At 62.2% G+C, this 56,575-nt stretch carries 54 protein-coding genes (2 of these 54 cut by a window edge); 25 read left to right on the plus strand and 29 right to left on the minus strand.

All coding sequences use genetic code 11. The annotated features are described in order from the left end of the window. Window positions 1-243, minus strand: the 5' portion of a protein-coding gene (locus ACI512_RS20035; protein WP_236381170.1) for a LysR family transcriptional regulator. It extends 639 nt beyond the left edge of the window; 243 of the gene's 882 nt are visible here — the first part of the coding sequence; its start codon is at window positions 241-243; the stop codon falls past the left edge of the window. Between the two features lie 112 nt (window positions 244-355). Here ACI512_RS20035 and ACI512_RS20040 point away from each other — a divergent pair, with 112 nt between their 5' ends. After that, window positions 356-1,270: an arginase family protein gene (locus ACI512_RS20040; protein WP_236381172.1), complete on the plus strand. Its 915-nt coding sequence runs from the start codon at window positions 356-358 to the stop codon at window positions 1,268-1,270. On the opposite strand, the gene ACI512_RS20045 is transcribed toward ACI512_RS20040, so the two are convergent. The 6 genes from ACI512_RS20045 to hpaA form a co-directional block, all read right to left on the minus strand. Continuing rightward, window positions 1,250-2,716 carry an amidase gene (locus ACI512_RS20045; protein ID WP_236381173.1) on the minus strand — a complete coding sequence of 489 codons (1,467 nt, stop codon included), beginning with the start codon at window positions 2,714-2,716 and terminating at the stop codon, window positions 1,250-1,252. The genes ACI512_RS20040 and ACI512_RS20045 overlap by 21 nt on opposite strands. A gap of 14 nt (window positions 2,717-2,730) precedes the next feature. Then, entirely contained in the window at window positions 2,731-3,963 is a 1,233-nt protein-coding gene (locus tag ACI512_RS20050; protein ID WP_236381174.1) for an MFS transporter, read from the minus strand. A gap of 10 nt (window positions 3,964-3,973) precedes the next feature. Continuing rightward, on the minus strand, window positions 3,974-4,906 hold the full coding sequence (locus ACI512_RS20055) for a transporter (protein ID WP_064053543.1): 933 nt from the start codon (window positions 4,904-4,906) through the stop codon (window positions 3,974-3,976). A gap of 68 nt (window positions 4,907-4,974) precedes the next feature. Next, a complete protein-coding gene (locus ACI512_RS20060; RefSeq protein ID WP_236381175.1) occupies window positions 4,975-5,967 on the minus strand; it encodes a helix-turn-helix domain-containing protein in 993 nt (330 codons plus the stop codon). Between the two features lie 168 nt (window positions 5,968-6,135). Continuing rightward, window positions 6,136-6,558: a homoprotocatechuate degradation operon regulator HpaR gene (gene hpaR, locus ACI512_RS20065; RefSeq protein WP_231809469.1), complete on the minus strand. Its 423-nt coding sequence runs from the start codon at window positions 6,556-6,558 to the stop codon at window positions 6,136-6,138. Window positions 6,559-6,742: 184 nt separating this feature from the next. Then, window positions 6,743-7,648, minus strand: a complete 906-nt coding sequence (gene hpaA / locus ACI512_RS20070; protein ID WP_236381176.1) for a 4-hydroxyphenylacetate catabolism regulatory protein HpaA — start codon at window positions 7,646-7,648, stop codon at window positions 6,743-6,745. A gap of 179 nt (window positions 7,649-7,827) precedes the next feature. On the opposite strand from hpaA, the gene ACI512_RS20075 reads away from it, so the two are divergent. From ACI512_RS20075 to hpaI, 8 genes are read left to right on the plus strand one after another with little or no spacing between them, the layout of a single operon-like run. Continuing rightward, window positions 7,828-8,496 (plus strand): fumarylacetoacetate hydrolase family protein, encoded by a 669-nt coding sequence (locus ACI512_RS20075; protein WP_236381177.1) that lies wholly within the window; start codon window positions 7,828-7,830, stop codon window positions 8,494-8,496. Next, complete coding sequence (locus ACI512_RS20080; protein WP_236381179.1) at window positions 8,493-9,263, plus strand: fumarylacetoacetate hydrolase family protein; 771 nt, start codon at window positions 8,493-8,495, stop codon at window positions 9,261-9,263. The genes ACI512_RS20075 and ACI512_RS20080 overlap by 4 nt, the downstream gene beginning before the upstream one ends. Window positions 9,264-9,268: 5 nt before the next feature. Continuing rightward, window positions 9,269-10,729: a 5-carboxymethyl-2-hydroxymuconate semialdehyde dehydrogenase gene (hpaE, locus tag ACI512_RS20085; protein ID WP_236381181.1), complete on the plus strand. Its 1,461-nt coding sequence runs from the start codon at window positions 9,269-9,271 to the stop codon at window positions 10,727-10,729. Window positions 10,730-10,779: 50 nt separating this feature from the next. After that, entirely contained in the window at window positions 10,780-11,637 is an 858-nt protein-coding gene (hpaD, locus tag ACI512_RS20090; RefSeq protein ID WP_012724434.1) for a 3,4-dihydroxyphenylacetate 2,3-dioxygenase, read from the plus strand. Between the two features lie 45 nt (window positions 11,638-11,682). Beyond that, window positions 11,683-12,075: a 5-carboxymethyl-2-hydroxymuconate Delta-isomerase gene (locus ACI512_RS20095; protein WP_012724435.1), complete on the plus strand. Its 393-nt coding sequence runs from the start codon at window positions 11,683-11,685 to the stop codon at window positions 12,073-12,075. Window positions 12,076-12,125: 50 nt separating this feature from the next. Beyond that, window positions 12,126-13,430: an MFS transporter gene (locus tag ACI512_RS20100; RefSeq protein WP_236381183.1), complete on the plus strand. Its 1,305-nt coding sequence runs from the start codon at window positions 12,126-12,128 to the stop codon at window positions 13,428-13,430. A gap of 13 nt (window positions 13,431-13,443) precedes the next feature. Beyond that, window positions 13,444-14,247, plus strand: coding sequence for a 2-oxo-hept-4-ene-1,7-dioate hydratase (gene hpaH, locus ACI512_RS20105; protein ID WP_236381185.1), 804 nt, complete (start codon window positions 13,444-13,446; stop codon window positions 14,245-14,247). 14 nt (window positions 14,248-14,261) lie between these two features. Next, a complete protein-coding gene (hpaI, locus tag ACI512_RS20110) occupies window positions 14,262-15,065 on the plus strand; it encodes a 4-hydroxy-2-oxoheptanedioate aldolase (RefSeq protein ID WP_093545728.1) in 804 nt (267 codons plus the stop codon). Window positions 15,066-15,470: 405 nt separating this feature from the next. On the opposite strand, the gene hpaR (ACI512_RS20115) is transcribed toward hpaI, so the two are convergent. Further along, window positions 15,471-15,893, minus strand: coding sequence for a homoprotocatechuate degradation operon regulator HpaR (hpaR, locus tag ACI512_RS20115; RefSeq protein ID WP_064053535.1), 423 nt, complete (start codon window positions 15,891-15,893; stop codon window positions 15,471-15,473). Window positions 15,894-16,130: 237 nt separating this feature from the next. Between hpaR (ACI512_RS20115) and ACI512_RS20120 the strand changes: the two genes are divergently transcribed. From ACI512_RS20120 to ACI512_RS20145, 6 genes are all read left to right on the plus strand, one after another. After that, window positions 16,131-17,429, plus strand: a complete 1,299-nt coding sequence (locus tag ACI512_RS20120) for an FAD-binding oxidoreductase (protein ID WP_236383879.1) — start codon at window positions 16,131-16,133, stop codon at window positions 17,427-17,429. Between the two features lie 31 nt (window positions 17,430-17,460). After that, window positions 17,461-17,826, plus strand: a complete 366-nt coding sequence (locus tag ACI512_RS20125) for a cupin domain-containing protein (protein WP_012724441.1) — start codon at window positions 17,461-17,463, stop codon at window positions 17,824-17,826. Between the two features lie 57 nt (window positions 17,827-17,883). Next, window positions 17,884-18,543: a LuxR C-terminal-related transcriptional regulator gene (locus tag ACI512_RS20130; RefSeq protein WP_405121285.1), complete on the plus strand. Its 660-nt coding sequence runs from the start codon at window positions 17,884-17,886 to the stop codon at window positions 18,541-18,543. Window positions 18,544-18,628: 85 nt separating this feature from the next. After that, window positions 18,629-19,450 (plus strand): molybdenum cofactor biosynthesis F family protein, encoded by an 822-nt coding sequence (locus tag ACI512_RS20135; protein WP_231808783.1) that lies wholly within the window; start codon window positions 18,629-18,631, stop codon window positions 19,448-19,450. Continuing rightward, window positions 19,443-20,243: an SDR family NAD(P)-dependent oxidoreductase gene (locus ACI512_RS20140; protein ID WP_236383852.1), complete on the plus strand. Its 801-nt coding sequence runs from the start codon at window positions 19,443-19,445 to the stop codon at window positions 20,241-20,243. Before ACI512_RS20135 ends, ACI512_RS20140 begins: the two co-directional genes overlap by 8 nt. Continuing rightward, window positions 20,236-21,006 (plus strand): SDR family oxidoreductase, encoded by a 771-nt coding sequence (locus ACI512_RS20145; protein WP_064053530.1) that lies wholly within the window; start codon window positions 20,236-20,238, stop codon window positions 21,004-21,006. The genes ACI512_RS20140 and ACI512_RS20145 overlap by 8 nt, the downstream gene beginning before the upstream one ends. A gap of 620 nt (window positions 21,007-21,626) precedes the next feature. Here ACI512_RS20145 and ACI512_RS20150 read toward each other — a convergent pair. The 4 genes from ACI512_RS20150 to ACI512_RS20165 all read right to left on the minus strand — a co-directional run bounded on the left by ACI512_RS20150 (window position 21,627) and on the right by ACI512_RS20165 (window position 25,369). Next, complete coding sequence (locus tag ACI512_RS20150; protein WP_236383829.1) at window positions 21,627-22,211, minus strand: TetR/AcrR family transcriptional regulator; 585 nt, start codon at window positions 22,209-22,211, stop codon at window positions 21,627-21,629. A gap of 14 nt (window positions 22,212-22,225) precedes the next feature. Beyond that, window positions 22,226-23,188, minus strand: coding sequence for a transcriptional regulator FeaR (gene feaR / locus ACI512_RS20155; RefSeq protein WP_236383828.1), 963 nt, complete (start codon window positions 23,186-23,188; stop codon window positions 22,226-22,228). Between the two features lie 116 nt (window positions 23,189-23,304). After that, window positions 23,305-23,925, minus strand: a complete 621-nt coding sequence (locus tag ACI512_RS20160) for a DUF3156 family protein (protein WP_236383827.1) — start codon at window positions 23,923-23,925, stop codon at window positions 23,305-23,307. After that, window positions 23,870-25,369, minus strand: coding sequence for an APC family permease (locus ACI512_RS20165; RefSeq protein WP_064053526.1), 1,500 nt, complete (start codon window positions 25,367-25,369; stop codon window positions 23,870-23,872). The genes ACI512_RS20160 and ACI512_RS20165 overlap by 56 nt, the downstream gene beginning before the upstream one ends. Before the next feature lie 302 nt (window positions 25,370-25,671). Here ACI512_RS20165 and ACI512_RS20170 point away from each other — a divergent pair, with 302 nt between their 5' ends. Beyond that, entirely contained in the window at window positions 25,672-27,000 is a 1,329-nt protein-coding gene (locus tag ACI512_RS20170; protein WP_405121286.1) for a hypothetical protein, read from the plus strand. Between the two features lie 64 nt (window positions 27,001-27,064). Here the strand turns inward: ACI512_RS20170 and ACI512_RS20175 are convergent, their stop codons facing one another. Further along, window positions 27,065-27,994 carry a p-hydroxyphenylacetate 3-hydroxylase reductase component gene (locus tag ACI512_RS20175; protein WP_231830710.1) on the minus strand — a complete coding sequence of 310 codons (930 nt, stop codon included), beginning with the start codon at window positions 27,992-27,994 and terminating at the stop codon, window positions 27,065-27,067. A 56-nt stretch (window positions 27,995-28,050) separates the two neighbouring features. Beyond that, window positions 28,051-29,220, minus strand: a complete 1,170-nt coding sequence (locus ACI512_RS20180) for a p-hydroxyphenylacetate 3-hydroxylase oxygenase component (RefSeq protein WP_012724452.1) — start codon at window positions 29,218-29,220, stop codon at window positions 28,051-28,053. 262 nt (window positions 29,221-29,482) lie between these two features. Here ACI512_RS20180 and ACI512_RS20185 point away from each other — a divergent pair, with 262 nt between their 5' ends. The 3 genes from ACI512_RS20185 (at window position 29,483) to ACI512_RS20195 (ending at window position 33,149) form a co-directional block, all read left to right on the plus strand. Next, entirely contained in the window at window positions 29,483-30,970 is a 1,488-nt protein-coding gene (locus ACI512_RS20185) for an aldehyde dehydrogenase family protein (protein WP_231809816.1), read from the plus strand. 137 nt (window positions 30,971-31,107) lie between these two features. Beyond that, window positions 31,108-32,169 carry an aromatic ring-hydroxylating dioxygenase subunit alpha gene (locus ACI512_RS20190; protein ID WP_012724455.1) on the plus strand — a complete coding sequence of 354 codons (1,062 nt, stop codon included), beginning with the start codon at window positions 31,108-31,110 and terminating at the stop codon, window positions 32,167-32,169. 29 nt (window positions 32,170-32,198) lie between these two features. Next, window positions 32,199-33,149: a PDR/VanB family oxidoreductase gene (locus ACI512_RS20195; protein WP_236380038.1), complete on the plus strand. Its 951-nt coding sequence runs from the start codon at window positions 32,199-32,201 to the stop codon at window positions 33,147-33,149. A 6-nt stretch (window positions 33,150-33,155) separates the two neighbouring features. Here the strand turns inward: ACI512_RS20195 and ACI512_RS20200 are convergent, their stop codons facing one another. The 6 genes from ACI512_RS20200 to ACI512_RS20225 all read right to left on the minus strand — a co-directional run bounded on the left by ACI512_RS20200 (window position 33,156) and on the right by ACI512_RS20225 (window position 41,247). Further along, a complete protein-coding gene (locus ACI512_RS20200; protein WP_236380040.1) occupies window positions 33,156-33,869 on the minus strand; it encodes a GntR family transcriptional regulator in 714 nt (237 codons plus the stop codon). A 67-nt stretch (window positions 33,870-33,936) separates the two neighbouring features. Next, a complete protein-coding gene (locus ACI512_RS20205) occupies window positions 33,937-35,679 on the minus strand; it encodes an acyl-CoA dehydrogenase (RefSeq protein WP_236380042.1) in 1,743 nt (580 codons plus the stop codon). 36 nt (window positions 35,680-35,715) lie between these two features. Beyond that, complete coding sequence (locus ACI512_RS20210) at window positions 35,716-36,957, minus strand: thiolase family protein (protein WP_236380044.1); 1,242 nt, start codon at window positions 36,955-36,957, stop codon at window positions 35,716-35,718. Continuing rightward, on the minus strand, window positions 36,954-38,828 hold the full coding sequence (locus tag ACI512_RS20215) for a feruloyl-CoA synthase (RefSeq protein WP_405121287.1): 1,875 nt from the start codon (window positions 38,826-38,828) through the stop codon (window positions 36,954-36,956). The genes ACI512_RS20210 and ACI512_RS20215 overlap by 4 nt, the downstream gene beginning before the upstream one ends. 63 nt (window positions 38,829-38,891) lie before the next feature. After that, window positions 38,892-40,340, minus strand: coding sequence for an aldehyde dehydrogenase (locus ACI512_RS20220; protein WP_236380048.1), 1,449 nt, complete (start codon window positions 40,338-40,340; stop codon window positions 38,892-38,894). A 76-nt stretch (window positions 40,341-40,416) separates the two neighbouring features. Then, window positions 40,417-41,247: a p-hydroxycinnamoyl CoA hydratase/lyase gene (locus tag ACI512_RS20225; protein ID WP_010567568.1), complete on the minus strand. Its 831-nt coding sequence runs from the start codon at window positions 41,245-41,247 to the stop codon at window positions 40,417-40,419. 212 nt (window positions 41,248-41,459) lie between these two features. Here ACI512_RS20225 and ACI512_RS20230 point away from each other — a divergent pair, with 212 nt between their 5' ends. Then, window positions 41,460-41,948 carry a MarR family winged helix-turn-helix transcriptional regulator gene (locus ACI512_RS20230; RefSeq protein WP_012724462.1) on the plus strand — a complete coding sequence of 163 codons (489 nt, stop codon included), beginning with the start codon at window positions 41,460-41,462 and terminating at the stop codon, window positions 41,946-41,948. A 5-nt stretch (window positions 41,949-41,953) separates the two neighbouring features. Here ACI512_RS20230 and ACI512_RS20235 read toward each other — a convergent pair whose 3' ends face one another. Further along, on the minus strand, window positions 41,954-43,279 hold the full coding sequence (locus tag ACI512_RS20235) for an OprD family porin (RefSeq protein ID WP_236380051.1): 1,326 nt from the start codon (window positions 43,277-43,279) through the stop codon (window positions 41,954-41,956). A gap of 308 nt (window positions 43,280-43,587) precedes the next feature. On the opposite strand from ACI512_RS20235, the gene mhpT reads away from it, so the two are divergent. Continuing rightward, the gene (mhpT, locus tag ACI512_RS20240) at window positions 43,588-44,796 is read left to right on the plus strand and encodes a 3-(3-hydroxy-phenyl)propionate transporter MhpT (protein WP_236380052.1); all 1,209 of its coding nucleotides are present in this window, start codon (window positions 43,588-43,590) and stop codon (window positions 44,794-44,796) included. Here mhpT and ACI512_RS20245 read toward each other — a convergent pair. The 3 genes from ACI512_RS20245 to ACI512_RS20255 all read right to left on the minus strand — a co-directional run bounded on the left by ACI512_RS20245 (window position 44,774) and on the right by ACI512_RS20255 (window position 48,135). Continuing rightward, the gene (locus tag ACI512_RS20245) at window positions 44,774-45,721 is read right to left on the minus strand and encodes a transporter (protein ID WP_236380053.1); all 948 of its coding nucleotides are present in this window, start codon (window positions 45,719-45,721) and stop codon (window positions 44,774-44,776) included. The two genes, mhpT and ACI512_RS20245, sit on opposite strands and share 23 nt — an antisense overlap. Window positions 45,722-45,802: 81 nt before the next feature. After that, complete coding sequence (locus ACI512_RS20250; protein WP_405121288.1) at window positions 45,803-46,570, minus strand: coniferyl-alcohol dehydrogenase; 768 nt, start codon at window positions 46,568-46,570, stop codon at window positions 45,803-45,805. Window positions 46,571-46,659: 89 nt separating this feature from the next. After that, entirely contained in the window at window positions 46,660-48,135 is a 1,476-nt protein-coding gene (locus ACI512_RS20255; RefSeq protein WP_236380055.1) for a benzaldehyde dehydrogenase, read from the minus strand. Window positions 48,136-48,404: 269 nt separating this feature from the next. Here ACI512_RS20255 and ACI512_RS20260 point away from each other — a divergent pair, with 269 nt between their 5' ends. Continuing rightward, a complete protein-coding gene (locus ACI512_RS20260) occupies window positions 48,405-50,165 on the plus strand; it encodes a sigma 54-interacting transcriptional regulator (RefSeq protein ID WP_405121289.1) in 1,761 nt (586 codons plus the stop codon). Window positions 50,166-50,263: 98 nt separating this feature from the next. Next, window positions 50,264-50,875, plus strand: coding sequence for a TetR/AcrR family transcriptional regulator (locus ACI512_RS20265; RefSeq protein ID WP_231809831.1), 612 nt, complete (start codon window positions 50,264-50,266; stop codon window positions 50,873-50,875). Window positions 50,876-51,045: 170 nt separating this feature from the next. Here the strand turns inward: ACI512_RS20265 and ACI512_RS20270 are convergent, their stop codons facing one another. From ACI512_RS20270 to ACI512_RS20280, 3 genes are all read right to left on the minus strand, one after another. Further along, window positions 51,046-52,149, minus strand: coding sequence for a polyamine ABC transporter substrate-binding protein (locus tag ACI512_RS20270; RefSeq protein ID WP_236380057.1), 1,104 nt, complete (start codon window positions 52,147-52,149; stop codon window positions 51,046-51,048). Window positions 52,150-52,189: 40 nt separating this feature from the next. Next, on the minus strand, window positions 52,190-53,527 hold the full coding sequence (locus tag ACI512_RS20275; protein WP_236380058.1) for a hypothetical protein: 1,338 nt from the start codon (window positions 53,525-53,527) through the stop codon (window positions 52,190-52,192). 115 nt (window positions 53,528-53,642) lie between these two features. After that, window positions 53,643-54,905, minus strand: a complete 1,263-nt coding sequence (locus tag ACI512_RS20280) for a serine hydrolase (protein WP_236380060.1) — start codon at window positions 54,903-54,905, stop codon at window positions 53,643-53,645. A gap of 241 nt (window positions 54,906-55,146) precedes the next feature. Between ACI512_RS20280 and ACI512_RS20285 the strand changes: the two genes are divergently transcribed. Then, the gene (locus tag ACI512_RS20285) at window positions 55,147-55,305 is read left to right on the plus strand and encodes a hypothetical protein (RefSeq protein WP_236380062.1); all 159 of its coding nucleotides are present in this window, start codon (window positions 55,147-55,149) and stop codon (window positions 55,303-55,305) included. Further along, window positions 55,302-55,751 carry a cysteine hydrolase gene (locus ACI512_RS20290; protein WP_236380064.1) on the plus strand — a complete coding sequence of 150 codons (450 nt, stop codon included), beginning with the start codon at window positions 55,302-55,304 and terminating at the stop codon, window positions 55,749-55,751. The genes ACI512_RS20285 and ACI512_RS20290 overlap by 4 nt, the downstream gene beginning before the upstream one ends. A 61-nt stretch (window positions 55,752-55,812) precedes the next feature. Here ACI512_RS20290 and ACI512_RS20295 read toward each other — a convergent pair whose 3' ends face one another. Next, complete coding sequence (locus ACI512_RS20295) at window positions 55,813-56,403, minus strand: hypothetical protein (RefSeq protein WP_012724474.1); 591 nt, start codon at window positions 56,401-56,403, stop codon at window positions 55,813-55,815. Beyond that, window positions 56,403-56,575: the end of a hypothetical protein gene (locus ACI512_RS20300; protein WP_102061400.1), read on the minus strand. 526 nt of this gene lie beyond the right edge of the window; 173 of the gene's 699 nt are visible here — the last part of the coding sequence; its start codon lies off the right edge, out of view; its stop codon occupies window positions 56,403-56,405. The genes ACI512_RS20295 and ACI512_RS20300 overlap by 1 nt, the downstream gene beginning before the upstream one ends.

Genomic DNA, 56,575 nt, shown 5'->3' on the forward strand with positions numbered 1-56,575 from the left:
CACCTTGACGTCGGTCGATAGCGCCACCAGTTCCTTGCAAAGGGGCAGCAGTTGTTCGCCCGCGGCGGTCAGGCTGAGTTTGCGTGTGGTCCTGTGCAGTAGCCGTATCTCGGCCCATTCCTCCATCAACCCGATGTAACGCGTGGCCATCGCCCTGGACATCCCCAGGTGCGTGGCGGCCGCCGAAATGCTTCCCCTGGCGACGGTCGCAAGAAAGACTTTTGCCGCAGTCAACCGGTCCATATGCGCGCCCTGTGCAACAAAGCGTCAACTATAGCCCTGCATATCTTCATCCGCTAAGCGAATACGGTAGCAACCAACTGATTCCGTCTATTCCTGAACCGGAGAATTTTGCATGTCCGACGCCAACGGCAAGACCCTGCGTTTGCTGTTTCCACAATGGCAAGGTGGCAACAACCCGCCCTATCACTTCGGCGCCCAGCTTCTGTCCTGGCTGGCGCCTGAACACCTCGGCCCGGTCGAAGAGGTTCCTGTGAATCTCCCTGACGGCTCAACACTTGCGCCGGAAGGCGGGATAATCGGCCGAAGCGCGTTGCTGCGCCAGTTGCACGCTGCGCGTGCGCTGATCGACAAGCATCAACCGGATCGCCTTGTTGTTCTGGGCGGCGACTGCCTGGTGGACCTGGCGCCGTTTGCCTACCTGAACGAGCGTTATGACGCAGACCTGGCCATTCTCTGGGTGGATGCTCACCCGGACATTCTGACGCCCAACGACTTTCAGCACGCCCACGCGATGGTGCTGGGCAACCTGCTGGGCGAAGGAGATCCTGATTTCCTGAAAGCCGTGAAGCGTCCAATCAAACCCGCCAATGTGATGTACGCAGGCCTGCAAGCAACGATGGACGTTGAAACCGCAATGATCGCCAGGCTGGGCCTGTCGAGTGCAAGTCCGGGCGAACTGGCGTATTCCAGCGAGCCCGTCTTGCAATGGCTGAAATCGACAGGAGCAAAGCATCTGGCGATCCACTTCGACCTGGACGTGCTGGACCCGACGCTGTTTCGTTCATTACTGTTCGCCAACCCTGACGTTCCAGCCAGCACATGGGACGGCATCGCTCAGGGAAAAATGACCATGGCGCAGGTTGTTCGCCTCCTCGGGGATGTGGCAAACGTCATCGATGTGGTCGGAATCGGTATTGCCGAACACCTGCCGTGGGACGCGTTGGCACTAAAAAACATGCTGACCAAACTGCCGCTGATTGGCCAGCCAGAAACGAAACTTAGCGTTTCACCGGCGCATCGAAGCTGACCGCTGACAGGCATTGACCGGTGGTATCCTCCCGCGCCAGGGCTGGGCGCGCTCCAGCTGCGCGGCGAGTGCAAACAAGGTGCTTTCCTCACCAAAACGACCGGCAAAATGCGCCCCCATCGGCAGGCCTGCCGCGCTCCAGTACAGCGGCACCGACATTGCCGGTTGCCCACTGGCGTTGAACAGTGCGGTGAATGGCGAATAGCTGTGAAACCGCTCAATCAGCTCATCGAGGCTCAAGCGATCGTCTTGCAGGTCCAGCTCACCGATCGGTGCCGGCTCACGCGCCAAGGTCGGCGTGAGGATCAGGTCGTAATCCTGCATGAACACCGCCAATTGCCGACCCAAGGCATGAATCCCCTCCACCGCCCCGGCGTACTGCGCACCGCTGACATCGCCTTTGCTGCGCAAAATGATGCGGGTACGGGCTTCAAGCTCCTCAGGCTGTACCGCGAAACCGCGCATCTGTCCCAGGACGTCGAGATAGTGGCGAGTACTTGCACCGATGATGGTGAAGACCTGGTCGAGAAACGCCGGCATCGCGACGGGTAAGCTGACCGGTTCAACGGGGTGCCCCAAGGATTGGCACAAGCGAGCGGCCTGGCGCACCGCTTCCAGACTTTCGCGGGAGGTCGGCCAAGGCTCGAGTTGCTCAACCAGCGCGATACGCAGAGGCCGGGGGTCACGCTGCAGTGCCGTGACATAAGGCTGCACCTGCTGCGGCGCGGCGTACGGCGCACCCAGGTCGATCCCGGCGGTGGCGTCCAGCAGCATAGCGCTGTCGCGTACCGACAGGGTAATGGCATGGGGGGTGCCCATCCCGGCCCAGCCTTCGCCGACCATCGGCCCGGATGGCAACAGCCCACGGCTGGGCTTGAGACCAAACACGCCACAGCAGGAGGCTGGCACACGCAAGGAGCCGCCGCCATCGTTGCCATGGGCAAACGGCACCACGCGTGCCGCCACCAAGGCTGCCGCGCCGCCGCTGGACCCACCGGCACTGTGGTCGACATTCCAGGGGTTGCGGGTGGCGCCAAAGCGGTTGGACTCGGTGGAGTACGACGTACCGAACTCGGGTGACGTACTGGTGCCGAGAATCACGCAACCGGCCCGGCGGATACGGCTCACGTGTTCGGCGTCAAAGTCTGCGCGAAAGCCTCCCAGCGCGTGCGAGCCATTGGTCATCGCCGCGCCGTTGACCGGTGAAAACAGGTCCTTGATCAAGGTCGGCACCCCGGCAAACACCCCGCGACCGGGGCGCGATGCGAGGGCGGCCTCGCGGGCGGAGTCGTACAGCCGCTCGGCGACTGCGTTGAGATGCGGTTCGACCAGTTCAATGCGATCAATCACCGCCTCCAACAGCTCGCCCGGTTGCACGTCACCGCGCCTGATCCACTCGGCCAGGCCGGTGGCGTCTTCACTGTCCAGCAGGTTCTGGATGTCCATCTTGATTTCCTCTCTTACGAATGACTTGAGCCGAGTGTCTGGGTCAGTGCTTTGCGCCGTGCCTGCAGGCCTGCCAGCGCCCATCCCAGGGCCGAGGCAAAACTGGCAAATGCCAGCCATTGGATGGCGTGAGGCAAGTCACCCGAGTAAACGCTGAGCACGGCCACCACCAGCGGGCTGACAAATTGGCCGAAGTACAAAAACGCGGTGAACCCGCCGAGGCCGCGCCCTCGGTTTTTGGCGTTAAGGGCATTCATCACCGGCGCCATCGCATTGGGCACCAGCAGTCCCGCGCCCACGCCGTGAATCAGCACCGCTACCAGCACCGCGTTGTAGCTTTGCCCCCGCATCAGCAGCCATAACCCCAGGCCCAGCAGGCTCAGCAACAGCGCATTGCACCCAGCGATGCCGACGCGGCGGCGCAGCAGCGGCCAGGCCAACGAACCGACCAAGGTCGCCAGCAGCGCCAGGCCCGCCGACAGCCCGATCATCGTGCTCGACGTCACCCCAAGGCTCACCAGCAGAATCGGCGCCTGGATCGGCACGACAAAACTCAGGACCATGCCGCTGAGGATCAGCAGGTAACCGACCACCAAGGGCAGCATCGCCACCCTGCCCTGCTCAGGCGTCTCGACCAACCGCCGGGTGGCCGCAGGCTCCCACAGCACCTTGATCATCACCGGTACCAACAGCAGCGGCAGCAGGTACAACAGGAAGGGCAAGCGCCAGGAGTGCTCGCCCAACGCCCCGCCCACCACGAAGAACAACGAGCCCACCAGGCCGATAGTCACCACCTGCCGATTGATGTAACGCAGCCGCTCCTCGCCGTGCCAATAGTCGGCAATCAGCGTGGCGCAGCAGGTCATCACCGCCGCCTCCGCCGCGCCGAACACCAGGCGTACGCCGACGATGGCCGGCAAGTTATCCAGCAGCGCCGGGATGGCCCCGAGCACGGCATACAACAGCGTGGCGATCACCAGCAACGCCTTGCGCCCGACCCGGTCGGCCAACCAGCCGGCCAGGGGCGCGCACAGTGCAATCGCCAGGGCCGGCCCGGTGACCGCCAAGGGCACCAGCAGGTCGGCGCGGGGTTCCAGCGGGCCGAATTCGGCCCCCAGCTTGGGCAGGATCGGCGCCACCATGACGGCGCCCATGATGGTCAGGCTGCTGCCCAGCATCAGCACCAGCCCTTCACGACGCCCGGTGGCTTGCCGTGGAGATAAGGAATCGGAATGTGATGAGTTCATGCGCAGCCCCCTAGAAACTTTGCGAAATACGCAGCGCCACGGTGTAACCCTCGGCACGGTTGCGGGCATCGGTTTCCTTGTAGGCATGCAGCCACACGGGAGGCAGACCGGGCTTGAAGTAACTCACTGCCGGCCCGATGGCCAGCACCCGCGCACGGTTGCCCGATTGCAGCCCGGGCGCATCGTCATCGGTGAACTGGCGGTAGTAGTAGCCCCCCAGGCCCAAGGTCCACGGCCCCACGTGCTGACCCACGGCAAACTCGTGCCGGTACTCGACACCGTTCTTGTAATCGGTCGCGGGGTTGCGGGTATTGACGTCGACCTCAACGCTTGAGGAAACCTCAAAGCCGCCGTCGGTGATGTAGGTCGCGTTGACGATTGGCGAAAACGTCCAATGGTTGAGCCCCGGCGAAATCAACCGATTCTTGTCGTAATCACCGGTGGGCGCCTGGATCTGCAACTGCGTGTTGATGAACAGATTCGGCGACAGGTTCCACTGCAGGATCACCGGCAGCAATTGCACGTCCGCCATGCGAAACGGATCAGCCTCAAGGCTCAGCGGCCCGACCGGCGTCGGCACCTTGACGGAGGCGTCCATCTTGAAAAACGGTACCACCGTGCCGAACCCGTATTGGGCGCCCAGCACGGTGTAATCCGTCATGCGCATGTAGGCGACGCCAATGGACAACACATCCAGTGAGAAGTGGTTGTCAACTGAGCGGCCGTGACGGTCCTTCTGCACGTTGGCGGAGTAAAACGCCGTTCGCAGCCCCAGGGTCCCGAACGGTGTGGCTGGCGGCATCATGCCCGCGCCAAAATCGTACACACCGACAGCGGTCGTCGGCGCACCGTTCTCGGTGCCGTGCACGCTGGCGCAGCAACCCAGCAGCCCCAGGGTAAACAGCGTCGTCCGTGCGACGCGTGCATTATTGTTATGAATCATCGAATGCCCCTCCCATCAAGTGGTGTGGGCCATCCTAGTAAGCGCCAGCGTCTGCCGGTTATCCGTTTTCAGCAGAGTTGAGTGCGACGCAGGGTCTGTGATGGGCTTTCGCCAAACATGGTGCGGTAATCGCTCGAGAACCGACTCAAATGCCAGAACCCCCAACGCGCCGCCACTTCTTGTACGCCATGGGATTGGGTGCGGGTTCGCAGTTCGCGGCGCACCGCATTGAGGCGCAGCGCACGCAGATAGGCCACCGGGTTGATGCCCAGGGTTTCCTGGAAACAGTATTGAAGTTTGCGCCGGCTGGCGCCGATGTGGTTGCACAGGTCAAGGATCGACAGCGGTTCGTCGAGGTGGCTCAGCGCATATTCGCGCGCCCGGTCGACCATCCTTTTGCGCGCCGTCGGGTTAAGGGGCGGCGCCTGGTCCGGCGCGATCAACTCCAGCACGTGCAGCATCACCGCATCCCGTATGCCGCGCCGGATCGAGTCATGCCCCAGCACGGCATCACGGCCCTGGTCGCAACCCGCCAGCGCATCGAACAACCCTGCGAGTTCACGTTGCACAGATGAATCACCCAAGCGGTAACACTTGGGAAGATCGGTAATTCGAAACTCACTGCCCTGACGCTCCAGGACGTGTGCCAGTGCGTGTTCTTCAATGGCCACACTGAGCAAATCCAAGTGCTGTGGCGTGTGCAGTTCGGGAAGGTTTTCACCGTGGGCCACCAACAGGCTGGGCGCATGGATCGGGTGACCCGAGCAATACACCGGGCCGTCGGCACTCAAAGGAAGGCTGAAGGTGATGGCGCCTTTCCAGGCTGCGCCACTCTTGATCATGGCCTGATTAGAGCGGTCGCGCACCAGTTGCATCCAGCCCAAGCGGAACTCCACCAGCTCACCTTCAAAGGCGCCCGGCGATAACTGATCGTAGCGAACCTGCCAGCCGCCCATATTGCGCGCGTGTTCATCGATGTCGCTGGTCAGAAAACGCTGGAGGGGTAACGCCGGTGGAAGCACCACCGAGGCCGCAGGCATCCGCACATTATTATTGTTCATCGACCCAACCTTTTTCAGTTCCAAGGCTTACAGGTCAGATCGCACGCAAGTTCCATTCCGAACCTGGGGCGGGTCGTGCATTTGTGCCGAAAATGGATAGTGAAGATTGGCCAGCGCAATGCCCTCGTCGGGCAAATACGTTCACCTATTAACTAAAATGTCGTGCATTCAAGGCTTGATATTTTTCAGCTCGTTCAGCAACGCCAACAGTTGCTCCATTTTCTCGGCGCCAAACTGTTCTTCGATTTTCTGGTAGTTGCTTTCCATGCCTGCGCTCATGGAGACGAAGCATTGCTGGCCGCGCTCGGTGAGGCCCACGAACACCCGGCGCTGATCCTGGCTGGACTTCTGCCGCCGCACCAGGCCGTCACGCTCCAGGCGCGTCAACACACCGGTCATGCTCGGCTTCAGGATGCAGGCCTGCAAAGCGAGTTGATGGCTTTCGAGTTCACCCAGCTCGCGCAGGATCCGAATGACCCGCCACTGTTGTTCAGTCAGTTCATGCTTGTTCAGGGCCGGACGGAAGAAGGCCATTGCGGCCTCACGGGCTTGCAGCAGGGTCAGGGTCAGCGAAGGTCTTGGGTTGGCCATAAACGGCACCACTTGAATGGGCGAGCCGGCAGCTTAGTGTCGCCGGCCAGCGGCTGCAAGCGGCGTGGGCGCGGTGAAAAGTACAAGCGGTTCTGTGTAAAAGCCATTCTGTCGCGCCACTGCGATGCGCATGATGATCCGCACACAATCAACAAGACCAAGGTGCGAAGCCGCCATGCCTGGCTCAACGCAACCCCGATTGGCGCTGGCGGTACTCCCCCGGCGTGAGCTGCGCGTAACGCTGGAAAAACCGGCTGAAATAGGCCGGGTCCTTGAACCCCAGCTGGTAGCAGATTTCGTTGGCCGAGCTGCCCGTAAACAGCAGCAGGCGCTTGGCCTCTTGCATCAGGCGTTCGAGGATCAGGCGCTTGGACGGCAGGTCGGCGATGCGGCGGCACACGTCATTAAGCCGTGCTTCGGTCACCCCGATGCCTTGGGCGTAACGCGACAACGGCCAGTGCTGCTGGTAGTGCGCTTCGATCAGCTCATTGAAACGGTGGAAGATTTTCAAGTCCTCGTGGCGGGCAGGCGTGGCTTTCAGCGAATGGGAGCACAGCCGCAACAAGCTAATCATGATCAACCGCGTCAGGCTGTCCAGGGCCGTACTGCGCCCCGACCGCTGGGCTTTCATCTCGTCGCTCAGCGACTCAAACAGAACGTCCAACCGGCGGATATCGTCTGCGTATTGCGGCCCCAACTGCGCCAGGGCCACACACGCGGCGGGCAATTGCGCCCCCGTCGGCGCCAGGCTGGCGTCGGCTTCGATCAGTTGCCACACCAATTGCTGACGCACCGTCAGCACGTGCCCGTCGCTGTCCGGCTCGGTCACGAAGGAATGCGCGACCGTGGGTGGCGTGAGGAAGAACATCGGCCCCGATTCGACGTACTGCTGGTCGTCCAGGTACACGCGCACGGTGCCGCTTTTCACGTAGTGAACCTGGAAAAACCGGTCGTGCCGATGCACCGGCATGTTACGGCCGAAAAAATCCGCCAGGTTGGCCAACTGGTCGTAATGCACTTCGGCATCGCTGTAGCGCTGGTCGTAGACCTGGCCAATGTTGATGTTCGGAATGGGTTGACGGTCGCTCATCGCACGCTACTCGTTTTTAGTGTGATTGCCGCCGTGCAGCGGCTCTCATCCTGCACCGATTCGGTCGGCACAACCACCGAAGAAACAGTCTGTCACGCTTGACGATAGTTAACATCTTAATTATAACGGTTAACACATTAACTAAACCCAGGGCCTCCATGGACCTGCCAGGAGAATGCATGAGCCGCGCCTTGCATGACGTCGCGACGGGCACCCTTTTCGGTGTCGCGCTGAACTACCAGGGGTTGCTCAAGCAGCACCTCGCCGAATTCGAAGCGCCGCCGTATCAGAAGCCGCCGGTCAAACCGGTGCTGTTTATCAAGACGCCCAACACGCGTAACTCACACGGTGGCGAAGTCGTGCATCCCGGCCAGGGCGAACGCCTGCAGCCTGGGCCGGCATTGGCGGTGGTGATGGGCAAGGACGCCAGCCGCGTCAGTGCAGCCGACGCTCTCGACTACGTGGCCGGTTTTACCCTCGTCAACGAGTTCAGCCTGCCGGAAGACAGCTACTACCGCCCCGCCGTCAAAGCCAAATGCCGCGATGGTTTCTGCGCAATCGGGCCGGAGCTGGTGCCGACCGCACAGCTGGATGACCTGCACAGCCTGGCGATCACGCTGTACGTCAACGGCGAGATCCGCCAGCAAAACACCACGGCCAACTTCGTGCGCAACATTCCATTGCTGATCGCCGAGATCAGCGAATTCATGACCCTGCACGCGGGCGACGTGCTGATCACCGGCACTCCCGAAGGCCGGGTGGATGTGCAGCCTGGCGATACCGTGGAGGTCGAGATCAGTGGCCTGGGCCGCCTGGTCAATCACATCAAGGCAGAGGAGCTCTCATGAAACACGCCCGTATTCGCTTTGAAGGTGAAGTCCATTCGGTACAGGTCGAAGCTGAAAACGCCGTGCGCCTGGCCGACGGCCGCCTGCTGGCTGAAGACCAGGTGCAATGGTTGCCGCCGGCCACCGGTAACATGTTCGCCCTGGGCCTGAACTACGCCGACCACGCCGCCGAACTGGCCTTCACGCCGCCGACCGAACCGCTGGCTTTCATCAAATCCGTGGGGACGTACACCGGCCACAACCAGGTGACCTGGCGCCCGGATAACGTCGCCTACATGCACTACGAGTGCGAGCTGGTGGCCGTCATCGGCAAGCCGGCGCGCAACGTCAAACGCGAAGACGCGCTGGATTACCTGGCGGGTTACACCGTGTGCAACGACTACGCCATTCGCGACTACCTGGAAAATTACTACCGCCCCAACCTGCGCGTGAAAAACCGCGACGCCACCACGCCTGTCGGCCCGTGGATCGTCGACGTGGCCGATGTACCGGACCCGAGCAACCTGACACTGCGCACCTGGATCAACGGTGAACTGCGCCAGGAAGGCAGCACCCAGGACATGATTTTCGACATTCCCTACCTGATCGAATACCTGTCCAGCTTCATGACCCTGCAACCCGGCGACATGATCGCCACCGGCACGCCCGAAGGCCTGGCAGACGTGGTGCCCGGTGATGAAGTGATTGTGGAAGTCGAAGGCGTGGGCCGCCTGGTTAACCGAATTGTCAGCGAAACGGCGTTCTTCAACGCCCGTAAAGAGGCTTGAGCAGCATGATCAAACATTGGATCAACGGCCGTGAGGTCGACAGCAAAGACGTGTTCGTCAACTACAACCCGGCCACCGGTGAAGCCATCGGCGAAGTAGCCAGCGGTGGCGCCGAGGAAGTCGCGCAAGCCGTGGCCGCGGCCAAGGAAGCCTTCCCGAAATGGGCGGGCACACCCGCGAAAGAACGTGCGCGCTTGATGCGCAAGCTCGGCGAACTGATCGAACAGAACGTGCCGCGCCTGGCCGAGCTGGAAACCCTCGACACCGGCCTGCCGATTCACCAGACCAAAAACGTGTTGATTCCACGGGCGTCGCACAACTTCGATTTTTTCGCTGAAGTCTGCACGCGCATGGACGGCCACAGCTACCCGGTCGATGACCAGATGCTCAACTACACCCTCTACCAGCCGGTGGGTGTGTGTGCGTTAATCTCGCCGTGGAACGTGCCGTTCATGACCGCCACCTGGAAGACTGCGCCGTGCCTGGCGCTGGGCAATACCGCCGTGCTGAAGATGTCCGAGCTGTCACCGCTGACCGCCAACGAGCTGGGCCGGCTGGCCGTCGAAGCCGGCATTCCCAACGGCGTGTTGAACGTGATCCAGGGCTACGGCGCGACCGCCGGTGACGCCTTGGTGCGTCACCCCGATGTGCGCGCGATTTCCTTTACCGGCGGCACCGCCACCGGCAAGAAAATCATGCAGACCGCCGGCCTGAAAAAATACTCCATGGAACTGGGCGGCAAGTCGCCAGTGCTGATCTTCGAGGACGCCGACCTGGAACGCGCCCTCGACGCTGCGCTGTTCACCATCTTCTCGCTCAACGGCGAACGCTGCACCGCCGGGAGCCGGATCTTCATCCAGGAAAGCGTGTACCCACAGTTCGTCGCCGAGTTTGCCGCACGCGCCAAACGCCTGATCGTCGGCGACCCGCAAGACCCGAAAACCCAGGTCGGCTCGATGATCACCCAGGCCCATTACGACAAGGTCACAGGTTACATCAAGATTGGTCTCGAAGAAGGCGCTACCCTGCTCGCCGGTGGCTTGGAGCGCCCGGCCAATCTGGCGGCGCACTTGAGCAAAGGCCAGTTTATCCAGCCAACGGTGTTTGCTGACGTGAACAACAATATGCGTATCGCCCAGGAAGAAATCTTTGGCCCGGTGGTGTGCCTGATTCCGTTCAAGGATGAAGCCGAAGCCCTGCAACTGGCCAACGCCACCGAGTATGGCCTGGCGTCCTATATCTGGACCCAGGATATCGGCAAGGCACATCGTCTGGCCTATGGCATCGAAGCGGGCATGGTGTTTATCAACAGCCAGAACGTGCGCGATCTGCGTCAGCCGTTCGGCGGTGTGAAAGGCTCAGGCACGGGTCGTGAAGGTGGCCAGTACAGTTTCGAAGTGTTCGCCGAAATCAAAAACGTGTGCATCTCGATGGGCAACCATCACATTCCACGCTGGGGCGTCTGAGCGACACCAGAAGCCCTTAAGACAACAACAATAATTTCAGGAGAATCATCATGGGCGAAGTCGTCCTGGCGGCGAAAATCTGCCACGTACCCTCGATGTATTTGTCGGAGCTTCCCGGTAAACACCATGGTTGCCGTGAAGCGGCGATTGCCGGTCACAAAGAGATCGGCCGTCGCGCCCGCGAGCTGGGGGCCGATACCGCCGTGGTGTTCGACGTGCACTGGCTGGTCAACAGTGCCTACCACGTCAACAGCGGCGAGCACTTCAAAGGCATCTACACCAGCAATGAACTGCCGCACTTCATCAAGAACATGGAATACGAGTACCCAGGTTGCCCCGAACTGGGTGAGCTGATCGCGGCCGAGGCCAACGCCGCCGACGTGCGCACGCTGGCCCACAATATCCCGAGCCTGGAGCTGGAATACGGCACCTTGGTGCCGATGCGCTACATGCACATGGGCGTACCCGACGAGCAAAGATTCAACGTGGTGTCGGTGGCCGCCTGGTGCGCCTGGCATCGCCTGCAAGACAGCTTCACCTTCGGCGCCGCTGTGCGCCGGGCCATCGAAAAAAGCGACCGCAAAGTCGTGGTGCTGGCCTCGGGTTCGCTGTCGCACCGTTTCTCCGACGACCGCAATGCTGAAGCCAATATCCATAACTGGACCCGCGAATTCGACAAGCAGGTCGACCTGCATGTGGTGGAACTGTGGCGCCAGGGCCGCTGGAAAGAGTTCTGCGCCATGCTGCCGGACTACGCCGAGCATTGCTTCGGCGAAGGCAAGATGCATGACACCGCCATGCTCCTGGGGTTGCTCGGCGGACCGGACTACGACAAGCCGGCCGAGATCATCACGCAACCCTTCGGCAGCTCGGGCACCGGCCAGATCAACGCCATTTTCCCTGTTTGAGCGCATGGCCGCCCGGTATGCCCGTGCGGCCTCAAGGAGCCCCTCATGCCCCACTTTATCGTTGAGTACACCGACAACATCGAACAGCAAGCCGACCTGCCTGGCCTGTTCGAAACAGTCCACGCCACCCTGGGCGACAGCGGCGTGTTTCCCCTGGGTGGCATCCGCAGCCGCGGCGTGCGCCTCGACACTTGGCGCATGGCCGATGGCAAGCACGACTACGCCTTCGTGCACATGACGTTGAAGGTCGGCCATGGTCGCGACCTGGCAACCCGCCAGAAGGTCGCCGAACAGCTCTTCGCGGTGATCACCCAGCACTTCGCCGCGCTGCAGGACCAACGGCTGCTGGCGTTGTCGTTTGAAATGATCGAGCTGCACGAGCAGCTCAACTTCAAGCAAAACAACGTGCACGCCTTCCTCAAGGCGCAGGTGGGCTGACACACCCACCCGCTCGTTCCATCGGCCTCTCAGACAAAAAGTATAAAACCATGAGCTCAGCCAATACCGCCGACACGCTCGGCACCGACGTCCGTGACCAAACCCACAGCACCGTGACCTGGCGGCTGATGCCGCTGCTGCTGATCTGCTACCTCTTTGCCCACCTCGACCGCATCAACATCGGCTTCGCCAAAATGCAGATGAGCGCCGACCTCAACTTCAGCGACACGGTCTACGGCTTCGGCGCCGGCCTGTTCTTCGTGGCCTACGCGCTGTTTGGCGTGCCCAGCAACATCGCGCTGGACCGCGTGGGCCCCCGGCGCTGGATTGCCACGTTGATGGTAGTGTGGGGGGCGTTGTCGACGTGCATGTTCCTGATCGACAGCGCCATGGGCTTCTATGTGCTGCGCTTTTTGCTCGGTGTGGCCGAGGCCGGTTTCTTCCCAGGCATCCTGGTGTTTTTGAACCGCTGGTACCCGGCCGGTCGGCGCGCGCAAGTCACCGCCCTGTTTGCCGTCGCCGTGCCGATGGCCGGGGTGATTGGCGGGCCGCTCTCCGGCGGCATCCTTGAACACTTTCATGACCTGGGCGGTTTGCGCGGCTGGCAATGGATGTTTGTCATTGAAGGCGCCCCCGTGATTCTGCTCGGGCTGGTGGTGCTCAAGTGTCTGCCGGACAGCTTCGAAACGGTGAAGTGGCTGACGCCCGTGCAAAAGCAACAACTGCGCGAGCAGCTGCACCAGGAAGAACACCGCAAATCCATCACCTCGTTCTCGGCCATTCTCCGTAACCCGCAAGTGTGGCTGCTGGTGGCGGTGTATTTCGCGGTAATGCTGGCGGTCAACACCCTGGCGTTCTGGATGCCGACACTGATCCATGGCGCCGGCATCGGCAGTGACGGCAAGGTCGGGCTGCTCAGTGCGGTGCCCTACCTGGCCGGTTGTTTCTTCATGCTCGGCTGCGGACGTTCGTCCGACCGCCACCGCGAACGCCGCTGGCACCTGTGCGTGCCCTTGCTGATGTCGGCGGCCGGTATTGCCATCGCCGGGCTCGCCCCCGCCAACCCGGCCCTGGTACTGGGCGGCCTGATCATCGCCGGCATGGGTGCCAGCGCGGCGTTGCCGATGTTCTGGCAGTTGCCGCCGGCGTTCCTGTCCAACCACACCCAAGCCGCCGGTATCGCCTTGATCAGTTCCTTCGGCAGCATCGCCTCGTTCTTTGCGCCGTACCTGATCGGCTGGATGCGCGACACCACCCAGAGCGCCAGCCTGGCGCTTTACGTGCTGGCGCTGCTCATTGCACTCGGTGGCTTGCTGGTGCTGCGCACCCAGGCGGCCATCGTCAACCCTCAGTAAGAGAACCCTTGCCATGCTTGATCAACACCTCATTCAGCAAGCCGCCGCCCGCCTCGACCAGGCTGAACGCTCACGCGAGCAGGTGCGTCAGTTTTCCCTGGATCACCCAGAAATCACTCTCGAAGACGCCTATGCCATTCAACGCGCCTGGGTAGCGCAGAAAATCAAGGATGGGCGCAAGCTGGTCGGGCATAAAATCGGACTGACCTCCCGCGCCATGCAGGTTTCGTCCAACATCACCGAACCTGATTACGGCGCGCTGCTCGACGACATGTTCTTCGATGAAGGCACCGACATCCCGTTCGAACGCTTTATCGTGCCGCGCGTCGAGGTGGAGCTGGCGTTCATCCTCGGAAAACCGCTCAAAGGCCCGAACGTGACGGTGTTTGATGTACTGGACGCCACCGAATGGGTGATCCCGGCGCTGGAGATCATCGACGCGCGCATCCAGCAAGTCGACCCGCACACCAAGGCGACCCGCAAGGTGTTCGACACCATCTCCGACAACGCCGCCAACGCCGGCGTGGTCATGGGCGGGCGTGCCGTGCGCCCCACCGAGATCGACCTGCGCAAGGTGCCCGCCGTGCTCTACCGCAATGGCGTGATCGAGGAATCCGGCGTCTCGGCCGCCGTGCTCAATCACCCGGCCAAAGGCGTGGCCTGGCTGGCGAACAAACTGGCGGCCTATGACGTGACCCTGCAACCCGGGCAAATCATCCTGGGTGGCTCTTTCACCCGCCCTGTCGCGGCCAACCCAGGCGATACCTTCCATGTCGATTACGACATGCTGGGCTCCATCGCCTGCCGATTCGTCTAACCGGAGATCGCTCGATGGATATGCCTGTCAACACCTTCAAACAGCGCCTGCGCAGCGGTGAAACCCAGATCGGCCTGTGGCTGGGCTTGTCCGATGCCTACTGCGCCGAGCTGGCCGCCAACGCCGGGTTCGACTGGCTGCTGATCGACGGCGAACATGCGCCCAACGACCTGCGCGGCATGCTCGGCCAGCTCCAGGCCGTGGCGCCCTACCCCAGCCATCCGGTGATTCGCCCGGTCGTCGGCGACACTGCTCTGATCAAGCAAGTGCTGGATATCGGCGTGCAAACACTGCTGGTGCCCATGGTGGAAAACGCAGAGCAAGCGCGGCAACTGGTGAATGCCATTCACTACCCGCCCAACGGGGTTCGGGGCGTCGGCAGCGCACTGGCCAGGGCGTCGCGCTGGAACAGCATTCCCGGTTACCTCGACCACGCCGATGAGCAGATATGCCTGCTGGTACAGATCGAAAGCCGCGAAGGCCTGGCCAACCTCGACGCGATTGCCGCCGTGGAGGGGGTCGACGGCGTGTTTATCGGGCCGGCGGACCTGAGCGCCTCGATGGGCCATCGGGGCAACCCGGCTCATCCGCAGGTGCAGACGGCAATCGAAGACGCCATTGCGCGCATCCGCAGCGCCGGCAAAGCCGCCGGTATTCTCAGCGCCGACCCGACACTGGCCCGGCGCTACATCGAACTGGGAGCGGCGTTTGTCGCGGTGGGCGTGGACACCACAGTGCTGATGCGCGGGCTACAAACCCTGGCGGCGGCGTTCAAGGGTTCATCGGCACCCACCAGCACCGCTGGCGCTATCTACTGACAGTGCAGGCGCCGGCTTTTGATCTGCTTGTGATCTGCTTGTGATCTTGATCTCAGGCGCCCCGTCAAACACGCTGGCCGAACGCAGGCTTGAATCCGTGGGTAACCCGGCAGGACGCCGGGTTAGCCGCCCCGCGCCATGGATGGCGCGTGGCGGCGGCCCACGGATTCAAGCCGGAGTGAGGGCACACCGAGCCTAGGCGAGGTGCCGAGTGTTGGGGCGAAGCGTTTTTGGTTACTTTTGGCGCTCTTCCAAAAGTGACCCGCCGTAAGGGCGGAACCCATAGCAGCCGCTACCTAAATAACGGATATGTACTCCGTCTGATCCAACATCCAGGTCGGCTGCCAGGCCGCCATCGGGGGCAAGCCCCCTCCCACATTTGGATCGGTTTACACCCACGCTTAACTAGCGCTTGAGGCCTTTAAGCTCGTTGAGCAAGGCCAGCAAAGTCTGCAGCTTCTCTTCGCCAAAGTCCGCCTGCAAACGCTGGTAATTAGCCTCCATGCTCTGGCTCATCGAATCGAAACACGCTTGCCCCTTCTCGGCCAGCCGCACCAGCACACGCCGTTGATCCTGTTGCGCCTTGCGCCGCTCAACCATGCCCGCCGCCTCCATGCGCACCAGCACACCGGTCATGCTCGGCTTGAGGATGCACGCCAGCTCGGCCAGGCGATTGATCTCAAGCTCCTCGTGCTGGCTCAAGATACGAATGACCCGCCACTGCTGCTCGGTCAGTCCGTGTTGATTGAGCGAAGGCCGAAAAAAACCCATGGCGGCTTCACGCGCCTGGAGCAAAGTAAGGGTCAAGGATTGGCGCGGTTTGGACATAAAGGGAGACGTCGTAATTAGTTAACAGATTAACAACACTCTAACACCGGCCGCCGATTGGCGTGTGCCGCTTTATTGCCCGGCCGGATTCATCGTTGACATTGGCAGCCACGATCAAGGCCGGCGGCACACAGAATCAAGACACCTACCGCTCGGAAGGCACTTAATACACCCCAACAGGCACAGAGCTGTTTGTCGGCTCTGCAGCGAGATCCCTTCACTTTTCCAGGCTGCGCCATGATCAATATCGAAACGCCTACCTACTATTCGGCAACCAAGAAATACAACCTCAGCTTTCCCACGCTCGAGCAGGACGTAGAAGCCGACGTGGTCGTGATTGGCGGCGGTTTCTCGGGCATCAATACCGCACTGGAACTTGCGGAAAAAGGCATCACCAACATCGTGGTACTCGAGGCGCGCTACCTGGGCTTCGGTGGTACGGGCCGCAACGGCGGGCAGATCATGGCGGGGATCGGCCATGACCTGGAAAAAATCAAGAACCAGGTGGGCGATGAGGGCCTGCGCCAGATCTTTGAAATCAGCGAGCTCGGCGCCGGCATCATCAAGGACCGTATCGCCAAATACGCAATCGACGCCGACTTCTGCCACGGCTATGGCTACATGGGCTTCAATGCCCGCCAGGAAAAAACCCTGCGCGCCTGGGAGAAGGACTTCCAGTCGATCAACACCAAGGACGAAATCCGTTTTATGGCCGGGTCCGAGGTCAAGCAGATCATCGGCTCCGACGCCTACACCAGCGCGTTGCTGCACATGGGCGGCGGGCACGTGCACTCGCTGAACCTGCTGCTGGGCGAAGCCAAAGCGCTGGCCAGTCACGGCGTGCGCATCTTCGAGCACAGCCCCGCCCTGGAGGTCAGCTACGGCGAGCGCATCACCGTGCGCACCGGCCGAGGTTCAGTCAAAGCCGCCAAGCTGCTGTGGGCCTGCGACAGTTTCCTCAACAAACTGGAACCTGAACTGCACAAAACCACCGTCAACACCTACGCCTTCCAGCTGATGACCGAACCGCTGTCGGACGAGATGATCCACCGCATCAGCCCGATCCGCGGTGCCTACAGCGATATTCGGCCGGTCATCGACTACTACCGCGTCACCAACGAGAACCGTCTGCTGTTCGGTGCCGCCACGCCGTTTGTCGAGCACATCCCGCTGGACCTCAAAGCCTGGAACCGCAACCTGATGCTGAAGATTTTCCCGTACCTGAAAGACGTCAAAATCGACTTGGCGTGGGGCGGGCCGATGGCGACCGGGGCCAACCTGTTCCCGCAGATCGGCACGCTGAGCGGGCGCCCCAACGCCTTCTACGTGCAGGGTTACGCAGGTTTTGGGGTTACGCCCAGCCACATCATCTGCAAGGTCTTGGCCGAAGGCATGAGCGAAGGCTCTTCGCGCTACGACCTGATCAGCTCGGTCAAGCATGCACAGATCCTCGGCAAGGATCATATCCGCCCACTGCTGCTCACGGCCGGCAAAAGCCTTCACCAACTCTCGGGCTATTTCAACGGTCGCCGTTAAGCCCCGCTGTTTCATTCACAGGAGAACTGCCATGCCCGTTACGACCCTGAAAAAAGATACCCAACTGTCGGACCTCGACGCCTGGGGCACCGTTGCCGACCTGGGCTCCGAGATCCTCGAAGGTGAAGTCAACGCCTTTGGCAAAATGACCTTCGGCGCACCGACCGACCCCGTCAGCAGCGCCTATTTCGGCACCACCCAAGGCAAATTCCGGATGGTCTACCCGTTCGCCGAGCAAGCCACGGTGGTCACCGGCGAAGTGCTGTTGACCGACGAAAGCACCGGTCAGACCACCCGCTACAAGGCCGGCGACAGCTGGTTCGTGACCAAGGGCACGCCGGTATTGTGGGAGGTGGTGAGCGAGAGTTTTGTGAAGCATTATTTCGCGGTAGTCTGATCGCTTTCGCCTGCTGGCTTCGGCCAGCAGCGTTTTCTCCGGCGCAGGTGACTGACCATGCACGCCCTCCCCGCTCAGGAAGTTGCCGGCCATTGCCTGCAGGCTTTTACCCAGCTCGTCCCCGTCAGCCAGGCGGCGTTCTATTGTGTCGACCGCCAACTGCAAGCGTGCGACTTCCGGCTGCACGGCATGAGCCGTGAAATGCACCGCGACTATCTGGACAACTACCGCCAATTCGACCCGTTGCAACCGCGCAATTGCCTGTCCAGCGGGTTGACGGTGGTGCCCCTGGGTTTCGCCATGGCACGCCAGCCGCAGCGTGACAGCCACCGTTACCGGGACTTCCTGCAGCGTTACGGCGTGGTCGATGTGGTGGAGATCGTCGCCCATCGCGCCGACCAGCCGCAGGCGGCCATCTCCTTGCTGCGCACCGCCGAACAAGGGGTGTTTACCGCCGACCAATTGACTCAGCTCAACGCGTTGCAGGCGTTGCTGCAGATGGCCGTGGCCAATATGCAGCCCTGCGACGATGCGCTGGCCGGGCTTACGCCCAAAGAGCGCCAGATCGCCTGGTTATTGCGTCAAGGTGCAAGCAACAAGCAATTGGCACTGGAGCTGGGCGTCGGCCTGCCGACCATCAAGACCCACCTGATCCACCTGTTTCGCAAGACGGGCGTGAGCAGCCGCACCGAGCTGGTCGCCGCGCTGTTTCTTTAAGCCACCTCAACCCTTCGGTTGATAGGCGAGCCTCCTCGCCCGCCGCATGATCCGGGATGTCCATTCCATCAACCGGAGCCATGCCATGACCACCCAATCCGACTGGATCACCGTAGGCGCCCTCGCCGACGGTTTCGCGCCCGACGCGTTTATCCTGCCCAACCTTGCCGACCTCAACGGCAAGACCTTCCACCTGCACTTCGCCAACGGCTGGCAGATCGAGCATCGCTTTGACACCGAGGCGTTGCACTGGCACGCCGCCGACGGTCACTCCAGCGGGTCGGCCGCATACCGCGCCACCTCGGTACGCCCGGGCCTGTACTTGGTCGACTTCATCAAGCACGAGGCCGGTCAGGCCTGGTCGATCAGCCTGGTGCTGGACACCACCACGTCGTCCTTTACCGCCGTGATCGGCCGCATGCCCAAGCGCGAACAAACCGAGGAAGGCCTTTACAGCCGTGCCCTGGCCGGCAAGGCCCTGACCTCGGTGGACGTGGACTTCCTGCATGGCAGCCTGGACCAACCCTGGCAGCCCGGCCAATGCCCCCACGCGCCCACTCAGGAACTGACCGGCTTGCGCAACCTGTATCGATACAGCCCCAGCGAAGTCTACGAACACATCTACCTGAACGATCAGTTCTATGCCTGGCAATGCCTCAAGGGTGTGGAGCAAGGCTTGTGCGACACCGACCGCTGTCACTACTACAAGATTGCCGATCAGTTGTACCTGTTCGTCTGGCGCGAAAAGATCATCCCCACCCTCGGTCTGGTCCTGATCGACCTGCAACAGCACCGCAGCGACGGCAAGATCTTCGGCTATGCCGGCGCGGCCTTCGATGAGCTGTCGAACTTTCCGGTCAGCTCCTACTGCCAAGTGCTCAACCACACGGAGTATCCCGATGCCTGATCCACGTACCGTTGTGATCACCGGGGCCGGCACGGGCATCGGTGCCGCCTGCGCCCGGCTGTACGCCGCCGAGGGCGCCAACCTGGTGCTGATCGGCCGGCGCCGCGAGCCTCTGGAGCAGGTGGCCGGGGACACCGGCGGCCTGGTCCTGGTCGGCGACGCAGCCTGTCCGGACAGCTGGGAAGGCTTCGTCGCACAGATCCGTGAGCGCTACGGCCGCCTCGATGTGCTGTTGGCCTGCGCCGGTGGGCATGGTGTGGGCAGCGCCACCCAGACCAGCCCTCCCACCTGGGAGGCGGCCTTGCGCAGCAACCTGGACAGTGCGTTCTATAGCGCCCGCGCCTGCCTGCCGCTGCTGATCGAATGCGCCGGCACTGTCGTGTTGCTCGGCTCCATCGCTTCCCTGGCCGCCGGTCCCGAAGTGTGCGGCTACACCACTGCCAAGCACGCGCTGCTCGGGCTTAATCGCTCCCTGGCGCGGGATTACGGCCCACGCGGCGTGCGCGTGAACGCGGTGTGCCCAGGCTGGGTCACTACGCCGATGGCCGACGAAGAAATGCAACCGCTGATGAGCTTTTATGGGGACACACTGCCGCAAGCCTATGCCCGCGTATGCGCCGACGTACCGTTACGACGCCCCGCCAGCGCCGAAGAAATCGCCAAGGTCTGCCGCTTCCTGGCCAGCCGCGATGCCTCGATCATCACCGGGGCCAGCATAGTCGCCGACGGCGGTTCGAGCATCGTCGATGTGCCGACACTGGCCTATGCCCATATGGAGCGCGCACATGCCTGACGACTTGAATTTCAGCGGCAAAACCGTGCTGGTCACTGGTGGCGCGCAGGGCATCGGCCGGGCCATCGTCGAGGCGTTTGCTGTGCGCGGCGCGCGCGTGATGATTGCCGACCTTCAGTTGGCGCAAGCCCAGGCGCTGGCCGACGACCTGACGGCGCGAGCGTGCCAGGTCGCGGCCATCGAGGTTGACCTGGCCGATGCGGCGGCGGTACTCGAATGGGTGAAGGGAATCGAACGCAGCTGGGGCCGCCTGGATATCCTGGTGCACAACGCCGGCTACTTTCCGTTGACGCCATTCGCACAGATCACCCCGGCCATTCTTGAGCGCACGTTGGCGGTCAACCTCTCGGCCCTGTTCTGGTTGACCCAGGCCGCCTTGCCCATGTTTCAACGCCAGGGCGGCGGCTGTGTGCTGGTCACGTCGTCGGTCACCGGGCCACGGGTTGCCTACCCAGGGCTCAGCCACTATGCGGCGTCAAAGGCCGGGGTGAACGGTTTTATCCGCAATGCGGCGCTGGAGCTGGCCGCCTACCAGGTGCGCGTCAACGGCGTGGAGCCCGGGATGATTGCCACGCCGGCCATGGATAACCTGGGCGACAACCAGGTCAATGCCGACATCGCCACCCGCGTGCCCCTGGGACGGCTCGGTGCTCCGGAAGATATTGCCGGGGCCATGTTGTTCCTGGCGTCCGACCTGGCGGCCTACATCACCGGGCAGACCATCGTGGTAGATGGCGGGTCGACTTTGCCTGAGGTGAAGTGACCTCTATCGGGCTGTAAACCGGATCAAAGGTTGGAGGGGGCTTGCCCTAATACCAGTCAGTTAAGGGCAAACACTGTACCTGTGGCGAGGGAGCTTGCTCCCGTTGGACTGCGCAGCAGTCCCAGTCTTTTGAAACAAAGAGCTGGGGCCGCTTCGCGGCCCAGCGGGAGCAAGCTCCCTCGCCACAGGTTATTTTTTACCCTTTCTACGTCTTAACTGACTGGCATTAGGGCTTGCCCCCGATGGCAGTGGGTCAGTCTCCGGATGCACCCACTGACACGCCCTCATCGGGAGCAAGCCCCTCCCACCTGTTGATCGCGGTGTATCAGTTGAATAGCGCTCGGCCCTTTCAAGCATCGACAGTAATGGTCTGCATCACCCGGCGGACCCGTCTGGTGGATGGCGGGCTGTAAACCGGATCAACTGTGGGAGGGGGCTTGCCCTAATGCCAGTCAGTTAAGGGCAAACACTGTACCTGTGGCGAGGGAGCTTGCTCCCGTTGGACTGCGCAGCAGTCCCAGTCTTTTGAAACAAAGAGCTGGGGCCGCTTCGCGGCCCAACGGGAGCAAGCTCCCTCCCACATTTTGATCGGGGTGTATCCGCTTAAGAGCGGTCACCCATTAGAGCATCGACAGTGAATCACTGAACACCCGCGACAAGGCCGCAAGCCGTTTGACGTAACCCTGGGGCGTTGAGTAGATCAGCTCCACATGCAGGCTGTCGACGATACCCAGGTAGGCGTCGCAAAACACCTCAAGCGCCTCGGGTTGCACCGTGCTGTACCGACCTTGCGCTGCACGCTGAAAGTCATCGCGAATGCGCGCCAGGTAACCCTCGAATCCTGCGGTGATGACGCCGCGAATGTCCGCCGGCGGAAAGTACGCCGTGCGCAACAGGAATCGCAGGTGCGCCGACCCTTCATAACGCCCGCTCAACCGTTCAAGGTGCAACTGCCCCGGCAGGCCGGTGTGTCCGGCTTCCTCCTTGAAGCATTGCGCGATGTACGAGTGCTCATGGGCCAAGGCCATCTCGAAGACCTTCTGAAACAGCGCATCCTTGCTGACAAAGTGCGCATACAGCGACGCCTTGCGCATGCCGGCCCTCTCTGCGATTGCGCTCAGCGAGGAGGCGTCGTAGCCGTGGTCGGCAAAGTGTTCGACCGCCACGGTACAAATGTTATGGGCCGACAGGGTGAGCGGTTTCATTGATCGATGCGAACCTACGCCGCCCCGACCGTTTGCTGCAGGTGCGTAGACCGAAAGTCCTTGGGCGACAGGTCAAATTGCTTCTTGAACGAGCGGCTGAAGTGCGCGGAATCGGTGAAGCCCCATTTGTAGGCGATCGAGGTGATCGACTCACGCTTGAGGAAGGGGTTGGTCAGATCATCCGCGCTGCGTTTGAGCCGAGCACGCTGGATGTAGCGGCAGACGCTGTCGTCCTGCTCTTCAAACAAACGGTACAAATGCCGCACCGAGATGTTCAAGCGATTGGCCAGGCCCACCGGGCTCAAGCCGGGCTGGGTCAGCGATTCATCGATGACTTTCTGTACGTAGCTGCGCAGGTTACTGCCCTGCAACGACGCCGCGCAGTCGCCCGGCGCGTCGTGCAATTCAAAGGCTGACCCGAGCAAGGAGACAAACGCTGCTTGCAGTGCCTCGGCCTCTTCAATCGAGTCCTGCCCCTCCAGGCCTTCTCGGCACAGTTGGTCCATCAACACATGGAGCATGCGCCCACAGGCCTTGCTCGAAGAGATCTTGCCGAAGGTTTTCGGTGCACCACCCAGTTGCTTGCACACTTCATGGCGTGAGAGTGACAGGGACGCATGTTCGATAAGGCCAAACGGGCTGATCTCGATCGAGCCCGTGGAGTCCATCAGCAACATATCGCCGGGGGCCAACTGGATGACCTGGTCGTTCTGGGTGATCTGGCAATAGCCGCTGCGCTGACTGACGAGGAAACAATGTTGGTCCATATCGTGATCGGCGTTGGGTCGCTCGCGCTTGATCAGCCCCGCATTGGTCCGCAGGTTGGCCAGTGACAGGCCGCCCCGGGAGTGCTTGGACACTTCACCGATGAACAGCGAACGGTTGAAGGCCAGTTCCGTGTCGAAATGGCCGCAGGCCGCCCGCAGGTCCCGAGTCCAGGTTTCCAACCCATAGTGCGCAGACTGATAAGTGCTCATGGCATCTCCACAATGGCTTCTTGTTTTTGTTGGCCAATAGTTAACATGTTATCTATATGGGCGCAACAAGTCCGTGATAGCGACTGTGGAAGCACTAATGATGCCAAGTATCCCGATCAGAGGGCGTCCAATACCCGCTGCAAGCCCGCCAAAACAGTCAACAACCCTGCCCGTTGAGCGTCACTCAACGGAATGTAGCGACGAAACGCCGGCATGCGGTTGACCACCTCGCTGCCGCCGATGTGTTCCAGCCGCACCTGCCATTGATGCCCGCTCAACGCGATGTGCAGGCGCTTGAAGTCGAGCCCCATCAGCGCTTGATGCAGGCTGAGGTCGTCGTTCAAAGCTGCCTCGAGCCTGGCGAGTAGAGCCGGCTCTCCCGAGCGTTGCCGACACGCCAGCCCCGTGCGTCGAATCGACCCGCGGTGGTGCAGCTCAAAGCGTGCACTGCCCTGCTCTGTGGCGGGCACCGTGAGCATGAATTCGGTCATGACCAGGTGCATCAGCAGTTGCGATTCGGTGCGTTCGGCAACGTCCACCTGCAGGCCGGTATCGTCCAAGCGAAACGCGGCACGGGCAGGCCCGGTCGAGGCGAAACTCGCCAGCCCGAGGTTACGCCTAACATATTCAAGCGTGACCCCCGGCCGGTAACCGGCCGGCGCCCGTTGGGCACTGAACAGCTCAGACAGCTTTTGCAGCCTGCTCGAGATAAGCGTTGTGAACGTTACCAGGCTCATGGGAAAACTCCTTGGCCAGCACTTCTTCGACCGAAGCGGGCTTGAATGGATTGACCTTCTGCACCACCAATGTCCAGAACAACGCGTAGGCCGCCGTGATCCCGAGCATTACCCCGAAAGGCACATAAATATCCGCCGGGTTCATGCCCGGCGGGGTGATGAACCACATGCCCAGCAAGATGCCGACGCTGGAAAGAATCTGCGGCAACGGGAACCACGGCGACCGATAAGCCCGTGGCAGGTCAGGACGACGAATACGCAGGATAACCACCGACAGCGTCACCAGCAGGTAGGAAAAACTCCACGCACACACAGCGGCCAGCACCAGGTGCATGATGTTGTCGGTGTTGCCGCCCAGCCACAGCGCATACAGGCACGGAATCAGCATCGCCACCAGGATGCACAACAGCGGCGTCTTGAAGCGCGGATGCAAGTAAGTGAACACCTTGGGCAGCGCGCCATCCACCGCCATGCCGTAGAGAATCCGTGGCACGCCCGCCATCAGCGTGTTGATGGTGGCGGCGCCGGCGAACAGAAAGCCAAGGCCCAGCCACAACGGGCCAATATCCCCCATGACCTGCTCGGCAAAGCGTGGAATCGCCATGGGCGTGTCCAACAAGTGCACGCCGCTGGCGGCATCCAGCAGTACGTTTTCCACCTGGCGCTTCATCGCGGCGCCGTAGATAAACATGCAGGTGGCCACGCTCAACAAGCCGAAAATCATCGCCTTGGGCATCACCTTGGCCGAATTGCGCAGGTCCGGCGCCAGCGGCGTGACGAACTCGCAGCCGACGAACATGAACATCGCCATGCCCACCAGCGACAGAATGGTGATCAGGTCGGTGCCCACCAGCGACACGCCGAACCAACCCTCGAGCTGCACCGCCGGCGCCGCGATCAGGCCCATCACGCCAAACACCATCAGCGTGGTCCACATGCCGAAGGTCAGGATGATCTCGGCCCTGCCAAAGGCGCTGACGCCAAAGGCATTCAGAATGCCGAACACCACCACAAACCCCACCCCCAGCAACCACGAACCGCCGGCAGACTCCGCCAGGGTGTTGAGGTGCTCGAAGTTCACCAGGGCCATGACCCCGGACAGAATCGTCTCCGCCGTCCCGGCAAACACATGCACGATCAGGTACGCCGACAAGGTGCCGGTAATTGCAAAGAAACGGCCCATGCCGCAGTTGATGTAGTCGTAGACCGAGCCGGTGGTCGGCAGGATTGAGGCGGCTTCGGCAAAGGTGGTCGCCTGGGCCAGCATCATCACCACCGCGATCAGCATGGCCACCGCGAACGCGCTGCCGCCGATGCCGAAGCCCATGGTCGCGGTGAGAATCACCGGGCTGGCCATGATCAGGCCGATGGTGCTGGCCAGCGCGGTCGGAAACCCGACGCTGCCCCGTTTCAAATGCTGTGTGAGCCGGTCATTGATCGACATGGTACGGATCCTCGAAAGCGGATTTCTGAGTGGATGCATCGAGCCGTACAAGGAGCCGGCGATAAAGCCCTCCCCAGCCAGTCCCTGATCGAAACGGCATCGTGCGCAAAATCACTGTGCGCCTCACACGCGCTGATCGTCTTGCCCATGTCTGCCGTCGCTTTTGCAGCTGCCTGCCAAGGCCTATGGCTTGGCGGGCAGGATCAATTACGTGGCACGCAGGTGAAAGACTTACCCCGCTGCGGATCATCTTAATGCGTCCTCGACCTATTGGCTGTCCAACCACGCTGGGGAACGTAACAATGGAGCACACACAAAAAACACGCAGGTTGTCCAAGGCCGTCGGCCTGGGTATCGCACTGTTGGTCGGCCACTCTTCGGCACAGGCCTATGCGCTGTATGCCGACGATCACACACACCTGAACGCGGACTTCCTGGCCGTATACGGGATGTTCAACAGCCGTCACAACTACGATGGCACGCCGGGCGGCTCGACCTGGCGCGAAGGGTTCATCAAGTATGGGTTGAGCGGCGATCAGGGCCTGGCCGGTAACGGCACCGCGTACGGCGCGCTCAGTTGGGTCAGCTCCGGCACCTGGGGCGACGGCGACGCGGCGGGCAACACCGATGGCAGCGAGCGCACGACCAAAATCGAAGACGCCTACCTGGGGTGGCGCTCGGCTGACCTGTTTCCGGCGCTGGGCAAGGACGGTGTGGACTTTTCCCTCGGCCGCCAAGTGGTCAAGATCGGACGAGGGTTCCTGATCAACGACGACGGCCCCAATCTGGGCAACGGCCCGGCGGACGGTGCGTTGAATCGCGGTGGCGCCTACTACCTCGCGGCACGTCACGCGTTCGACCGCACCGCCGTGTTGCGCCTGGGTGGGCAAGAGGGGCTGCACGGCTCGGTGCTGTGGCTCAAGTCGGATAACCGTGCCCAGGCTGAAACCGAGCTGGCGGCGGGCACCCTCGACTACACGGGTGCCGCCGGTACGCTGGGGTTGACCTGGGTTCATGGCATAAGCGTCACCGACCAGTGGGCCAGCGATTTCCAGAAACAGCGCGAGGGCCTGAACACTTACAGCCTGCGCGGCGAAGGCAGCGCGGGCATCGACAACGCCAGCTTCGCTTTCGAATACGCCTGGCAAGACAAGGATGCAGGGCCGCAAAAAGCCTGGTACGCCGAAGCCGGCTACACCTTCGCCGATGTCGGATGGGCGCCGAAGTTGACCTACCGCTACACACGCTACTCACAAAAATGGGACCCGCTGTTCACCGGACTCAGCACCGGTTACGGCACGTGGTTCCAGGGCGAAGTGGCCTCCAATTATGCCGGCCCGTTCAACAGCAACACCGGTGTGCATCACGTCGGTCTCAAGGCGACACCGCTGAAGAACCTGACGGTCGGCGCGTTGTACTTCGACTTCACTACCTTGCGCAAAAACGATGCATTGAACCTGGATGCCCGTGAGCTGGACCTGTACGCCGAGTGGGCAGTCAACAGCCACCTGATCATCAGCCCGCTGGTGGGCATTTATCAACCCAAGAAAGATGCCGACACCGGGGGTAACCAGGTGGGCGGCAATGGCACCAACCTCTATAGCCAACTGACCGTGGCCGTGCCTTTCTGAAGGGCTTCAGGAGCTGCGCGGTGCAGCTCCCTCGCCACAGGTTCGGGGTTCATCTTCCTGGTGGTCAGCAGTGGCTGATCAGTTGCTTCAATACCGTCTTGAAGGTTTCGATCTGGTCCTGGCTGAACTCGGCGAATACTTTCTCCTGTTGCTCACGGGCGATGGCCCAGAGGTCTTCGGTCTGTTCGATACCGGCCGACGTCAAATAGACACCGTCGTCGTCGGCCACCAGCCCTTTGCGCTTGAGGTTGGCCACGGCGTCCTCGATTTCCCGCACCGGCATCGCCACTTCCCGCAACAATTCACTGGCACTCAGCCGTGCGTCGTTCTCCAGCACCATCAGCATCCGCGCCTCGTTGGTGCGCAGGCCGGTGGACAATTGCCGGGGCTGATAGCTGGACTGGTAGGCGCGTACCGCCTGGGTCATCAGGTAATACAGGTTGTGACTCAAGCGCCCCTGAAAATGACTGCTGGGCGGTTGCCCTTCGTCGCGCTGGGTCATGCGGGTATGGGGCAGGACCATCGAATAAGCGCCCTGATGATAAAGCAGCGGCGCACGGCCGAAATCATCGAAGGCCACGACCTTGCCGATCATGATCCAATGGTCGCCGCCGTCCACCTGCTGGTATTTCTCGCAGTGAAACCGCGCCGAGCAATCGGCGAACACCGGCGCCCCGCCCTGCCCCGACTGGTACTCGATCTCGGCGAAACGGTCGTCCTTGGGCCGGGCAAAATTGTTCGAGAGGTCGATCTGGTCAGCGGCCAGCACGTTGACCGCAAAATGGCTGGCCTGCTCGAACACGCCGTGGCTGCTCGAACGTTTGTCGATACTCCACAACACCAGCGGTGGGTCCAGGGACACCGAGTTGAAACTGTTGGCGGTGACGCCCACCTTGCGGCCAGAGGCATCTGCGGCAGTCACCACGGTCACGCCCGTGGCAAAGTTGCCCAGGGCCCGGCGAAAGGCGCGTGGGTCAAAGGTCGATTCAGACATGCAAGACTCCCGGACTGCGTCAGGCGCAGCCCTGATGGTTGTTATCAAAAGCCGGTTCAGATCATGCTCGGGTCGGGTTCCAGGCCCATCAGCTCGCGGCCGAGGATCTGCGCGCACACGTCGTAGTCGGTGTAGGCATGGGCGCCGGTCATGTGCGAATCGCGGAACAGGCGTTGCATTTCGTTGTGTTCGAACCAGGCATTGCCGCCGGCGGCTTCGAACAGGCGGTCCACCGCCTGGATGCACATCTTGGTGGCGTAAGCCTGGTTGGTGCGCCAGAACGCCAGGGTTTCGCGGCTGGGATAACGCTGCTGCTCACTGTGTTCGGCGTGTTCGTTCCAGGTTTTTTCGAGAAAGGCACGCGCGGCGGCGACCTGGTGAGTCGACTCGGCCAGGCGCATCAACGCCGGGGTGGCGGCACCGACGGCGGCACCGGTGTAGGCACGCACGCGGGTCTTGGTTTTTTCGCGGAACACCTCGAGCATCCGCTCGGCAACCCCCAGGCTGACCGTGGAAAAACCACTGGCAAAATAAGGCCGGTAGGGCGAGTAGAAAATCTTGCTGTCGGGGTACAAACCAAAGCCTGCGGACTTGCCTTCCATCATGTCCTTGGCCTTCTGGATGCGGTGTTCGGGCACCCGGGCCTTGTCGATGATCAACGTCTTGGTGCCGCTGCCTTTCATGCCTGCCGCAAACCAGTCATCGCGTATCTGATAATCGCTGCGCGGCAGCACCGCGAAGCAGTAATCCTGGGTGCCCTGGGCATTGTTGCGGCGAAACCCCACGATCGCCCACTCAGCGTGATCGCAGCCGCTGCTCCAGCCCATTTCGCCGCTGAACAACACCCCGCCGTCGACTTCCTCGGTGCGCCCGAACGGCGCAATGCTGCTACTGGCCGTGGCATTCGGGTCGGTGCCCCAGACCTCCTGCTGCAACTGGGCCGAGAACAGCGCCAATTGATGGCTGTGGGTACACAGCAGGCTCATGGCCCAGGCGGTGCTGGCGCAGGCCCCAGCGAGCAAGGCGATGCAGTCGGCAAACTGTGGCAATGACAACTCCATGCCGCCGAACGCTTTGGGTTGAAAGGCGCGGTGCAGCCCGATGCTTTTGAGCAGTGCGATATTTTCGGCAGGCACCTTGCGGTCCTGCTCGGCCATGAACGCGTTGGCCGCAATGGTCGGCAAGATGGACGTGAGGTCTTCGAGGAGCGGGTTTGGCTTTTTCATGGATGGCCCTGCTTATTATTGGATGTCCAGGCCACTGGTGAAATCGAGAAGTGGCGCCGGATGCAGGGCCAGTATGGTGCGAGCCTGGCTGGCGGAACATGCACCTTCCAGAGTCAAGATTGTACTTTTCATAGCCTTAACGTGGTCAGCCGACCGCAGGCGCTGGCAGCCACAGACATGTCGCTCGGCAGCCACAGTCAAGCCCGGTGCAGTCACTGGGATTAACCTCGGGCTTTGCAATGTCTGCCACCAGGAAACCCCAATGAGCGATATTCCACTGCTGCCCCACGTTGAAGCCTTCCTCAGTCGACACCATGCGCTGTTCATCGACGGCGGCTACGTCCAGAGTCATTCCAGCCAGACAGTAGAGGTGATCAACCCGGCGACCGGCCAGGTCATCGCCCAAGTCGCCGACGCCGACCCGGTCGATATCGATGCGGCCGTGGCCTCGGCGCGGCGCGGCTTCAAGCTGTGGTCACAAGCAGCTCCGGCCACGCGTGGCACCGTGCTGTTCAAACTCGCCGACCTGCTGGAGCAGCATCGCGAAGAACTGGCACAGATCGAAACCTGCCAATCGGGCAAGATCATCCAGATTGCCCGAGCCTTCGAAGTCGACCAGGCCGCGCACTTCCTGCGTTACTACGCCGGCTGGGCCACCAAGATCAGCGGCCAGACCATCACCCCGTCACTGCCCTCCTTCGCCGGTGAGCGCTATACCGCTTTCACCCTGCGCGAGCCCGTCGGGGTGGTGGTCGGCATCGTGCCGTGGAATTTCTCGACCATGATTGCCATCTGGAAACTCGCCTCGGCGCTGGTGACCGGTTGCAGCATCATCATCAAACCCAGCGAATTTACACCGCTGACCATCCTGCGCATTGCCGAACTGGCGATTGAAGCCGGTCTTCCCGCCGGGGCGCTGAACGTCTTGACCGGGGGCGGCTCGGTAGGCAAAGGCCTGATCGAACACCCTGGCACCGACAAAGTGTCGTTTACCGGCTCCGTGCCGACCGGGGTTGCGGTGGGCCAGAGTGCCATGGGCGCCGGTCTGACGCGGGCCACCCTTGAGTTGGGCGGGAAAAACTCGGCCGGGTTCCTGCGCGATGTGGCGCTGGATAAGGCTGTCAGCGGCATCATCGAAGCGGGCTTTCTGCACTCCGGGCAAATCTGCGCGGCGGCCGAACGGTTCTTCGTGCATCGCTCGCAGATCGACGCGGTCATGGCCAAACTGGCGCAGCGCTTGAGCGCGCTGAATATTGGCTCGCCCCTGGATGAGCGCACCGAATTCGGCCCGGTCACTCACCGCCAGCATCAACTCAAACTCGGCGAGTTCTTCGCCAAGGCCCGCGCCGAAAACAACACCATCATTCACGGTGGCCACCTGATCGACCGTCCGGGTTGCTACGTCGAGCCGACGATCATCCTCGCCAACAGCGTCAACGACACCTTGCTGAACGAAGAAACATTCGGCCCCATTGCAACCTTCTTCCCCTACGACACTGAAGACGAACTGCTGGCGTTGATGAACAACACGCCCTACGGCTTGAGCGCCAGCCTCTGGACCAACGACCTGGGCAAGGCCCTGCGCATGGTGCCCGCCATCGAAGCCGGCACGGTGTGGGTGAACATGCACACGATGCTGGACCCGGCGGTGCCGTTTGGCGGCAACAAATCCTCGGGCATCGGCCGCGAGTTCGGCAGCGCATTCATTGACGATTACACCGAGCTGAAGTCGGTGATGATTCGCTATTGAGCCCTGATATTGGATCCATTGACGGATGAATGTTCGATAATCGCCCAATAAAACACGCACATAAGATTGACTCTCCACAAGGCCGGCCATTTAATGGATCCATTAAATAAAAATAATCCATTGCCTGGAGAGTCGTCATGTACCCCAAGAACACGTGGTATGTCGCCTGCACCCCCGATGAAATCGCGCAAAAGCCCTTGGGTCGACAGATCTGCGGTGAAAAAATGGTGTTTTATCGTGGCCAGGAAGGCGCCGTCGTGGCTGTGGAGGACTTCTGCCCCCATCGTGGCGCGCCGCTCTCGCTGGGCTATGTCGACAACGGCAACCTGGTCTGCGGCTATCACGGCCTGGTCATGGGCGGCGACGGCAAGACGGTGGAAATGCCCGGTCAGCGGGTGCGTGGTTTTCCCTGCAACAAGACCTTTGCCGTGGTTGAGCGTTACGGCTTCATCTGGGTGTGGCCCGGCGATCAGAGCCAGGCCGACCCGGCATTGATCCACCACTTGGAATGGGCCGTGAGCGATGAGTGGGCCTATGGCGGCGGGCTGTTTGATATCCAGTGCGATTACCGCCTGATGATCGACAACCTGATGGACCTGACCCACGAAACCTACGTGCATGCTTCCAGCATCGGCCAGAAGGAAATCGACGAAGCGCCGCCCGTCACCACGGTGCAAGGCGATGAAGTCGTCACCGCACGGCACATGGAAAACATCATGGCTCCGCCGTTCTGGCGCATGGCTTTACGCGGCAACAACCTTGCCGATGACGTGCCGGTGGACCGCTGGCAGATTTGCCGCTTCACCCCGCCCAGCCATGTGCTGATCGAAGTCGGCGTGGCCCACGCCGGCAAGGGTGGCTACAACGCCGCTCCCGAACACAAGGCTGCGAGCATCGTAGTCGACTTCATCACCCCGCAAACCGATACCTCCATCTGGTACTTCTGGGGCATGGCGCGCAACTTCAACCCGCAGGATGAGGCACTGACCGCCAGCATTCGAGAAGGCCAGGGCAAGATTTTCAGCGAAGACCTGGAGATGCTCGAGCGCCAGCAACAGAACCTGCTGGCTCACCCGGAACGCACCCTGCTCAAGCTGAATATCGATGCGGGCGGTGTGCAGTCGCGCAAGATCCTGGAGCGACTGATTGCCAAGGAACGCGCCCTCGAGCCGCAACTGATCACGACCACCACCGCCTGAACAACGCGACAACTCTGCGAGGACTGAACATGATCGATGTGGTGGTGGTATCCCGTAACACCGAAGCCCAGGACATTTGCAGCTATGAACTGGCCAGTGTCGATGGCCAGCCGCTGCCGACCTTCAGTGCTGGTGCGCACATTGACGTGCACCTGCCCGATGGGGTGATCCGGCAATATTCCCTGTGCAATCACCCCGAAGAACGTCATCGCTACCTGATCGGCGTGCTCAAGGACCCGGCCTCCCGGGGTGGCTCGCGCAGCTTGCACGAGCAGGTTCACGAGGGCGCACACCTGACCATCAGCGAACCACGCAACCTATTTCCCTTGGTCCACGACGCCCGGCGCAGCCTGCTGTTTGCCGGCGGCATCGGCATCACCCCGATCCTGTGCATGGCCGAACGCCTGGCCCACGCGGGTGCCGACTTCGAACTGCATTACTGCGCCCGCTCCAGTGAGCGTGCGGCGTTTGTGCAGCGGCTCAAGGCGTCGCCGTTTGCCGAGCGGGTGTTCCTGCATTTCGATGAGCAGCCCCACACCGCCCTGAACGCCGCCGAGGTGCTGGCGACCCCGGCCGACGACGTGCACCTGTATGTCTGCGGCCCTGGCGGGTTCATGCAGCATGTGCTCGACAGCGCACGCGCACAGGGCTGGCAGGAAGACTGTCTGCACCGCGAATACTTTAGCGCGACACCGGTGGACAGCAGCCTCGACGGCGGCTTTTCGGTGAAGCTGGGCAGCAGTGGCCAGGTCTTTGAAATCCCCGCCGACAAGACCGTGGTCCAGGTCCTGGAAAGCCATGGCATTGAGATTGCCGTGTCCTGCGAACAGGGGATTTGCGGCACCTGCCTGACCCGTGTGCTGGAGGGCATACCGGAACACCGCGACCTGTTCATGACCGAGCAGGAGCAGGCCCTCAATGACCAGTTCACCCCCTGCTGCTCGCGCTCGAAAACCCCGCTGTTGGTGCTCGATATCTGAGCCCCGTCATGTGCTGGGCAAGATGACCTTCATGCGCGCATCGGCGGTGGCCGAGCTGAAGATCTCGGCATAGCGCAACGTCGCATTGGCGTGCTCGCGCATGATGGCTTCGGCCCGAGCGCCCTGGCGATTGACCAGGGCGTCGAACACCGAATGGTGTTGCATGTGGGCATAGTTGAAGCGCCGGTATTCACGGGCCATGTCGTCGCGATCCACCGCCAACGCGGTCACCGAGGCGAACGGCAAATGATCATTGCGTGCCAGCGCATCGGCGATCGCCGGGTTGTGGCTGCCTTCGACGATGACTTGATGAAAGCGCATGTTCAGGTCGTGATAAACCTCAAGGTCATCCTCGGTCACGTAACCTTTTTCGAACAGTTGATCGCCCTCCACCAGGCAGCGTTCAAGCACCCTGCGCGCCTCGTCGGACAACCCCCGCTCGGCAGTTTGACGCGCCGCCAAGCCCTCGAGCACACCACGCACTTCGACCGCGCCGGCAATGTCGCTGGGGCTGACCGAGCGCACCTGATAGCCGCGCCCGCCGAATGGCACCAGCAGCCCTTCCTGCTCGAGGGTACGGAACGCCATGCGCACGGGCATGCGCGACACGCCGAACAACTGCGCCGTGGGAATCTCCATCAGCCGCTCGCCCGCCGCCAACTCTCCGCTGGCAATCATCTTGCGCAGTGCAACCAGCACCAATTGACCGGGTTTACTCATCCAGGCAACTTCCAGAAAACGTGAGCCGCCATGGTACCGCAAGTAGTACCGCAAGCACCTAGCCGCGTCAGATGAACGCCAGCGCTGCCCGTGCGCCGTCTATGGCGCCCAGGTGCTGCGCCACCCGCGACGGCAGGTAATCGAAAAAGAACCCGGCGCTTTGCAGCTTGGCGGCACGCAAGGGATCATCGTCGGGCAGTGCCCTGGAGACCCGCGCGGCCCGCGCCCAGGCAAAGGCCAGCAACGCGACGCCACAAAGCTGGAGGAAATCCGGCGCCGCCCGATAGGGGTATTCACTGTCCTCGTGCGCGCGTTCACGTATGGCGCTCACCACACGAGCCAACGCGTCGCATAGGCTACCCAACGCACCGCAGAAGCCTGCGCATTCGACAGACTGTCCGCCCTGCCCGGCCTCGGCGCGAAACGCGTCCAGCAGCAGGCCGAAGGCGCGGCCCTCATCGCCCAGCACCTTGCGCAGCAACAGGTCATTGGCCTGGATCTCATTACTGCCCTCGTAGATCATCGCGATACGGCTGTCGCGCAGGGTTTGCTCGATGGCGAACTCGGTGACGTAGCCGTAACCGCCGAACACCTGCAGCGCATGGCTGGCCTGCCGAAAACCCTGTTCGGTGAAAAACGCCTTGATGATGGGCGTCAGCAACGGCGCCAACTGCGCGGCCGACGAGTCCTGGTCATGCTCGGCCTGATCCAGCAGGTGTGCCGCCCAATAGCCGATGGCGCGCATGCCCTCGCTGGTGGTGCGCAGCTCCAGCAACACGCGGCGCATGGCCGGGTGGTAACGGATCGGGTCAGCCGCCTGGGCGACCACCTCTTCCGGCCTTGACGGCGCACGCATCTGCAAGCGTTCGGCGGCGTACTGGCGGGCGTTCTGCCAAGCCGCCTCGACATGCCCCAAGCCTTGCAGGCCGACATGCAGGCGCGCCGAATTCATCATCACGAACATCGCCGCCAGGCCGCGATTGGGCTCGCCGATCAGCCAGCCTTGGGCGGCCTCGAACACCAGGGAGCACGTAGCGCTGCCCTTGATGCCCATCTTGTGTTCAATGCCGTCACACCGCACGCCATTGGGCTGGCCATCGTCCAGCTGCTTGGGCACCAGGAACAGTGAAATGCCACGGCTGCCCGGCGGTGCATCGGGCACGCGCGCGAGCACCAGGTGCAGGATGTTGGCCGTGAGGTCGTGCTCGCCACCGGAGATAAATATTTTGCTGCCGCTCAGGCGATAGCTGCCATCCGCCTGAGGCTCGGCGCGGCAGCGCAGCAAGCCGACGTCGCTGCCGGCCTGGGGTTCGGTCAGGCACATGGTGGGCAAGGCCTGGCCGCTGACAATCTCGGGCAAATAGCGCGCCTGCAGCCAGGGGGCGGCGTGGGCCTTGAGGCACAGGTACGCGCCGTGGGCGATGCCGGTGTACATGGCCCAGGCGTGATTGCTGGCGTAGAGCATCTCTTGCAGCGCCGCATCGAGCAGTTGCGGCAAGCCCTGCCCGCCCGCCGCCTCGTCGCACGCCAGCGCCGGCCAGCCACCCTCGACATAGGCGCGATAGGCCTCGACGAAGCCGTCCGGGGTGCTGACCTGGCCCGCCTGCCACCGGCAGCCCTGGCGATCACCCTGACTGTTCAACGGCGCCAGCACGCCTTGACTGAAGCGCGCCGCCTCTTCCAGCACCTGGAGCGCGAGCGGCAGGTCCAGGGCCTCGAACGCCGGGCTGCGGCGCCACGTGTCGGGTGCCTGCAACCAGTGCTCAAGCACAAACTGCATATCGCGCAAAGGCGCCTCATAGCTCCACATCGGCACACCTCATCGACTAAAAAGGAATCGTGCGTTTCAAGCGCGATAGGCAGGGTTTTCGATCAACAACGCCATGCCCTGCCCGCCGCCCACACACGCGGCGGCAATCCCGTAGCGCAGGTTGTGCTGGCGTAATTGCCGGGCCAGGGTCATGACCAGGCGCAGGCCGGTGGCGGCCAGCGGATGCCCCAGCGCGAGGGCGCCGCCCTGGACGTTGAGCCGGGCGCTGTCCAGTTCCAATTCCTGAGCCACCGCGAGCACCTGCGCGGCCTGGGCTTCGTTGATCTCGAAACGGCCGATGTCGCCCAGGCTCAACCCGCTGCGTTGCAGCAGCAGGCGAATTGCCGGTGCCGGACCGATGCCCATGAACTCCGGGGCCACCCCCACCACTGCGCTGGCCAGCAGCCGCGCCAGGGGCGCACGCGTGCAGGCCGAGGCGCGCCCCACCAGGGCGGCCGCCGCGCCATCGACCACCGCGCAACTGTTGCCGGCGGTTTGTACACCGTCGGCATGCACGGCGTGCAGACGCGCCAAGGCCGCCAGGTCGGTGGGCCGTGGGTGGCTGTCGGCGCTGACGGCACTGGCGCGGCGTGCCAGGCTGATCCCTCTGGGCTGATAGCCCTCAAGCGCGAACACCTGGTGATCGACCGTGACGATTTCTTCAGCCCAGGCGCCGTCACGGTGTGCCTGCAAGGCGCGCTGATGGCTGTCGCAGGCGTAGCGGTCTACCGCCTCGCGGCTCAGGCCATAACGGCGCGCGAGGTTGTCGGCCGTGGCGATCATGTCCAGACCCGGGGCCGGGTCGTACAGCGCTTCCCAGAGAAAATCCTTGAACTGCACTTCGCCGCCGAGACGAAAGCCGCCCCGGTGGGTGTAGGCGGCAATCGGGTTGCGCGACATCGATTCACTGGCCACGCACAGGGCCAGTTGCACCTCGTCACGCAGCTGCTCGGCGGCCTGGCGCAACAGCTCGAAACCGGTGGCGCAGATGCGCTGCACCCCCAGCGCGGGCACCGATTGCGCCACGCCGCTGTACAAGCCGATGTGCCGTGGCAGCAAGTAGGCATCGAAGCTGGCCTGGGCCATGGAGCCAGCCAGTACGCTGTCCACCGCCCCAGGCTCGATGCCGGCTCGCGCCAGCACTTCGCGACCCACCTTGATCCCCAAATCGATGGGCGACACCTGGGACAGCGCGCCGCCAAGGTCGACCCACGGGGTGCGCACCGCCTCGAAAATCGCCGCGTCGGCAAACGCCGAATACTGCCCGGCGCCGATCAAGGCTTGGGCCCGGCGCGCAGGATGGTCGGGTCTTCACCGCGATACAACGCCTCGACCCTCGCCGCGCGCCATTGCAACACCGCACGCTGGTTGATCGAGCCTTTGTCGGTGATTTCCCCACGGTCGATGGACGCCGGCTCATCCAACACAGCAATCCACTCCAAGCGACTGGCATTGCCGGTGGCCTCGCGATTGAGCCGCTGCAGCCAGTCACCAAACCACGCGCGCACCGGCGCGCTGGCCAGCACCTCGGCGTCACTGGCGTCGGTGCTCAAGCCCGCCAGCCGGCGACACTCGTAGAGCCTGGGGAACACCAGGGCACCCAGGCATTCGCGGTCCGGCGCGGCAATCACTAGGTCCTGCACATAAGGCGAGCCTTCGAGCACCGCACGATTGCGCAGCGGCCCAACGCTGACAAACACGCCTGAGGAGAGCTTGAAGTCCTCGGCAATGCGTCCGTCGAACATCAGCCCCAGTTGCGGTTGCTGCGGGTCGGCGAGCTTGATCGCGTCGCCCGAACAATAGAAACCCAGTTCGTCGAACACCTCGGCGGTCTGCTCGGGCGCCCGCCAGTAACCGGGCATGATGTGCGGCCCGCGAAAGCGTCCCTCGAATTTGCCGTCCAGCGGCACCAGGCGCACCTCACAGCCCGGTGCGGGCAACCCGATATACCCGGCCATCGACAGCGGCCCGGTGGTAAAGGTGCAGGACGGCGCGGCTTCGGTCATGCCCAGCCCGGCCATCATGCGGATACGTTCACCGCAGTGCCGTTCGGCCACGCGGTCGAGGCGGTCCCAGATACTTTGCGACAGGCCAGCGGCGGCGAAGAAGAACAGTTTCATCCGCGCGAAAAAGCGCTCGCGCAACTCAGCGTCCTGCTCCAGGGCGTTGACCAGTTCTTCCCAGCCCTTGGGCACCGTCAGGTAGGCCGTGGGCGACACGTCCTTGAGGTTGCGCAGGGTCTCGGCAAAGCCCTGGACCGTCGGCTTGCCGTCGTCGAGGTAAAACGTACCGCCGTTGTAGAGCACGATGCCGACGTTGTGGCTGCCGCCGAAGGTGTGGTTCCACGGCAGCCAGTCGACCAGTACTGGCGGTTCCTCACCGAACACCGGGAACGTCTGCAGCAGCATCTGTTGATTGGCGCAGAGCATGCGTTGGGTGGTGACGACCGCTTTGGGCAACTTGGTGGAGCCCGAGGTAAAGAGAAACTTGGCGATGCTGTCGGGGCCGGTGGCCTTGAACGCCGCTTCGGCCTCAGCGCCACCCGGCGTTTGCAGCAGGCTGGCGAAGCTGGCCTGAGTGCGCCCCGGCGCGTGGCCGCGCACGCTGATCAACGGGGTCTCGGCCGGCAATACGGCGTCGATTGCACGTTGGTAAGCAGACGCGTCGCTGACGAACACCAAGCCCGGTTGCAGCAGGTTGCACACATGCCGCAGCTTGGCGAAATCCTGGGACAACAATGAATACGCCGGCGACACCGGGCAGTAAGGGATTCCGGCGTACATCGCGCCGAGGGCCACCTGCAGATGCTCGATGTCGTTGCCAGACAGTAATGCCAGCGGTTTGTCCGCCGAGAGGCCGTAACGCAGCAGGCCCTGGGCAATCGCGCGCACGCTGTCGAGCATTTCCCTGTAGCTGACACGACGCCAATCACCACCGACCTGGCGTGCGGCGATAAATGTTTGCTCGGGCCGCACCTGGGCCCAATGCACCAAACGATCGAGCAAGCGTGCCGGTAATTCACCCAGCGGCTCCAGGGAACGCATGTGCAGCACGCCCTGTTCTTCAGTGACCTGCACCGGCGCGTGGCCGATGGACACCTCGCGGTATCGCGGCGTGGGCTGGGGTTGCGGTCGGAATTCGGAACTCACAAGGATGTCCTCCATCAAGGCGGATCAACGCCGCCTTGTTATTGTTATGTCGCCGCGCCTTGTTCAGATCGGGTAATGCCGCGGCCCGTTCTGCAAGGTGACCCAACGCAATTGCGTAAAGTGTTCAATCGAAGCCTTGCCGCCAAAGCTGCCGTAGCCGCTGGACTTAACCCCGCCAAACGGCATCTGCGCCTCGTCGTGCACGGTCGGGCCGTTGATATGGCAAATGCCCGACTCCACCCGTTGCGCCAGGGCCAGCGCACGCCCGGTGTCGCGACTGAAGATCGCCGCCGACAGGCCGAACTCAGAGTCGTTGGCCAGGCACAGCAGGGCTTCGTCTCCGTCACCGCGCAGCAGCACCGCCACCGGGCCGAAGGACTCTTCGCGGTACAAACGCATGTGTTCGGTGACGCCATCGATCAGGGTCGGCTGCAGGATACTGCCGTCCAATTGGCCGCCCACCACCAGCCGTGCACCTTTGGCGAGGGCATCGTCGATCAACGCCTTGATGCGCGTGCCGGCACGCGCGTCCACCAGCGACCCCAGCACTGAATCCGCCGCCTCGGGGTTGCCCGCGCGCAGGGTCGCGACCTTGGCCGCCAGCTTGGCGGTGAACGCATCGGCGACCTTGGCATCGACAATCAAGCGTTCAGTGGACATGCAAATCTGCCCCTGGTTGAAGTAGGCACCAAATGCTGCTGCCGCCACCGCTGCGTCGAGGTCGGCGTCGTCGAGCACCAGCAACGGCGCCTTGCCGCCCAACTCCAGCAGGGCCGGTTTGAGGTGACGCGCCGAGAGTTCGCCGACAATCCGCCCCACATGGGTCGAACCCGTGAAGTTGACCCGGCGCACGGCCGGGTTGGCGATCAGCCGCTCGACAATCGCAGCGGCATCCTCTGGCGCATTGCTGATCACATTGACCACGCCATCGCCCAGCCCGGCGTCCTGCAGCACCTGGCCAATCAGCCGGTGCACCGCCGGGCTCAATTCCGAGGCCTTGAGCACCACGGTATTGCCGCAGGCCAGCGGCATGGCGATAGCCCGCGTGGCGAGGATGACCGGGGCATTCCACGGCGCGATGCCCAGCACCACGCCGCAGGGCTGACGCAGGGCCATGGCGAAACTGCCGGGGACATCGGAGGGAATGACGTCGCCGGTGATCTGGGTGGTCATCGACGCGGCTTCGCGGAGCATATTGGCCGCCAGGCGCACGTTGAAGCCGTACCAGTTGGCCATGGCGCCGGTCTCACCGGCCGCAGCGATAAATTCCGCGCTGCGCGCCTGCAATTGCTCGGCCGCCTTGAGCAAACGGGTGCGGCGCTCGTTGGGGGCCAGCGCCGCCCAGGTGGGGAACGCGGCTTGAGCGGCGGCGACGGCGGCGTCGGCATCTTCCAGGGTCGCTGCGGCGACCCGCGAGACGACTTCACCGGTCACCGGGTTGCGACGTTCGAAGGTTCGACCGTCACGGGCAGGGCACGACTCGCCGCCGATCAACAGGGGCACGTCCAGCATGGTGATTCCTCTTTATTGTCTTTATCGGGAATACGTTCAAGCGGGGTACAGCGGCGCGGCCAGGCGGCCGCGCCCTTCAGCGTTTATACGCCTGCAGGCCAGGCTTGATGCTCTTGTCGTCGAGGAACTGTTTCATGCCCTGCTCGCGACCGCCTTCGGTGTCGAGCAGGCGCGACTGATCGAGCTTGGCGTAGAGGTAATCCTCGTTCTGCTCCCAGGTCAGTTCGCGGCAGCGCTTGAAGCCATGCTTGGCCGCGCGCAGCACCACTGGGTTTTTCTCGAGCAGGTTGCGCGCCAGTTCGATGGTCACTTCGCGCAGTTGCGCCAGGGGCACGCTTTCGTTGACCAGGCCCATTTCGGCGGCTTTCTGCCCGCCGAAGGTCTTGCCGGTCATGATGTAGTACAGGGATTGGCGATGGCCCACGGTGTCGGCCATGGCTTTGCTCACCAAGTTGCCCGGCGGGATGCCCCAGTTGATTTCCGAGAGGCCGAAGGTGGCTTCGTCGGCGCAGATCGCCAGGTCGCACGCCACCAGTGGGCTGAAGCCGCCGCCGAAGCACCAGCCATTGACCATGGCAATGGTCGGCTTGGCATACATGCGCAGTAGTTTCCATTGCCATTGCGAGGCTTCGCGGCGAATTTTTTCCTGGAGGATCTCCGGCCCGGCATCCACTTCGCGGAAGTATTCCTTGAGGTCCATGCCGGCCGTCCAGGCTTCGCCGGCACCGGTCAGTACCAGTACGCCGGCGGCAGGATCCTGCTCCAGGGTTTCCAGTACGTCGATCATTTCCCGGTTCAGGGTCGGGCTCATGGCGTTGCGTTTTTCCGGACGGTTGAGGATGACCCAGGCGATGCCTTCCTCGATCTCAACCTTGACTGTGGTCCAACGGCCTTCGTAATTGCTCATGGCGGTACGCTCTTGTTCTGGTGTGAAGATGAGTCGAAACTAAACCGCAAATATAGTTATGTCAATTAACTATTAATCTGGATAACCAATATTTTTTCGGTGTAAAACCCGATTTTTTCTGGTGTTGTGAAACGTCGGCATAGCCAGGGCTCGCCAACCTCGGCAAACTAGATAGCCTTCTTAACCTCCATCTCTTGAGGATTGCACTGTTAATGGCCAAGCCTTCCAACATCGCCGCCCCCAGCCCGGCCCTGCCCGACAACGAGGAGGTGCGGCCGCCGCTGGATTCAGCCCTGGACGATCTGATCGGTTACGCCATGCGCCGCGCCCAGCTCAAGCTGTTCCAGAACCTGATCGGCCGGCTGTCGGACCACGACCTGCGTCCCGCGCAGTTCTCGGCCCTGGCGATCATCGAGCAGAACCCTGGGCTGATGCAGGCCGACCTGGCCCGTGCCCTGGCGATTGAGCCGCCCCAGGTGGTACCCCTGCTGAACAAGCTGGAGAGCCGCGCCCTCGCCGTACGGGTCCGCTGCAAGCCGGACAAACGCTCCTACGGGATCTTCCTCAGCAAGACCGGCGAAACCCTGCTCAAAGCGCTCAAGGAAATCGCCGCCCAGAGCGACCAGGACGCTACCGCCGCCCTGGACAGCCAGGAACGTGAAGAACTGCTGCGCTTGCTCAAGAAGGTCTATCAGGACTGATCGGCCTACCAGAGCGCCACGGTGTAGAGCACCAGGAAGCGGGTCTGGTTTTCGTCGCGAAAGGCTGCGCCGCTTGGGAAGTCATTGCGGTAGATCGACTTGCGCGCCATGAACCCGACGTTCTTCAGCGGGCCGCTCTGAATCACGTAGCCCAGCTCCATCTGGAACTCGCGCTCCTTGCGATCCTCGGCGTTGAAAGCCGCCAATTCGATGTTGTCGCCGCGCACGTAGCGCAGCCGGCTCTTCAACCCCGGCACACCCGCTGCGGCGAAATCGTAGTCATAGATGGCCTGCCAGGTGCGCTCCTTGGCGTTGAGAAAGTCCGAACTCATGGTCAGCTCGCTCATGCCCATCAACTCGGTGCCGGAAATATAGGGCGTGGCGGTCTCGCCGCTTGAATGCATGTAGCCAAGGCTCACGCGGTGGCCGCCCAGGCGGTAACCAAACAGCGCCGAGAGGTTGCGGTTATCCACGTTCCCGGCCTTGGCACTGCCGTCCTCGCGACTGAAGAAGCTGCGCAGGTCACTGGTGAGCACGCCATCCCCCACCGGCAGGTTATGCAGCAACGCCAGGGTGTCCTGCTGGTAGAGGTCCGCGACCTGCGAGTGATAAACGCGCAGGCTCAGGTCTTTGTTGACCTGATAGTCACCGCCGACGTAAGCCAGGTGCGAGGTGGTGGCGGTGGCATTGAAACGCCGGTTGGGCGAGGCCACGGTCATGGCCTGGTAGTCCGTGGAGTCGCGCTTGTTGATACGGTCGATATAGCCGGTGTTGAGGGTCAGGCCCTCGATGTCCTTGGAACTCAGGGTGGTGCCGCGAAAGGTCTGCGGCAACAGGCGCGACGGGCTGGCGAAGGCGAACGGCAGGAAGATCGACACGTCACCCGCCTTCACCGTGGTTTGGGCAAACCGCAGCTTGGCGGTCGGCGCCAGGCGCGCGTATTCATCGGCGGCACGCTTGTCGCTGGCCGACACCGGCAACAACTCGGTGCCGCTGCGGTCCGGTGACGAGTCGAGCTTGACCCCCATCAACCCACGCACATCCAAGCCAAAGCCCACTGGGCCTGAGGTGTATCCCGATTCCAGGTTGAGGATGAACGCCTGGGCCCATTCCCGTGCGGCGGTCTTCGCACCGTCGTCCTTGTAGTCACGGTCCAGGTAGTAATTGCGCAGGGTCAAGGTACCGTGGCTATCGTCGATAAAGCCTGCCGCCCACAGTGGGGTGGGCAGCACGCTCAAGGCCAGCGACGCCAGCAGCAGGCATGGAAGGTTGTTCGACACACAGGAGACTGACGCAGCCGCAACGGCGTCCTCCATCGGGAGTTCTGGCATGTTCGATGTCCATTTTTTGTTGTTGTTTTTGGGGTGTCACACGCTCGGCCCAGTCGGCTTTGCGAGCCAAGAATGGAAACAGCCGAGGGCGCTCGTCAACTGCAACTGAGCGATAATCGAACATTAATAAAACTATCTATTTTTCAGCTTTATATGGATCTCAATCATAACCACATGTTTTTGATCGATTTATTCTTATTTTTTAAGGTTTTTTATCCGCGATTCATTTTTTAGTTATCTTTGTTATCTTAATCGCCAGCAGCCACTGAAGCTCGCCATCCCCATAAAAACAACAATGAGGTTTGCCCATGGACAGTCCATCGCGTCGTTCGACGCTGACTATTGCGTTGTGCTTTATCGTTGCGCTGATCGAGGGGTTCGATCTGCAAGCCGCCGGCACCGCCGCCGCCGGGTTACGTCAAACGTTCGCCCTGGACCCGAAGATGCTCGGCTGGGTCTTCAGCGTCGGCATCATTGGCCTGCTGCCGGGGGCGTTCTTCGGCGGTTGGGTCGCCGACCGCATAGGGCGTAAGAAAATCCTGGTGATAGCAGTGCTGCTGTTCGGGGTGTTTTCCCTGAGCACCGCGTTTGTCGACAGCTATTCGGGCCTGTTGCTGGTGCGCTTCCTGACCGGCCTGGGGCTGGGCGCGGCACTGCCCAACCTGATCGCCCTGTGCGCCGAAGCGGTCAGTGAGCAAAAGCGCGGCACCGCCATCAGCGTGATGTACTGCGGCGTACCGCTGGGTGGCGCCTTGGCTGCCGTGGTGGCGATGTTTTCCAGTGAACACTGGCAAACCACCTTTATCATCGGCGGCCTGGCGCCCTTGCTGGCCGTGCCGCTGATGATCCTGTTGCTGCCAGAATCCAGCGCCTTTCGCCAACAGCGCGACAACACCCCCGGCGCCCGCCCCTCCACGTCCCAGGCGCTGTTCGGCGAGGGTCGCGCGCGCACCACACTGGCGTTGTGGCTCAGCTACTTCTTCACCCTGACCGTGATGTACATGCTGCTCAACTGGCTGCCGTCGCTGTTGCTGGAACAAGGCTTCAGCAAACCCCAGGCGGGCATGGTGCAGATGCTCTTCAATATCGGCGGCGCCCTGGGTTCACTGCTTGGCGGCGTGCTGCTGGACCGCTGCAATGCCGTCAAAGTGGTGTTGTGCGTGTACGCCGGGTTGCTGGCGGCCCTCGCGGGCGTCGGACTCTCAGTGGGCATCGTGCCCATGGCGATTGCCGGCTTTGCCGCCGGCTTGTTCGTCATGGCCGCGCAGTTGGTGCTGTACGCGTCGGCACCGCCCTCCTACCCCACCTCGGTACGCGCTACCGGCGTCGGTGCCGCGGTAGCCGTCGGCCGCCTGGGTTCGGTGGCCGGGCCGCTGGCGGCCGGCCAACTGCTCGCAGCCGGCGCCGGCACCGCGGGGGTCCTGCTGGCGACCTCCCCCGGGGTGGTGATTGCCGCGCTGACCATCATCAGCGTGATGGTGCGGGCCGCGCCACCTAGAACTTGTGCAGCCAATTGAGCACCAGTTTGTTGCCCTGAGTGCGGTTCTCAGCCTGCTGCTCGAAGTAGGCGTTCACCGACAGCACGTTTTCCTTGTTGAAGGCATAGACCAGGCCTGGGCCCATGGCCCAGACCTTTTCCCGCCGCCCACTCACGTCGTGCCCATCGACCTGGGTGTCGGTGATCTGCTTCAACCAGTAGCCATTCACCCCCACGCTCAGTTGTTGGTTCAAGGCATATTGCAGCGTCAGGTTGGCATGCAACGCCTGGCCGGCCTGGGTATCGGAAACATCCCCAAAGCCTGCCTGTGGATCATCGTTCTTGCCGTTCCACAGGTACATGAAACGCCCGCTCGCCGACCATTTCGGGTTGAACCAGTACGTCGCCGCATAATACGGGTTGAATGACCAGAAGTTGCTGCCGGGGTTGATCGAACGATTGCGGTTATAGGCCCCCACCGGCACCGACACATCGGCCTCGACGCGCTGGGTCAACAGCGGGCTGCCATCGGCCCGGCTCAGGGTCGGCAGTTGCAGGAAGGCGCCAAGCGTCACGTCGCCGAAGCCTTCACGAGCACTCAACGCGGCGTTATGCAAACCATCATCGACATCCACATGGGCCAGCGAGGTGTTGATCAAGGTGAAGCCGGGCATGGCGCCATTGGCCAAAGGTTGACCGAGGTAGATGATCTGCGTGGTCGGCGCCACCACTTCCAGATCCTGTTTGGGCAACACCAGCTTGTGGCCGTTGGCGTCGTTGAAACGGCTGGCGCGGGAGTACGTCAGGTACTCCTCCAGGTACCAGCCAGGGCCGGCCGGTGCCGGTGAGCCGTCGTAGAAACTGGTGCTGCCCAGGTTGAGTCCGGGCAAATCGTAAGCGTGTGCAGTCGATGACAGTGCGACAAAGGTCATGGCCGCAACTGTCCGCAAGATAGGCTTGAGCATCTTGTGTGTCCTGTATTTTTGTTGTTGTTCAAGACCCCCGGCACGGTGGATCCGCGCCGGGGTTTACCGCAGTTGCAGGCCCTACACGTAGGTGGCGGCCAACCCACCGTCCACCGGCAGATTGACCCCGTTGACCCAGCGTGCGGCGTCCGAGCAAAGGAAGGCGATCACCGCCGCCACCTCATCGGCCAGGGCTGGACGGGTCATGCGCTGGCTGTCCTCGGCCACCCGCTCCGGCCCGAGCAGGCTGACAAAGTCGCCCAGGATCGGGGTAAACACCGGCCCCGGCGCAACGCAGTTGATGCGCACCGAGTGATCGCGAAACCAGCCTTGGGCTTGCTGGAAGCTCCACACAATCAGCGCTTCCTTGAAGTACTGATAACAGGTGCTCTGCGCCACCGGATTGGCCGCCAGCCACTGCTGCCCTGCCGCGAAGTCTTGTGTGGCGGCCAGGGCCTTGTGCAGTTCCAGCCGTTGCGGCCATTGTGCGCCGAGCACCGACGCGACATTGACGATGCTGCCGCCCGCCGGCATGCGGGGCAGCAGCGCTTGCGTAAGATGCCGCAGCCCCAGGTAATTGACCTCGGCCACCGTCTGCGCGGGTGCCGTACCGGGCACGCCGGCAATGTTGCACAACCCGTCGACCCGTGCCGGCAGGCGCGCCACCAAGGCATCGATGCTGGCAGGGTCACCCAAGTCCGCCTGGAAGAACCCATCCAGGGTCAATTGCGGTTCATGGCGATCAACGCCGATCACCGTGGCGCCCTGGAAACGCGCGAGCCGCGCCAATTCGGCGCCAATGCCGGAGGCGGCACCGGTGATAACCAGGGTTTTGTTATGCAGGTTCATGTTCAAGCCCTCTTGTTTTTGTATAGGCATGGGGGGAGCAAACCGATGAGCCAGGGCTCAGTACGGCCACGACTCAGTACGGCCGAGAGTCAGAACGGATAGACAGGCGGCGTGTTTTTCACCGTAACCCACTGCCACTGGCTGTACTCGTCCCAGTCGGCCGGCCCGCCGACGCTGCCGCCGTTGCCGGAAGCGCCGCGCCCGCCGAAGGGGTTGATGCATTCGTCGGCCACGGTCTGGTCGTTGATGTGCAACAGGCCGCAATTCAGCCGCTCGCCGATCGCCATGGCGCGCCCGACGGACGGCGAGATGATCGCGGCCGAGAGTCCGTACTCAGTGCGGTTGGCCAGCTCGATGGCCTCCTCGTCGGTGGCAAAACTGACCACGCTGGCCACCGGGCCAAACACTTCGTCCTCAAAGGCGCGCATGCCCGGCCGCACGCCACTGAGCACGGTGGGCTGGTAGAACAACTGGTCATATTCGCCGCCAGCCTCCAACCGTGCGCCTGCTTGCAGGCTGTCGCTGACGATCTCGTGCACGCGCTGCAATTGCCGTGGGTTGATCAGCGGGCCGAGCGCTGCTTCACCCCGGGCGGCATTGCCCACGGTGAGCGCCCGGGCCTTGTCCACCAGCTTGCGCGTGAGACGTTCGGCGATGGATTCATGGGCAAGAATCAAGCCGGTCGCCATGCAGATTTGCCCCTGGTGCAGCCAGGCGCCCCAGGCCGCATTGCTTGCCGCCAGGTCGAGGTCGGCGTCGTCGAGAATGATCAACGGGTTTTTGCCACCCAGTTCCAGCGCGACTTTTTTCAAGTGACGCCCGGCCACCTCGGCGACTTTGCGCCCTGCCGCCGTGGAGCCGGTAAAGGTGATCATCTGCACATTCGGGTCACGGCACAGCGCTTCACCGACCGGGGCAGCACCGGGCAACACGTGCAGCAGGCCCTTGGGCAGGCCCGCTTCCTCGAACAGCCGGGCGATCAGAAAACCGCCGCTGACAGGGGTCTGCGGGTCGGGCTTGAGTACCACCGCATTGCCCGCCGCCAAGGCTGGCGCCACCGAACGCAGCGACAGCACCAGGGGGAAATTGAACGGTGAAATCACCCCGACCACGCCATGGGGCTGGCGCCGCGCATAGGACAGGCGCCCGGCCGCACTGGGCAGCACCAGCCCGTGATGCTGGGACAACAGGCCCGCCGCCTGGTGCAGCAGTACGATCGCCTCGCGCACTTCGTGCTCACCTTTGAACAGCGCGCCCCCGGTTTCGCGGGCGACATACAGCGCCAGTTCGGCGAAGCACTGCTGAGCCAGGTCCGCCGCCTTGCGAAACACGGCGGCGCGTTCGCGTGGGCCGAGTGCGGCCCATGCCGGTTGGGCCAGGGCCGCGCTGCGACTGGCGACGGCGATGTCGGCCGCGTTGGCCATGGCGCACCGCATCAAGGGCTCGCCGGTGGCAGGTTCGATCACAGGCATCACGGACCCCGAGGCGGGTATCCAATCGCCGTTGAACAGGCATTCGGACTCAAGGGCCCGCTGTAACAGGTGGGTGGTTTCAGACACTGACATGGCAACTCCCGGTTCTTGTAATTGTCATCGCCTGCACATAGGCAAACGCCGCATCAGGTCTTGAGCAAAGGCTGTGCCGCTTGCACGCGGCGACGCTGACATAAATCGGCGAGGGCTCTATGCCGGGGCCCGCCACGTACCACTCAACCATCAGGTGTCGGTCCGTGGCAAAAACCACGGCCTCGCCACTTGTTCAATTGATAAGGTTATGTTTAATAACTATCTGAGCAGTTACTCAAATCGTTCATTTGCTTTGCAGGGGCATAACAATGACTAATCCCCACAGCGCGCTGCCCGATGATCGGGTGACCACCGCGCCCTATCATCCACGGGGCGACAGCCGCCAACTCAGCGACAGCAGCTCGCCGACGCCTGGAGAGCTGGCCGACTGCCTATTCTTTTCCCCAGAAGACGGGCGTATCTGGCTCAACGACCAACGCATGATGTTGCTGCACAGTTCCTCGTTCGGCGCCCTGCGCGGGGAAGTCATCGAGCGCCTGGGGCTGGAGCAGGCGCGCGGCCTGTTCACCCGCACCGGTTACGCCTCCGGCGCGCGGGATGCGCGGCTGATACGCGAGCGCTGGCCACAGGCCGATGCCGCCGCGGTGTTTCGCGCCGGGACCCACCTGCACACCCTGGAAGGCATGACCAAGGTCGAACCGCTGCATTTCAAGTTCGATGCCGACTCGGGGTTCTACGAAGGCGAGTTTCTCTGGCACCACTCCTGCGAAGCCGATGAGCACGTGAGCGCCTATGGCATCGGCCAGGACCCGGTGTGCTGGACTGAAACCGGTTATGCCATCGGGTTTGTCAGCGGCCTCTTCGGGCAAATGGTGATTTTCCGCGAAGTGGAATGCCGGGGCATGGGCCATCGATGCTGCCGGGTGGTCGGCAAGACGGCCGAACAATGGGGTGACGTCGAGCAAGACCTGCGCTACCTGAACGTGTCCCAGGCCGTCACCGGCCCCGCCCCCTCCACCACTCCCGACCACCCACTGAACCACGGCGCCTGGGTCAACCCGCCGCAAGCGCTGGTGGGCGCCAGCGCGGCGTTCAACGCCGCAACGCAAGCCCTGCAACGCGTTGCGCTGACCCCGGCGACGGTGCTGATCAGCGGTGAATCCGGGGTGGGCAAAGAGATGTTTGCGCGCCAATTGCATCAGCTCAGTCACCGGCATGAGCGCCCGTTTGTGGCGCTCAATTGCGCCGCCATCCCGGACAACCTGATCGAAGCCGAACTATTCGGCGTCGAGCGCGGCGCGTATACCGGCGCCACGCACTCGCGCCCCGGGCGTTTCGAGCGGGCCCAGGGCGGGACGCTGTTCCTCGACGAAATCACCAGCCTCAGCCTGGCAGGGCAAAGCAAATTGCTGCGTGCCTTGCAGGAACGCGAAATCGAACGGGTCGGCGGCGTGCGTGGGATCAAGGTGGATGTGCGGGTGGTGGCCGCCACCAATATTGATCTGCGCAAAGCCGTGGCTGACGGTACGTTTCGTGAAGACCTGTTCTATCGGTTGAATGTCTACCCCATCGCCCTGCCGCCCCTGCGTGAGCGCCGGGACGATATTCCGTTGCTGATCAACGCCTTCCTCACGCGCTTCTGCCAGGAATATGCCCGAACCCCGGCGGGCCTGACCATGCGCGCCCTGAAGGTACTGTTGCGCTACGACTTCGCGGGCAATGTGCGCGAGCTGCAAAACCTGATCGAACGCGGCCTGATTGCCAGCGACGAAGGCCAGGCCATTGACTTGGTGCATCTGTTTCGCAACGAACCCATGCCGACGGATCCCTATGGCCTGGACGACCATGGCAGCCTGTCCAACACGGGACTGCAAGCCCCCCGCCCCGCGCTGCTGGACACCCTTGGCCAGTTGGACCAGGGCTTTTCCATTGATGGCCTGGAGTCGCGCCTGATCAATGAGGCGCTGCAACACAACGCCGGCAACCTCGCGGCCGCCGCCCGGCTCGTGGGCCTCAGCCGTGCGCAATTTGCCTACCGGCTGAAGAAGCATCAGCGGCAAACCCCGTGATTGGAAATGAGTGCTTTAAAAGCTTTACCCAATTAAGTATTTTGCAGAGGTACCGGGCTACAAGCGCCCCTTTTTCTTACTCGTGACAAGGATCTCCTGTGAGCGGACTGCGTGAACGTCAAAAAGCCGAACGCCGCCAAGCCATCAGCCAGGCGGCGATCGAACTGTTTGAGCGCCAGGGCTTCCAGAACACCACCATCGAACAGATCGCCAGCCAGGCCGGCGTGTCGCCGCCCACGGTGTTCAAGTATTTCGGCAACAAGCAGGAAATCATCCTGGAGATCCTGCGCCACGCCGATCAGCGGGCCATCACTGATACCCGCAGCCTGATCCACGCAATAGACGACCCGGTCGACGCGCTCTGCCACCTGGAACGGCTGCTCACGGGCTATGCCCTCGAAGTCATGCACCCCAGCCTGTGGCGCGAACTGTTGCCGCTGATCCTGTTCGGTGGCAGCAATGAACTGCCTGCAGGTTATCGGGCCATGAACGACGCCCTCAGGGCGCAAATCAGTGAACTGCTGAGGGAGCTGCAACGGGCCGGCAAGCTGCGCCCGCAACTCGATGTGGAACTGGCCGCATTCCTGTTGAACGACTACTCACACCTGCAACTGTTCAGGCTGGTCAACCAGGAACACCCGGATATCGATGCGCACTCTACGCAGGTCAGGCGTATCACCGAGTTGCTGTTCTACGGCATGCAGGCCTGAGGGCATAGGCATGTATATAAATCTTAAAAGCTGACACATAACGCTGTGGCGAGGGAGCTTGCTCCCTCGCCACGGGTTACTTTTCGCTCTTGCTGCTTCTTAACTGACTGGCATTAGGGCTTGCCCCGCGCAGGGCAAGCCTGCTCACCACAAGCACCGGGCCACTCTGTTCAGCGGTTCGTCTTGATGTTGATCCAGGTGCGGGTACGGATGCGCTCCACGGCAGCCTGAATCGGCTCCAGGGCGAACAGCGTCTTGCGCGCGGCGTCCGGCACATACATGTTGGGGTTGTTGCGGATACTGGCGTCCACCAGCGCGGTGGCGTCTTTGTTCGGGTTGGGATAGCCGATTTTGTTGCTGATGCGGGCAATCACCTCCGGACGCAGGATGTAATTGATGAACGCATGCGCCTCAGCCAGATCGGGCGCGTTGGCCGGGATCATCATCACGTCCGACCACATCGGCGCGCCTTCCTTGGGCAGTGCCATCTCGACCTTGACGCCTTTGCCGGCGGCATCCGCCAATTGTTTGGCCAGCGCGACACCACCAGACCAGCCGACCGCCACACAGACATCACCGTTGGCCAAATCCATGCCGTAACGCGACGAGTTGAAGTAGGTGATGTAAGGACGGATCTTCATCATCACGGCCTGGGCCTGTGGGTAGTCTTCGCGCTTCTGGCTATTGGGGTCGAGGCCCTTGTAGTGCAAGGCAATGGGCACGATCTCGTTGCCCGCGTCGAGGAAGCCGACCCCGCAAGCGGCCAGCTTGGCAAGGTTCTCTTCCTTGAAGATGATGTCCCAGGTATTCATCTGCACGTCAGCCCCCAGGGCCTTGCGGACCTTGTCGACGTTGTAGCCGATCAGCGTGGTGCCCCACAAGTAAGGCGCGGCGTAGCGATTGCCGGTGTCGCCCACGGCCTCCAGGGACTGCATGAACTGCGGGTCCAGGTGCTTCCAGTTCGGCAACTGCGTGCGGTCCAGCGGCTGGACCGCACCGGCCTTGATCAGGTGCCCCAGGTTGGCGCTGCCCGGAAACACCACGTCATACCCGGAGTTGCCGGTCAGCAGCTTGGACTCCATGGTTTCGGCACTGTCGAACACATCGTAAATCGGGCGAATGCCGGTTTCCTCCTGGAAGCTCTTGAGCACCTCGGGTGGCAGGTATTCGATCCAGTTGTAGATCCGTACGGTGCGTTCTTCAGCCAGGCAAAAACCACTGATCAACAACGAAGCGACAGTGCCCAGCACGGTGTTACGCAAAAATCTGTTCATGATCAAAACACTCCAGCGCGGCCACGATGGCTCGCAGCACTTAATAGCGATAGGTGAAATACAGCTCCAGCGCACTGAACGTTTGGTCATCGCCGAACACCTGTTTGGCGGCAGCCAGTGGCTTGACCCAGTTGTACGACAGCGACGTATAGAACGACGGCGTGGGTGTCCAGTCGAGGAATACCACGCTCTCGTCGGCAAAGCGCCGATCGTTGACCGGTGCACCCATGTAGTTTTTCTCGTCCAGCCAGAACTGGTAGTGAATCGCACCGAGGGTCACGGTTTCGTTGAGGTGGGTCTTGAGGGAAAACTGCTGGACGTTTTCGTTGCTGTTGAACAGCAGGTAGTTACCCACCACGTCGCCGATCAGCCAGGTGCTCCAGTCGACAAAGCCCTTACTGAGCGGGTCCCAGGCTTTTTGCCGGTTGTCGGAGAGGTTGTCGTCGCCGGAAAAACTCGCGTAGCGGTAGCCGATGATCGGGGTCAGCGGTAACGTGCTGAACGCATAGTCCGCCTGGCCATACCAGGCGTTGGCCGCGTAATCGACCCCCTCGCCGCTGCCGCGCTCCAACGCGTATTCGGCGTTCAAGGTCAGTGCCGGCACGCCGGGAACCTTGGCATTGAGCGCCCTCACGTTGTACACCCGCATGCCGTCCCGGCGACGGGGAAGCGTGCTGCCTCTCGGGCCAAGGGCATTGACCTTCATGGCCATGGCGCCGAGCGTCACCTGATCATCGAGGTTGTAATCGAGGTTGACGCCGGTCATCCGGAAGTCGCCCAGATCATCATCGGTGCGCAGGGTGAACGCCTGAGACTTCAGTGCGCCGTGGTCCCAGGCCAGGATCGCCGAATCCTTGAAAGCGGTCCGAGGGCCCAGCCAGTAGGCAGCGTCTTTGTGCTGGTCGAGGTTACCGTCCATGACGATGAACCCCGTGCCGATCATGTAGTTCTGGCGGCCGGCGGTCAGCTTCCATTCGCCAGCGCGGAAACCACCGTAGAGTTCTTCGGCCGCGACCTTGCCGTCGGAACTGCGGGTGAAGCCACCGGCATCACCGTCGCCGAACGTGCTTGCCGCCACCAGCGAACCGCCCGCCAGCAGGCTGAAATCGGGTTGCACCGCGTACTCGAATTTGGCACCTGGTTTTACGTAGAACTCTTGCCAGTTGATCCTGGCGCCGCCGTTTTTGCCGTTGCGCGCATCCACACGGCCGCTGCCGAAGTTGACGCCACGACTGAACAGCGTCGCCCCGCCCACCGTGAGGTTGACTTCACCCTTGAGATTGCCGTCCTCAAAGGTGTAGCCCGCCCATGCGACGTGGGTGGTCAAGGGTAAGCCGACCGCTAAGAGCGCTCGAGAGAAACGCTTGGTGAAAACCATAAGAAGCTCCTGTGGAATTATTGTTGTTACAGGGCAGTCAATGGCGACGCAGGGCGTCGCCAACACCTGGGCAAGCCAGGTGAATAGAACGCAAAACTCTTATTTTTTGACGAGGTCAGTGGCTCAGGTGGGCGGCAATCGCGCGCAGCATGCGCACGCTGTCGGTATCGAACGGGCTGACCGCCTCGTTCAGCGACGATTGCTTGACGATCACCACGCCGGACGGTTTGTCGATGAACAGGTATTGACCGTGAATGCCCCCGGCCATCAGGGCCTGGCTGTGGTCGTTGAACACGTACCACTGGCTTCGATAGGACGCACCGGGTGTCCAGTGGGAGAACTCGGCGTTTTGCGCGTAAATCGCCGGGTCGGCCCCTGCGGTGATGCGGGCGACGGTCTCGGGCGACAGCAGCTCAACCCCGTCCTGGCGGCCGTTGTTGGCCAGCAGGCGACCAAAACGCGCCATGTCGCGCAAGGTGGCACTAAAGCCCGCCCCGGCGACATTACGCCCCCACGGATCGGCGATGAAATACCCGTCGCGGTCGCACCCCAACTGCTGCCAGATACCCTCCAGCAGCTCACTGCAGGCGTTGCCCGAAGCCCGCTCCATCACCCACGCCAAAGCTTCGGTGGTGGCGGTCACATAGTGGAAAAACCCGCCGTGCACGCCCCGTTTTTTCAGCGACGGCAGGTATTGGTACAACGACTCGAACTGCGCGTATTGCGCCAATGCCGGCTGGAAGCCACAGGCATAGCCGTACTGCGAGCTCTCTGAATTGGGGTCGTCATAGACCTCGCTGTAGTCGATGCCCACCGCCATGTCGAAAAGCTGGCGCACCGTCGCATCACCAAATGCGCTGCCCACCAGTTCCGGCACGTAGTACGCGGCGGGCAGCTCGGGGTTGAGCACGCCGCGGGTCACCAGTTCTTCGCCCAGGGTGCCGACCAGCGATTTGGTCACCGAGAACATGATGTGCCGGTCACTGGCGCGCTGGCCGTTGAAGTAGCGTTCGAACAGCACGGTGTCACCCTGCATCACCAAAAAGGCATCGGTCTGGCTGGCCAGCAGATGCTCAATGACACTCACGCTCAACCCGCACTCACTGTCGAAGTACAGGGCATCCAACGCCTGTGGCGCGGTGTTCAAGGGCCCGACGGGGCCGGCGCCCGCGCGCACATCGATGGAGGGACGCAGTCGCGCCAGGTTGCGAAACCCCCACTGGTTAAAGGGCGGGTGCATCCAGTTGTGCCAAGTGACGCGGTATTTCGGCCCCGCCGGGAAGCCCTGCATCAGTAAAGGCGCCAAGCGGGGCTGGGTGGAAGACTCGTTCGTCTCAACGTAAAGGCTGGCCAATGACGGCATGATGTTCTGACCCATGGGATAACCCTGGAAATGACTCTGCATGCGAGCAGATGCCAGGTCATGATTAACCAAATAATATTCTTTAGTCAATAAAACTTTTAACCAAATAATCAAAAGCCCATTTGGTTTGATTCTGACGTGACCGATCTGCGCTGCTGTACATTGTCCTTAAATCCCCAGCCTTAACGAACGCGGTTAACTATGCTGAAGGACCCGTCCCGACTTCCCCCACAGTGATTCCTATCGGAGACCCAACATGAATCCAAACGCCACCGCCCTTGTCTTGATCGAATTCCAGAACGACTTCACCACGCCCGGCGGCGTGTTCCATGACGCCGTCAAAGACGTCATGCACACCGGCGACATGCTGGCCAACACCGCAACCACGGTGCAGCAGGCCCGCCACTCGGGGTGAAGATCATCCACCTGCCGATCCAGTTCGCCGACGGCTATCCGGAGCTGACCACGCGCCACTATGGGATTCTCAAAGGTGTCGCCGACGGCAGCGCGTTCCGCACCGGCAGTTGGGGCGCCGAGATCTCGGAAGCGATCACCCGTGAAACCGGCGATATTCTCGTGGAAGGCAAGCGCGGGCTGGATGGTTTTGCGACCACGGGCCTGGACCTGGTGCTGCGCAACAACGGTATCCAGAACCTGGTGGTGGCAGGGTTCCTGACCAACTGCTGTGTCGAGGGTACGGTGCGGTCAGGGTATGAGAAGGGTTACAACGTGGTGACCTTGAGCGACTGCACGGCGACGTTCACCGATGAGCAACAAAAGGCCGCTGAAAACTTCACGCTGCCCATGTTTTCGCAGGTGTTGCGGCACACCGAGTTCCTTGGTGCGTTGAGCGAAAAATAAGCCAAAAAAGGGGGCGACTGATCCATCAGTCGCCCCCTTTTTGCTCAGCCCAGGGAATGGCTTATCCGTTCAACGTCAGCCCTGGATAGGCCCGCACAGGCACCTTGTGCCGTTGCGGTTGCTGCCGGGCGAGCTGTGCCTGGACCTGTGCGACGGCATCCAGCACGCGCTGCGCCCATTGCTCGTCTTCCGGGTCCACGACCACAACGCGAAAACCGTGATCGAAGCCTTCAAGCTGAACACCCTCGGAGTCATCGACATGCAGGTCGATGTCGAATGCCGGCGGGAATTTCGACGGTGTGCTCGACAGCCCGCGCTCCGTGAGCGCTTGATTGTGCCGCACGCTGTTGACCACGCCATCGACGTGAATGCCGTACAGCAGCAACCAACGGCGGATGTAGGACGGGGTCCGGCCGGACGAGGTGTAGACCCAGACGCTGCAACCCTGGCGACGCAGTTCGCGGGTCAGGGCGCGGGTGCCGCTGCGCAGCGGCTCGCCCAGCCAACGGTGTACACACGCCGGCAAACGGCTGTGCTCGGTCGCGCTGTGGTGAAGCTGGCAGGCCAGTGTGTCATCGATATCAAAAGAGATACGGATACGCTGACGCTTGAACACCCGCTTGATTGTGTCGAGCACTGGGTACCTTCCCATCAATGGCCCCCTTGGCAGACGGGCGCCGGTGTGTCGCTCAGGAAAAACGCCATAGGGTCAGGGGCCTTATCTTCCAGGAACGCTGCATATTTCTTCTTGATCTTGGGCAATTCGTACAATGCCATTACGCCATGTTTGGCGGAGTTACGTATGACCGAGGACGGGTTGAAAT

The sequence above is a fragment of the Pseudomonas petroselini genome (genome assembly GCF_045037875.1).
In the GTDB taxonomy this organism is placed as follows: domain Bacteria; phylum Pseudomonadota; class Gammaproteobacteria; order Pseudomonadales; family Pseudomonadaceae; genus Aquipseudomonas; species Aquipseudomonas petroselini.

Coding starts and splice junctions, on each gene's coding strand:
- ACI512_RS20040 (WP_236381172.1), top strand. CDS start 356: ATGTCCGACGCCAACGGCAAGACCCTGCGTTTGCTGTTTCCACAATGG.
- ACI512_RS20045 (WP_236381173.1), bottom strand. CDS start 2,716: ATGGACATCCAGAACCTGCTGGACAGTGAAGACGCCACCGGCCTGGCC.
- ACI512_RS20050 (WP_236381174.1), bottom strand. CDS start 3,963: ATGAACTCATCACATTCCGATTCCTTATCTCCACGGCAAGCCACCGGG.
- ACI512_RS20055 (WP_064053543.1), bottom strand. CDS start 4,906: ATGATTCATAACAATAATGCACGCGTCGCACGGACGACGCTGTTTACC.
- ACI512_RS20060 (WP_236381175.1), bottom strand. CDS start 5,967: ATGAACAATAATAATGTGCGGATGCCTGCGGCCTCGGTGGTGCTTCCA.
- hpaR (WP_231809469.1), bottom strand. CDS start 6,558: ATGGCCAACCCAAGACCTTCGCTGACCCTGACCCTGCTGCAAGCCCGT.
- hpaA (WP_236381176.1), bottom strand. CDS start 7,648: ATGAGCGACCGTCAACCCATTCCGAACATCAACATTGGCCAGGTCTAC.
- ACI512_RS20075 (WP_236381177.1), top strand. CDS start 7,828: ATGAGCCGCGCCTTGCATGACGTCGCGACGGGCACCCTTTTCGGTGTC.
- ACI512_RS20080 (WP_236381179.1), top strand. CDS start 8,493: ATGAAACACGCCCGTATTCGCTTTGAAGGTGAAGTCCATTCGGTACAG.
- hpaE (WP_236381181.1), top strand. CDS start 9,269: ATGATCAAACATTGGATCAACGGCCGTGAGGTCGACAGCAAAGACGTG.
- hpaD (WP_012724434.1), top strand. CDS start 10,780: ATGGGCGAAGTCGTCCTGGCGGCGAAAATCTGCCACGTACCCTCGATG.
- ACI512_RS20095 (WP_012724435.1), top strand. CDS start 11,683: ATGCCCCACTTTATCGTTGAGTACACCGACAACATCGAACAGCAAGCC.
- ACI512_RS20100 (WP_236381183.1), top strand. CDS start 12,126: ATGAGCTCAGCCAATACCGCCGACACGCTCGGCACCGACGTCCGTGAC.
- hpaH (WP_236381185.1), top strand. CDS start 13,444: ATGCTTGATCAACACCTCATTCAGCAAGCCGCCGCCCGCCTCGACCAG.
- hpaI (WP_093545728.1), top strand. CDS start 14,262: ATGGATATGCCTGTCAACACCTTCAAACAGCGCCTGCGCAGCGGTGAA.
- hpaR (WP_064053535.1), bottom strand. CDS start 15,893: ATGTCCAAACCGCGCCAATCCTTGACCCTTACTTTGCTCCAGGCGCGT.
- ACI512_RS20120 (WP_236383879.1), top strand. CDS start 16,131: ATGATCAATATCGAAACGCCTACCTACTATTCGGCAACCAAGAAATAC.
- ACI512_RS20125 (WP_012724441.1), top strand. CDS start 17,461: ATGCCCGTTACGACCCTGAAAAAAGATACCCAACTGTCGGACCTCGAC.
- ACI512_RS20130 (WP_405121285.1), top strand. CDS start 17,884: ATGCACGCCCTCCCCGCTCAGGAAGTTGCCGGCCATTGCCTGCAGGCT.
- ACI512_RS20135 (WP_231808783.1), top strand. CDS start 18,629: ATGACCACCCAATCCGACTGGATCACCGTAGGCGCCCTCGCCGACGGT.
- ACI512_RS20140 (WP_236383852.1), top strand. CDS start 19,443: ATGCCTGATCCACGTACCGTTGTGATCACCGGGGCCGGCACGGGCATC.
- ACI512_RS20145 (WP_064053530.1), top strand. CDS start 20,236: ATGCCTGACGACTTGAATTTCAGCGGCAAAACCGTGCTGGTCACTGGT.
- ACI512_RS20150 (WP_236383829.1), bottom strand. CDS start 22,211: ATGAAACCGCTCACCCTGTCGGCCCATAACATTTGTACCGTGGCGGTC.
- feaR (WP_236383828.1), bottom strand. CDS start 23,188: ATGAGCACTTATCAGTCTGCGCACTATGGGTTGGAAACCTGGACTCGG.
- ACI512_RS20160 (WP_236383827.1), bottom strand. CDS start 23,925: ATGAGCCTGGTAACGTTCACAACGCTTATCTCGAGCAGGCTGCAAAAG.
- ACI512_RS20165 (WP_064053526.1), bottom strand. CDS start 25,369: ATGTCGATCAATGACCGGCTCACACAGCATTTGAAACGGGGCAGCGTC.
- ACI512_RS20170 (WP_405121286.1), top strand. CDS start 25,672: ATGGAGCACACACAAAAAACACGCAGGTTGTCCAAGGCCGTCGGCCTG.
- ACI512_RS20175 (WP_231830710.1), bottom strand. CDS start 27,994: ATGTCTGAATCGACCTTTGACCCACGCGCCTTTCGCCGGGCCCTGGGC.
- ACI512_RS20180 (WP_012724452.1), bottom strand. CDS start 29,220: ATGAAAAAGCCAAACCCGCTCCTCGAAGACCTCACGTCCATCTTGCCG.
- ACI512_RS20185 (WP_231809816.1), top strand. CDS start 29,483: ATGAGCGATATTCCACTGCTGCCCCACGTTGAAGCCTTCCTCAGTCGA.
- ACI512_RS20190 (WP_012724455.1), top strand. CDS start 31,108: ATGTACCCCAAGAACACGTGGTATGTCGCCTGCACCCCCGATGAAATC.
- ACI512_RS20195 (WP_236380038.1), top strand. CDS start 32,199: ATGATCGATGTGGTGGTGGTATCCCGTAACACCGAAGCCCAGGACATT.
- ACI512_RS20200 (WP_236380040.1), bottom strand. CDS start 33,869: ATGAGTAAACCCGGTCAATTGGTGCTGGTTGCACTGCGCAAGATGATT.
- ACI512_RS20205 (WP_236380042.1), bottom strand. CDS start 35,679: ATGTGGAGCTATGAGGCGCCTTTGCGCGATATGCAGTTTGTGCTTGAG.
- ACI512_RS20220 (WP_236380048.1), bottom strand. CDS start 40,340: ATGCTGGACGTGCCCCTGTTGATCGGCGGCGAGTCGTGCCCTGCCCGT.
- ACI512_RS20225 (WP_010567568.1), bottom strand. CDS start 41,247: ATGAGCAATTACGAAGGCCGTTGGACCACAGTCAAGGTTGAGATCGAG.
- ACI512_RS20230 (WP_012724462.1), top strand. CDS start 41,460: ATGGCCAAGCCTTCCAACATCGCCGCCCCCAGCCCGGCCCTGCCCGAC.
- ACI512_RS20235 (WP_236380051.1), bottom strand. CDS start 43,279: ATGCCAGAACTCCCGATGGAGGACGCCGTTGCGGCTGCGTCAGTCTCC.
- mhpT (WP_236380052.1), top strand. CDS start 43,588: ATGGACAGTCCATCGCGTCGTTCGACGCTGACTATTGCGTTGTGCTTT.
- ACI512_RS20245 (WP_236380053.1), bottom strand. CDS start 45,721: ATGCTCAAGCCTATCTTGCGGACAGTTGCGGCCATGACCTTTGTCGCA.
- ACI512_RS20250 (WP_405121288.1), bottom strand. CDS start 46,570: ATGAACCTGCATAACAAAACCCTGGTTATCACCGGTGCCGCCTCCGGC.
- ACI512_RS20255 (WP_236380055.1), bottom strand. CDS start 48,135: ATGTCAGTGTCTGAAACCACCCACCTGTTACAGCGGGCCCTTGAGTCC.
- ACI512_RS20260 (WP_405121289.1), top strand. CDS start 48,405: ATGACTAATCCCCACAGCGCGCTGCCCGATGATCGGGTGACCACCGCG.
- ACI512_RS20270 (WP_236380057.1), bottom strand. CDS start 52,149: ATGAACAGATTTTTGCGTAACACCGTGCTGGGCACTGTCGCTTCGTTG.
- ACI512_RS20275 (WP_236380058.1), bottom strand. CDS start 53,527: ATGGTTTTCACCAAGCGTTTCTCTCGAGCGCTCTTAGCGGTCGGCTTA.
- ACI512_RS20280 (WP_236380060.1), bottom strand. CDS start 54,905: ATGGGTCAGAACATCATGCCGTCATTGGCCAGCCTTTACGTTGAGACG.
- ACI512_RS20285 (WP_236380062.1), top strand. CDS start 55,147: ATGAATCCAAACGCCACCGCCCTTGTCTTGATCGAATTCCAGAACGAC.
- ACI512_RS20295 (WP_012724474.1), bottom strand. CDS start 56,403: ATGGGAAGGTACCCAGTGCTCGACACAATCAAGCGGGTGTTCAAGCGT.